52 protein-coding genes (2 of these 52 cut by a window edge) are annotated in these 57,671 nt (G+C 64.5%); 19 read left to right on the plus strand and 33 right to left on the minus strand.

The genetic code is table 11. The features are described 5' to 3' along the window. Positions 1-212 carry the 5' portion of a 30S ribosomal protein S6 gene (rpsF, locus tag NLM32_RS22000; protein WP_254130977.1) on the minus strand. The gene continues 292 nt to the left of window position 1, outside the view, so 212 of the gene's 504 nt are visible here — the first part of the coding sequence; its start codon is at positions 210-212; its stop codon lies off the left edge, out of view. Between the two features lie 342 nt (positions 213-554). Between rpsF and NLM32_RS22005 the strand changes: the two genes are divergently transcribed. From NLM32_RS22005 to gmk, 9 genes are all read left to right on the plus strand, one after another. After that, positions 555-1,271, plus strand: coding sequence for a TetR/AcrR family transcriptional regulator C-terminal domain-containing protein (locus NLM32_RS22005; protein ID WP_254130978.1), 717 nt, complete (start codon positions 555-557; stop codon positions 1,269-1,271). Between the two features lie 3 nt (positions 1,272-1,274). After that, positions 1,275-2,300: a fatty acid desaturase family protein gene (locus tag NLM32_RS22010; protein ID WP_254130979.1), complete on the plus strand. Its 1,026-nt coding sequence runs from the start codon at positions 1,275-1,277 to the stop codon at positions 2,298-2,300. Between the two features lie 173 nt (positions 2,301-2,473). Beyond that, the gene (gene fabD / locus NLM32_RS22015) at positions 2,474-3,433 is read left to right on the plus strand and encodes an ACP S-malonyltransferase (protein WP_254130980.1); all 960 of its coding nucleotides are present in this window, start codon (positions 2,474-2,476) and stop codon (positions 3,431-3,433) included. Between the two features lie 67 nt (positions 3,434-3,500). Next, on the plus strand, positions 3,501-4,238 hold the full coding sequence (gene fabG / locus NLM32_RS22020; RefSeq protein WP_254130981.1) for a 3-oxoacyl-[acyl-carrier-protein] reductase: 738 nt from the start codon (positions 3,501-3,503) through the stop codon (positions 4,236-4,238). Between the two features lie 310 nt (positions 4,239-4,548). Continuing rightward, the gene (locus NLM32_RS22025) at positions 4,549-4,788 is read left to right on the plus strand and encodes an acyl carrier protein (protein WP_008130699.1); all 240 of its coding nucleotides are present in this window, start codon (positions 4,549-4,551) and stop codon (positions 4,786-4,788) included. A 107-nt stretch (positions 4,789-4,895) separates the two neighbouring features. Continuing rightward, positions 4,896-6,161, plus strand: a complete 1,266-nt coding sequence (fabF, locus tag NLM32_RS22030; protein WP_254130982.1) for a beta-ketoacyl-ACP synthase II — start codon at positions 4,896-4,898, stop codon at positions 6,159-6,161. 125 nt (positions 6,162-6,286) lie between these two features. Further along, a complete protein-coding gene (mltG, locus tag NLM32_RS22035; RefSeq protein ID WP_254130983.1) occupies positions 6,287-7,561 on the plus strand; it encodes an endolytic transglycosylase MltG in 1,275 nt (424 codons plus the stop codon). 134 nt (positions 7,562-7,695) lie between these two features. Then, on the plus strand, positions 7,696-8,583 hold the full coding sequence (locus NLM32_RS22040) for a YicC/YloC family endoribonuclease (RefSeq protein ID WP_254135389.1): 888 nt from the start codon (positions 7,696-7,698) through the stop codon (positions 8,581-8,583). A gap of 3 nt (positions 8,584-8,586) precedes the next feature. After that, positions 8,587-9,246, plus strand: coding sequence for a guanylate kinase (gene gmk / locus NLM32_RS22045; protein ID WP_254130984.1), 660 nt, complete (start codon positions 8,587-8,589; stop codon positions 9,244-9,246). Here the strand turns inward: gmk and NLM32_RS22050 are convergent. The 18 genes from NLM32_RS22050 to lptF form a co-directional block, all read right to left on the minus strand. Continuing rightward, complete coding sequence (locus NLM32_RS22050; RefSeq protein WP_254130985.1) at positions 9,179-10,471, minus strand: hypothetical protein; 1,293 nt, start codon at positions 10,469-10,471, stop codon at positions 9,179-9,181. The two genes, gmk and NLM32_RS22050, sit on opposite strands and share 68 nt — an antisense overlap. A 152-nt stretch (positions 10,472-10,623) precedes the next feature. Further along, positions 10,624-11,133, minus strand: coding sequence for a hypothetical protein (locus tag NLM32_RS22055; RefSeq protein ID WP_254130986.1), 510 nt, complete (start codon positions 11,131-11,133; stop codon positions 10,624-10,626). Positions 11,134-11,172: 39 nt separating this feature from the next. Next, positions 11,173-12,519, minus strand: coding sequence for a caspase family protein (locus tag NLM32_RS22060; RefSeq protein WP_254130987.1), 1,347 nt, complete (start codon positions 12,517-12,519; stop codon positions 11,173-11,175). A 283-nt stretch (positions 12,520-12,802) separates the two neighbouring features. Beyond that, positions 12,803-15,331, minus strand: coding sequence for an arylsulfatase (locus NLM32_RS22065; RefSeq protein WP_254130988.1), 2,529 nt, complete (start codon positions 15,329-15,331; stop codon positions 12,803-12,805). Between the two features lie 296 nt (positions 15,332-15,627). Beyond that, positions 15,628-15,861 (minus strand): hypothetical protein, encoded by a 234-nt coding sequence (locus tag NLM32_RS22070; RefSeq protein ID WP_254130989.1) that lies wholly within the window; start codon positions 15,859-15,861, stop codon positions 15,628-15,630. A 34-nt stretch (positions 15,862-15,895) separates the two neighbouring features. Beyond that, positions 15,896-16,072, minus strand: a complete 177-nt coding sequence (locus tag NLM32_RS22075) for a hypothetical protein (protein WP_254130990.1) — start codon at positions 16,070-16,072, stop codon at positions 15,896-15,898. Positions 16,073-16,190: 118 nt separating this feature from the next. After that, positions 16,191-16,607, minus strand: a complete 417-nt coding sequence (locus NLM32_RS22080; RefSeq protein ID WP_254130991.1) for a phosphonate metabolism protein PhnM — start codon at positions 16,605-16,607, stop codon at positions 16,191-16,193. 195 nt (positions 16,608-16,802) lie between these two features. Then, the gene (locus NLM32_RS22085; RefSeq protein WP_254130992.1) at positions 16,803-17,018 is read right to left on the minus strand and encodes a DUF6894 family protein; all 216 of its coding nucleotides are present in this window, start codon (positions 17,016-17,018) and stop codon (positions 16,803-16,805) included. A gap of 57 nt (positions 17,019-17,075) precedes the next feature. Beyond that, positions 17,076-17,780 carry a Crp/Fnr family transcriptional regulator gene (locus tag NLM32_RS22090; RefSeq protein WP_254130993.1) on the minus strand — a complete coding sequence of 235 codons (705 nt, stop codon included), beginning with the start codon at positions 17,778-17,780 and terminating at the stop codon, positions 17,076-17,078. Positions 17,781-18,058: 278 nt separating this feature from the next. Next, positions 18,059-18,286: a hypothetical protein gene (locus tag NLM32_RS22095; RefSeq protein WP_254135390.1), complete on the minus strand. Its 228-nt coding sequence runs from the start codon at positions 18,284-18,286 to the stop codon at positions 18,059-18,061. Positions 18,287-18,361: 75 nt separating this feature from the next. Further along, positions 18,362-18,523 (minus strand): Flp family type IVb pilin, encoded by a 162-nt coding sequence (locus tag NLM32_RS22100; protein ID WP_045000328.1) that lies wholly within the window; start codon positions 18,521-18,523, stop codon positions 18,362-18,364. Positions 18,524-18,672: 149 nt separating this feature from the next. Beyond that, the gene (locus tag NLM32_RS22105; RefSeq protein WP_254130994.1) at positions 18,673-19,731 is read right to left on the minus strand and encodes an alcohol dehydrogenase; all 1,059 of its coding nucleotides are present in this window, start codon (positions 19,729-19,731) and stop codon (positions 18,673-18,675) included. Positions 19,732-19,756: 25 nt separating this feature from the next. Continuing rightward, entirely contained in the window at positions 19,757-20,611 is an 855-nt protein-coding gene (gene rsmA, locus NLM32_RS22110; protein WP_254130995.1) for a 16S rRNA (adenine(1518)-N(6)/adenine(1519)-N(6))-dimethyltransferase RsmA, read from the minus strand. Continuing rightward, positions 20,611-21,621, minus strand: coding sequence for a 4-hydroxythreonine-4-phosphate dehydrogenase PdxA (pdxA, locus tag NLM32_RS22115; protein WP_254130996.1), 1,011 nt, complete (start codon positions 21,619-21,621; stop codon positions 20,611-20,613). The genes rsmA and pdxA overlap by 1 nt, the downstream gene beginning before the upstream one ends. Then, positions 21,621-22,565, minus strand: a complete 945-nt coding sequence (locus NLM32_RS22120; protein WP_254130997.1) for a SurA N-terminal domain-containing protein — start codon at positions 22,563-22,565, stop codon at positions 21,621-21,623. Before NLM32_RS22120 ends, pdxA begins: the two co-directional genes overlap by 1 nt. Before the next feature lie 69 nt (positions 22,566-22,634). Further along, complete coding sequence (locus NLM32_RS22125; RefSeq protein ID WP_254130998.1) at positions 22,635-25,121, minus strand: LPS-assembly protein LptD; 2,487 nt, start codon at positions 25,119-25,121, stop codon at positions 22,635-22,637. Then, a complete protein-coding gene (gene lptG / locus NLM32_RS22130; RefSeq protein ID WP_254130999.1) occupies positions 25,121-26,218 on the minus strand; it encodes an LPS export ABC transporter permease LptG in 1,098 nt (365 codons plus the stop codon). Before lptG ends, NLM32_RS22125 begins: the two co-directional genes overlap by 1 nt. Next, entirely contained in the window at positions 26,215-27,384 is a 1,170-nt protein-coding gene (gene lptF / locus NLM32_RS22135; protein ID WP_254131000.1) for an LPS export ABC transporter permease LptF, read from the minus strand. Before lptF ends, lptG begins: the two co-directional genes overlap by 4 nt. Before the next feature lie 339 nt (positions 27,385-27,723). Here lptF and NLM32_RS22140 point away from each other — a divergent pair, with 339 nt between their 5' ends. From NLM32_RS22140 to NLM32_RS22150, 3 genes are all read left to right on the plus strand, one after another. Next, entirely contained in the window at positions 27,724-29,223 is a 1,500-nt protein-coding gene (locus NLM32_RS22140) for a leucyl aminopeptidase (protein WP_254131001.1), read from the plus strand. A gap of 6 nt (positions 29,224-29,229) precedes the next feature. Further along, entirely contained in the window at positions 29,230-29,682 is a 453-nt protein-coding gene (locus NLM32_RS22145; protein WP_254131002.1) for a DNA polymerase III subunit chi, read from the plus strand. A gap of 166 nt (positions 29,683-29,848) precedes the next feature. Further along, a complete protein-coding gene (locus NLM32_RS22150) occupies positions 29,849-30,349 on the plus strand; it encodes a hypothetical protein (RefSeq protein ID WP_254131003.1) in 501 nt (166 codons plus the stop codon). 74 nt (positions 30,350-30,423) lie between these two features. Here NLM32_RS22150 and NLM32_RS22155 read toward each other — a convergent pair whose 3' ends face one another. After that, positions 30,424-31,317: a class I SAM-dependent methyltransferase gene (locus tag NLM32_RS22155; RefSeq protein ID WP_254131004.1), complete on the minus strand. Its 894-nt coding sequence runs from the start codon at positions 31,315-31,317 to the stop codon at positions 30,424-30,426. A gap of 455 nt (positions 31,318-31,772) precedes the next feature. Here NLM32_RS22155 and NLM32_RS22160 point away from each other — a divergent pair, with 455 nt between their 5' ends. The 5 genes from NLM32_RS22160 (at position 31,773) to NLM32_RS22180 (ending at position 39,861) form a co-directional block, all read left to right on the plus strand. Further along, the gene (locus NLM32_RS22160; protein WP_254131005.1) at positions 31,773-32,855 is read left to right on the plus strand and encodes a YncE family protein; all 1,083 of its coding nucleotides are present in this window, start codon (positions 31,773-31,775) and stop codon (positions 32,853-32,855) included. A 77-nt stretch (positions 32,856-32,932) separates the two neighbouring features. Further along, on the plus strand, positions 32,933-33,178 hold the full coding sequence (locus NLM32_RS22165; RefSeq protein ID WP_254131006.1) for a hypothetical protein: 246 nt from the start codon (positions 32,933-32,935) through the stop codon (positions 33,176-33,178). 240 nt (positions 33,179-33,418) lie between these two features. After that, positions 33,419-36,268, plus strand: coding sequence for a calcium-binding protein (locus NLM32_RS22170; RefSeq protein ID WP_254131007.1), 2,850 nt, complete (start codon positions 33,419-33,421; stop codon positions 36,266-36,268). A gap of 22 nt (positions 36,269-36,290) precedes the next feature. Continuing rightward, positions 36,291-38,423, plus strand: a complete 2,133-nt coding sequence (locus NLM32_RS22175; RefSeq protein ID WP_254131008.1) for a type I secretion system permease/ATPase — start codon at positions 36,291-36,293, stop codon at positions 38,421-38,423. Continuing rightward, positions 38,410-39,861: an HlyD family type I secretion periplasmic adaptor subunit gene (locus NLM32_RS22180; protein ID WP_254131009.1), complete on the plus strand. Its 1,452-nt coding sequence runs from the start codon at positions 38,410-38,412 to the stop codon at positions 39,859-39,861. Before NLM32_RS22175 ends, NLM32_RS22180 begins: the two co-directional genes overlap by 14 nt. Positions 39,862-39,871: 10 nt before the next feature. Here NLM32_RS22180 and NLM32_RS22185 read toward each other — a convergent pair whose 3' ends face one another. The 9 genes from NLM32_RS22185 to NLM32_RS22225 all read right to left on the minus strand — a co-directional run bounded on the left by NLM32_RS22185 (position 39,872) and on the right by NLM32_RS22225 (position 51,147). Continuing rightward, positions 39,872-42,016, minus strand: coding sequence for an adenylate/guanylate cyclase domain-containing protein (locus NLM32_RS22185; RefSeq protein WP_254131010.1), 2,145 nt, complete (start codon positions 42,014-42,016; stop codon positions 39,872-39,874). A gap of 24 nt (positions 42,017-42,040) precedes the next feature. Beyond that, positions 42,041-42,430, minus strand: coding sequence for a cyclic nucleotide-binding domain-containing protein (locus NLM32_RS22190; protein WP_254131011.1), 390 nt, complete (start codon positions 42,428-42,430; stop codon positions 42,041-42,043). After that, the gene (locus NLM32_RS22195) at positions 42,427-43,389 is read right to left on the minus strand and encodes a formylglycine-generating enzyme family protein (RefSeq protein WP_254131012.1); all 963 of its coding nucleotides are present in this window, start codon (positions 43,387-43,389) and stop codon (positions 42,427-42,429) included. The genes NLM32_RS22190 and NLM32_RS22195 overlap by 4 nt, the downstream gene beginning before the upstream one ends. 86 nt (positions 43,390-43,475) lie before the next feature. Beyond that, complete coding sequence (locus NLM32_RS22200; protein ID WP_375143648.1) at positions 43,476-45,131, minus strand: arylsulfatase; 1,656 nt, start codon at positions 45,129-45,131, stop codon at positions 43,476-43,478. 125 nt (positions 45,132-45,256) lie between these two features. After that, positions 45,257-45,676: a response regulator transcription factor gene (locus tag NLM32_RS22205; RefSeq protein ID WP_254131014.1), complete on the minus strand. Its 420-nt coding sequence runs from the start codon at positions 45,674-45,676 to the stop codon at positions 45,257-45,259. Between the two features lie 134 nt (positions 45,677-45,810). Beyond that, positions 45,811-46,428 (minus strand): response regulator transcription factor, encoded by a 618-nt coding sequence (locus tag NLM32_RS46135; protein ID WP_254131015.1) that lies wholly within the window; start codon positions 46,426-46,428, stop codon positions 45,811-45,813. An 8-nt stretch (positions 46,429-46,436) separates the two neighbouring features. Then, positions 46,437-48,122 (minus strand): ABC transporter substrate binding protein, encoded by a 1,686-nt coding sequence (locus NLM32_RS22215; RefSeq protein ID WP_254131016.1) that lies wholly within the window; start codon positions 48,120-48,122, stop codon positions 46,437-46,439. Between the two features lie 463 nt (positions 48,123-48,585). Further along, positions 48,586-50,451 carry an ABC-F family ATP-binding cassette domain-containing protein gene (locus NLM32_RS22220; RefSeq protein ID WP_254131017.1) on the minus strand — a complete coding sequence of 622 codons (1,866 nt, stop codon included), beginning with the start codon at positions 50,449-50,451 and terminating at the stop codon, positions 48,586-48,588. A 435-nt stretch (positions 50,452-50,886) separates the two neighbouring features. After that, positions 50,887-51,147, minus strand: a complete 261-nt coding sequence (locus NLM32_RS22225; RefSeq protein WP_254131018.1) for a sulfur globule protein precursor — start codon at positions 51,145-51,147, stop codon at positions 50,887-50,889. 322 nt (positions 51,148-51,469) lie between these two features. Here NLM32_RS22225 and ndk point away from each other — a divergent pair, with 322 nt between their 5' ends. Next, a complete protein-coding gene (gene ndk / locus NLM32_RS22230) occupies positions 51,470-51,892 on the plus strand; it encodes a nucleoside-diphosphate kinase (protein ID WP_027535388.1) in 423 nt (140 codons plus the stop codon). 44 nt (positions 51,893-51,936) lie between these two features. Further along, entirely contained in the window at positions 51,937-52,797 is an 861-nt protein-coding gene (locus NLM32_RS22235; protein WP_254131019.1) for a TerC family protein, read from the plus strand. A 3-nt stretch (positions 52,798-52,800) separates the two neighbouring features. Here NLM32_RS22235 and ppx read toward each other — a convergent pair whose 3' ends face one another. From ppx to NLM32_RS22255, 4 genes are all read right to left on the minus strand, one after another. After that, complete coding sequence (ppx, locus tag NLM32_RS22240; protein ID WP_254131020.1) at positions 52,801-54,303, minus strand: exopolyphosphatase; 1,503 nt, start codon at positions 54,301-54,303, stop codon at positions 52,801-52,803. 15 nt (positions 54,304-54,318) lie between these two features. Continuing rightward, positions 54,319-56,520, minus strand: coding sequence for an RNA degradosome polyphosphate kinase (locus NLM32_RS22245; protein ID WP_254135391.1), 2,202 nt, complete (start codon positions 56,518-56,520; stop codon positions 54,319-54,321). Positions 56,521-56,664: 144 nt separating this feature from the next. Beyond that, on the minus strand, positions 56,665-57,342 hold the full coding sequence (locus NLM32_RS22250) for a DnaA ATPase domain-containing protein (RefSeq protein ID WP_254131021.1): 678 nt from the start codon (positions 57,340-57,342) through the stop codon (positions 56,665-56,667). 96 nt (positions 57,343-57,438) lie between these two features. Next, a protein-coding gene (locus NLM32_RS22255; RefSeq protein ID WP_254131022.1) for a CDP-alcohol phosphatidyltransferase family protein crosses the window boundary here: on the minus strand, positions 57,439-57,671 show its end. 310 nt of this gene lie beyond the right edge of the window; 233 of the gene's 543 nt are visible here — the last part of the coding sequence; the start codon falls outside the window, past its right edge; the stop codon is at positions 57,439-57,441.

Genomic DNA, 57,671 nt, shown 5'->3' on the forward strand with positions numbered 1-57,671 from the left:
GCCGCGGAGGGCGCGTCGATGTTGAGCAGCACGAAGTGCGCCTTGCGGTTCTTGTTCATGCGGTAGGTGAGGGAGCGAACGCCCCAATTCTCGGTCTTGGTGACCTTGCCGCCGAGACCCTCGACGATTCCGGTCATCTGCGCAGTCAGCTCTTCGACCTGCTGCGTGCTCGCGTCTTGGCGCGCGAGAAAAACATGCTCATAGAGAGCCATAGTCGTCCTTTCCTCGTGTTAGCGCATTGCCCGGCGTCAAGCCCTTAAGAGACCTTCGGAAAGGACTCTGGGATTAAGCTCAGAAGGCGGAAACACGGGACGACGGGCCGACTGGCCCTGCCACACCAAAATCACGAATGATTTGCTGAGACCGTCCGTTCAGCTCCCGGCCGGGGTCTGCGGATGCGCGCGTTATACGGATTTTGGCCGGCTTGGCAAGGTTGGAGGCCGCATTTTCGGCCCGGATCGCCCGGTGCGGGTGGTGGGGCCGGTCCTCCTATACCACATCCGTCTTGATTTATTTGTTTGTATGTCATACAAATAAATCAGGGAGAGGATCCGATGGTGGAAAAATCGGCCCAGGAGCCGTTCGGAGAGCCGTTTGAGGCGGCTGGCGACCCCAAGCATGCGGCGCGGGCGACGCGCTCGGCCGGGCGCAAGATGCGGTCGCTGCTGCTGGACGCGGCAAGCCCGCTATTCCGGGAGCGGGGGCTGTCGGGCACCGCGATCACCGATATCGCAGCAGCGGCCAACGCGTTCCCGAGCCAGATCACCTATTACTTCCGCACCAAGGAAGCGCTGTTCGTCGAATGCGCCTGCCGCGAACTTTTGTATCTGGCGCGCGCGACCGAGCAGGCGGCGCTGCAGGCGCGTACGCCGCGGGACTACACCCACGCGCTGGCCGAGACCGTGACGGCGAGCGATTCGATCGCCTTCTTCGCGGAAGCGTTGACCCTGACGCGGCGGCGCCAGGATCTGGCGCCTTTGGTCGAGCGCACCATCGAGCGCCTGCACAGTGAGGGCGCACGCGCTTATGCAGGCCAGGTGGCGCGTCATGGCTGGCGCTCGCTGCGCGCGCCCGACGAAAGCTCGCGGCGGTTCTGGGCGGTTGCGATCGGCGTCATTCTCGAAGGCTACGCCATGGGCCGCTCGCCCGAGGCACTCTGCGAAGAGATGCTGCGCGTGCTCGGCGAGCAGGCCAAATCCAGCGCTGACACTGCGCGCCTGCGTCTCGTCGACGAGCGCGGCGCATCAAGCAATTCGAACGAGGAGGGGTAGGTCATGACGGCGCTTCGCATGCGTGCCCGCGATTTCCTGACCGACGATCAACTGGCCGACGTGCGCCAGCGCGTGACCTGGAAGGGCGTCGCGATGATCGCGCACGCCTGGGCGCTGATCATTGGCGCAATCGCCCTGGTCGCCTGGTGGCCCAATCCGATCACCTACGTTCTCGCCGTCGCCATCATCGGTTCGCGTCAGCTCGGGCTCGCAATCCTGATGCATGACGGCGCGCATGGCTGCCTGTCCGCGGACGAGAAGACCAATCTCGCGCTGAGCCAGTGGTTTTGCGCCTATCCGCTCTTTGCCGAGACACGCAGTTATCGGCGCTATCACTTGCAGCATCATGCACGCACCCAGCAGGAGGATGATCCCGATCTGGTGCTGTCGGCGCCGTTTCCGATCACCAGGCTGAGCTATCGCCGCAAGTTCATTCGCGACATCACCGGGCAGACCGGGTACCAGCAGCGCAAGGCGCAATTGCTCAACGCGCTCGGTCCGAAGGACTGGCCGTGGCGGCAGCGCGCCGGGCATTTCTGGGAGAAGCTCGGCCCGCAATGCCTCGTCAACGCCGCGATGTTCGCAAGCCTCGCTGCGGCCGGTGTGTGGTGGGCCTATCCGCTGCTCTGGCTGGTGCCGCTACTGACCTGGATGATGGTCATCACGCGCATCCGCAACATCGCCGAGCACGCCGTCGTGCCCGACAGCAGCGATCCCTTGCGCAACACCCGCACCACGCATGCCAATGTCCTCGAGCGCCTGTTCATCGCGCCGTATTACGTGAACTACCACCTCGAGCATCATCTGCTGTTCTACGTGCCCTGCTACAATCTGCCGAAGGTGCATCGCCTGCTCAGCGAGAGCCGGCATGCCGAGCGGATGGAGGTTCAGCCGGGCTACGCAGCCGTGCTGCGGCTCGCCACGGCGAAGCCGAACCGGGATGACCGGCCGGGCCAACTGGTCAGCAATGCGCGCCGTGCGCAAGCCGGCGCCGAGGTCGGTGCGGACCAGAAGGCCGGCGGGTTTTGACAGGCCGAATCCCCAGTTCAATGCAGGCCGAAGCTCCTATCTTGGCTTGACATTCCGGCCCCGGACAGTGTCTACGGCCCCTTTCGGAGCATGGTCGGGAACCAAGGCTCGGGCCGGACGTCATCGGCTGCGGGTTCTCGAACCACACGGCTCGAGCGATCCAGGGAGCGCCGATGACGGCAGCATTCACATTTCCGGGGCAGGGTTCCCAGGCAGTCGGTATGGGCAAGGCTTTGGCCGACGCCTTTCCGGCGGCGCGTGCCGTGTTCGACGAAGTCGATGCCGCGCTTGGAGAGAAGCTGACAGCCACGATCTGGGATGGCCCGGCCGAAACCCTTCAGCTCACCGAGAACGCCCAGCCGGCCCTGATGGCCGTGTCTGTGGCCACTCTGCGGGTGCTGGAGGCTGAAGCCGGGTTTTCCGTGGGGCGGGACGCGGCGTTCGTTGCCGGTCACTCGCTCGGCGAATATTCGGCGCTGGCGGCCGCCGGCAGCCTGACGATCTCGGACACCGCACGGCTGCTTCGCACCCGCGGTCTCGCAATGCAAAAAGCGGTGCCGGTCGGCGCCGGCGCGATGGCCGCGCTGCTCGGCCTCGATTACGACGCAGCCATGGAGGTCGCCAGGGAGGCGGCCCAAGGGCAGGTCTGTCAGGCGGCCAATGACAATGGTGGCGGCCAGGTGGTCGTCTCCGGCGACAAGGCCGCGGTCGACCGCGCCGTCGAGATCGCCAAGACCAAGGGCGCCAAGCGCGCCATGTTGCTGCCGGTGTCCGCACCGTTTCACTGCAAGCTGATGCAGCCCGCCGCCGACGCGATGGCCGAGGCGCTGTCCAAGGTCACGATCAAGGCGCCGGCTGCGCGGCTGGTGTCGAACGTGCTGGCGAGCGCCATCACCGATCCCGACGAGATCCGCCGCCGCCTGGTCGAGCAGGTCACCGGCACGGTGCGCTGGCGCGAGTCGGTTGCCTATATGGCAGGGCAGGGCGTCACCCGTTTCTTCGAGATCGGCGCGGGCAAGGTGCTGACGGGACTCGTCAAGCGCATCGCCGACGGCGCCGTCGGCGTTGCCGTGGGTGGTCCGAACGACATTGCCGCCGCCAAGGATGCATTGGCCGCTGCGAAGCAGGCTTGAGTTTACGCACGATCTTTCCGGAAAACCGCTGCACACTTTTCCGGATCGTGCTTTGGAGGAGTTTTCGATGTTCGATCTGACTGGCAAGAAGGCGCTCGTCACCGGCGCGACCGGCGGCATCGGCGGCGCGATCGCGCAGGCGCTGCATGCGCAGGGCGCGACCGTCGCGATCTCGGGAACGCGCAAGGACGTGCTGGATGAGCTGGCCGGCAAGCTCGGCGAGCGCACCCATGTGCTGCCCTGCAATCTCTCCAAGGCCGACGAGGTCGAGGCGCTGGTGCCGGCTGCGGAAGCTGCGATGGGCCAGGTCGACATTCTCGTCGCCAACGCCGGCATCACGCGTGACAATCTGTTCGTGCAGCTCCGCGACGAGGATTGGGAGGAGGTCATCAACATCAATTTGACTTCGACCTTCCGCCTGGCGCGTGCCGCCACCAAGTTGATGATGCGCAAGCGCTTCGGCCGCATCATCGCCATCACCTCGGTGGTCGGCGTCACCGGCAATCCAGGGCAGGGCAACTACACCGCGTCGAAGGCCGGCCTGATCGGCATGATCAAGACGCTGGGCGCCGAATACGCCAAGCGCGGCGTGACCGCGAATTGCATCGCACCCGGCTTCATCAAGACGCCGATGACGGATGCGCTCAACGACAAGCAGCGCGAGACGATTCTGACCAAGGTTCCGGCCAACCGCCTGGGGACGCCCGAGGACATTGCGGCGGCCGCGGTCTACCTGAGTTCGAACGAAGCGGCCTACGTCACCGGCCAGACCATCCACGTCAACGGCGGCATGGCCATGATCTGAGACGTCGTTCCGCACTGCCCACATGGGTGGGGCAGGATGCGGCAAACGGCCGTTTTCGGAGCGAATTGAGGCGTGTAGTCAAGGCAGTTGAAGTATGATAACCGGACCTTCAACGGATGGGCAAAGAACGCCATTGCAGGTTTTTGAAACCCTGTATATTGGCGATGCGGAGCCTTGGCCGTCATTCGCCGGGCCTCTACCGGTTAAGGTGGGGCCAAATCAAAGTTCGTAAGCGAAGGCAGTCAACGACCACGACGGCTCGTATCGTCCCGGGGGGTCGGGTCTACAGGGAACAACACGAGGTTATGCAATGAGTGACATTGGCGAGCGGGTTAAGAAGATCGTGGTCGAACACCTTGGTGTTGAACCCGAGAAGGTTGTCGACGCAGCGAGCTTCATCGATGACCTCGGCGCCGACAGTCTGGACACCGTCGAACTGGTGATGGCGTTCGAAGAAGAATTCGGGTGCGAGATTCCGGACGACGCCGCGGAGACGATTCTCACCGTCGGCGACGCCACGAAGTTTCTCGAGAAGAACGCGAAGAGCTAAGGCTCTTCATTTCGCGGGGACAACATTGAAACCGGACGGGCCGCTTTGCAGCGGTCAGCCGGTTTCTTGTTATTGGCCGTGAATCTTTCGATGCGGAGTTTTCGGATATGAGGCGGGTTGTCGTCACTGGTCTCGGCATGGTGTCGCCACTCGGTTGCGGCGTCGAGCCGACCTGGAAACGCATCCTCAACGGCGAAAGCGGTGCGCGCAGGATCGAGAGCTTCGATGTCTCCGATCTGCAGACCAAATACGCCTGCACGGTCGTGCGCGGCGACGGCAGCAACGACACCTTCAATCCCGACAAGTGGATGGAGCCGAAGGACCAGCGCAAGGTCGACGACTTCATCATCTTCGGCATGGCCGCGGCCGGTCAGGCGCTCGACGATGCGAACTGGCATCCCGAGACCGAAGAGGACAAGTGCGCGACCGGCACCATGATCGGCTCGGGCATCGGCGGCCTCAACGGCATCGCCGACACCGCGATTCTCCTGAAGGAGCGCGGGCCGCGCCGGGTGTCGCCGTTCTTCATTCCGGGCCGCCTGATCAATCTCGCATCCGGCTACGTCTCGATCGCGCACGGCCTGAAGGGACCGAACCATTCGGTGGTCACGGCCTGCTCGACCGGTGCCCATGCCGTTGGCGACGCCGCCCGCCTGATCGCGCTCGGCGATGCCGACGTGATGGTCGCCGGTGGCGCGGAGTCGCCGATCAGCCGCATCGGTATTGCCGGCTTCAACGCCGCACGCGCGCTGTCGACCGGCTTCAACGACACGCCCGAGAAGGCCTCGCGCCCCTACGACAAGGATCGCGACGGTTTCGTCATGGGCGAGGGCGCCGGCGTCCTCGTCCTGGAGGAGCTCGAGCACGCCCAGCGCCGCGGCGCCAGGATCTACGCCGAGGTGATCGGCTACGGTCTGTCGGGCGATGCCTATCACATTACGTCGCCGTCGCCCGATGGCGATGGCGGCTTCCGCAGCATGTCGGCCGCGCTCAAGCGCGCCGGCCTTACCGCATCCGACCTCGACTACATCAACGCCCACGGCACCTCGACGCCGCTCGGCGACGAGATCGAGCTCGGCGCGGTGGAGCGCCTGCTCGGCAATGCCGCCTCCAAGGTTGCGATGTCCTCGACCAAATCGTCGACCGGCCATCTGCTCGGCGCGGCCGGCGCGATCGAGGCGATCTTCGCGATCCTCGCGATTCGCGATAACATCGTCCCGCCGACCATCAACCTGGACCATCCGTCGGTGGAGACCGCAATCGATCTCGTGCCGCACAAGGCGAAGCAGCGCGAGGTGAATGTCGCGTTGTCGAATTCTTTTGGTTTCGGCGGTACCAATGCCTCGGTCATCGTCCGGCGCCTGACCCATTAGTTTGTGTTTGCGACGAATCCACCGTTTTGCCGTATTCGGCGATAGTCATGTCTGTGGGCGTGTGCATTTGGCTCGGCAAGCGATTGTCAGGCTGCGATTGAACCGGCAGGATTCAGGTTGCTTCGATGAGTGAAAGGCCGCCCATTTCGCCCCGGAGTCCGCGGGCAGCGCTCGAGCCCGAGCAGGTCCCGCCGCCGCCGAGGCGTTCGGAGCGGGCCCGCAATCCCTTTGTCGTGGTCGGCAACGCCATCATCACCCTGCTGCTGATCGCCATGCTCGGCGCCGGCGGCGCCTATTATTACGGCCGGCAGGTGCTCGAGGCGCCGGGGCCGCTGAAGGAAGACAAGATCGTCAACATCCCGCAGCGTGCGGGCAAGCGCGACATCGCCGAGACCCTGAACAAGGAAAGCGTCACCGACGTCAATCCCTGGGTGTTCATTGCCGCGGTGGCTGCGCTGAAGGCGAGCTCGGACCTGAAGCCGGGTGAATATTCGTTCCAGAAGAACGCATCCCTGCGCGACGTCATCGCCACCATCGTCGAGGGCAAGGTGGTGCAGCATTCCGTCACGATTCCGGAAGGCCTGACCTCCGAGCAGATCGTGGCACGGCTGTCCGATAACGACATCTTCACCGGCAGCGTGCGCGAATTGCCGCGTGAAGGCACGCTGCTGCCCGAGACCTACAAGTTCCCGCGCGGGACCCCGCGCGACCAGGTGATCCAGCGCATGCAGCAGGCGCACAAGCGCGTGCTCGCGGAGATCTGGGAGCGCCGCAGCCAGGACCTTCCGGTCAAGACGCCGGAGCAGCTCGAGACACTCGCCTCGATCGTCGAGAAGGAGACCGGCAAGCCGGACGAGCGTAGCCGGGTCGCGGCCGTGTTCGTCAATCGGCTGAAGCAGAAGATCAAGCTGCAGTCCGATCCGACCATCATCTACGGCCTCGTCGGCGGCAAGGGCACGCTGGGGCGCCCGATCAAGCGCAGCGAGATCACGCAGCCTTCGCCCTACAACACCTATGTGATTGAGGGACTGCCGCCGGGCCCGATCGCCAACCCCGGCCGCGCCTCGCTGGAGGCGGCCGCCAACCCGGCCCGCACCCGCGATCTCTTCTTCGTCGCGGACGGAAGCGGCGGGCACGCCTTTACCGAGACCTACGACGCGCACCAGAAGAACGTCGCCAAGCTGCGCGCGATGGAGAAGCAGATCCAGAACGACACGGTCGAGCCTGCCGAGGACGCACCTGCGCCGGCCGCCGCGGCGCCTGCGGCTGCCGATACGGCGCCGACCGCGACCACGCCCAAGCCGACCCAGCAGAAGAAGCCGCCGGCGCGGCCCGCCACCACTCCCGCGCCCGCGCGGCAGGGCGCCGTGCAGCCGTCGCCGCCGGTCATCCAGCGCTAGGGCTGGTCCAGCCTCAGTCGTTGCGCAGACCTGCCTACGGGACTTTGCGGATTCCACTTTCCCGCAAAATAGTCTTAAGATTCGCGTGGCCTGATGGCCTCGCGAATCCCATGTTTGTCGGAGAATTTGACCTGATGGCGCTGTCGTCCATGACCGGCTTTGCCCGAAGCCACGGCGCAAGCGGGCCGTATACGTTCGAATGGGAATTGAAGTCGGTCAACGCCAAGGGCTTTGACTTGCGGGTGCGGCTGCCGCAGGGGTTCGACGAGCTCGAGGCCTACGCCAAGAAGCGCGCCGGCGAGCTGCTCTCGCGCGGCACCGTCTACGCCAACCTCAACGTCAAGCGCGCCAATGCCGCCGCCACCGTCCGCGTCAATGAGGACGTGCTCAACGCCGTGCTGAAGGCGGCCTCCGTCATCGCCGGCAAGGTCGACGCGGTCGCGCCTAGCGTCGACGGCCTGCTCGCCATCAAGGGCGTCGTCGAGGTCGCCGAGCCCGAGGGCGACGAGGAGGAGGACAAGGCCGCACGCGCTGCCGCGGCCGACGCCTTCGACAAGGCGCTCGACGAACTCGTCGCGATGCGCAAGCGCGAGGGCACCTCGCTCGGCCAGATCCTGACCCAGCGGGTCGACGAGGTCGAGCAGCTGGCGAAGAGGGCGGAAGCCGCACCGGGGCGCAAGCCCGAGGCGATCAAGGCGAAGCTCGCCGAGCAGATCGCCGCGCTGCTGGACACGTCCGACCGTTTCGATTCCGACCGCCTGATGCAGGAGGCGATCCTGATCGCGACCAAGGCCGACATCCGCGAGGAGCTCGACCGCATCGCCTCCCACATCGCACAGGCGCGCGAGCTGATCGGCAAGGGTGGTCCGATCGGGCGCAAGCTCGATTTCCTGGCGCAGGAGTTTCACCGCGAGGTCAACACCTGCTGCTCGAAGTCGAACGACATCGAGCTGACCAATACCGGGCTCGCCATGAAGAACGTGGTCGAGCAATTTCGCGAGCAGGTCCAGAATCTGGAGTGATCGATGACGACGGGCGGTCACGGAACTGACGGTGTCGAGCGGCGTGGGCTGATGTTTGTGCTGTCCTCGCCATCGGGCGCGGGCAAGACGACGCTGTCGCGTCTGCTGATCGACCGCATGCCCGGTCTGCGCATGTCGGTGTCGGCGACGACGCGGTCGATGCGGCCCGGCGAGGTCGACGGCCGCGACTATCTGTTCGTCGACAAGCCCAGGTTCGACGCCATGGTGAAGGGCGATGAGCTGCTGGAATGGGCCACCGTGTTCGACAACAGCTACGGCACGCCGCGCGCGCCCGTCGAGGCCGCGCTGTCGGCGGGGCAGGACGTGCTGTTCGACATCGACTGGCAGGGCACGCAGCAGTTGCGCGAAAAGGCGCGCGCGGACGTCGTCAGCGTCTTCATCCTGCCGCCGTCAGCCGGCGATCTCGAGAAGCGATTGCATTCGCGCGCGCAGGATTCGGACGAGGTGATCCGCAAGCGGATGAGCCGCGCCAGCCACGAGATGAGCCACTGGGCCGAGTATGATTACATCGTCATCAACCACAATGTTGATGACGCCTTCGCCGAGGTACAGTCGATCCTGAAGGCCGAGCGCCTCAAGCGCGAGCGGCGGACTGGCCTCGTGAGCTTCGTGCGAGGGCTGCAAGGTCAGCTTCAAGGCTAGCAGGGAAGGCTTCAGGGCGAGGCTGCGTCAGCCGCGGCCCTTCCGTCGCCAGCCGCTCCAGCATCGCCGTGATGATATCGATGTCGGCGGCGCTGGCCGCTTCACGCGCATGTTCGTCATGCGCGTCCGCGTTGTGCTCTGCCGGCTCTTCGCGGTGGGCGGCGTCGGCGGCGAGCTGCGGCGCCGCGGGCTCGATCTCGAACTCGCCGTCGAAATAGTCGATCCCGGTCTCGTCAGGCTTTGTCTCGTCAGGCTCTGCTGTCGCAACCTCAACGGAACGGCCCTGCGCAGCGATCCGGCCGATGGCGCTTGAGAATGCGGCGATCTGCGGGGCTTCCGCACGCATGGCGTCGAAGTCCACCGGGAGCGGCCGTACGACGCGCGGCGCCGGCTCGGTATGCCAGGGCGCACGGCTGTCGGCGTCATCCTGCCGATGGTCCCAGTTCACGCGGCGATCGGCCGCCCGGGCGCGCGCGCGTCGACCGGCGAAGCGATAAATCACGCTGGCGAGGAGGCCGGCGAGCGTCAGCGCGCCGCCGATGACGAGCAGCAGCATCTGCACCGATCCGGTCGGCTTGTCGGCGGGGGCCTCTGCCGCGGCGAGCGTTACCGGGGAGGCGGCTGGCTTCGCACTCGGCTGTACCGACGCTGCTGCAGGTGCGGCAGCGGTTGCAACTGATGGCTGCGGTGCGGGCGAAGCGAGGGCGGCGTCGGGCCAACGCGTGGCGACGGAGGGCTGCGCCGCATTGGCATCACTGGCGCCGGGAGCCTGCGGCGTGGCGGCTGCGGCTGACGCCGGCGCGTTCGCGGCGGGGTTGGTTTGCTGTGCAATGTATTCGGCATGCGCATTTTGCACCGATGACGGCGCGGCTGGAGCTGCACTCGGCGTGTCGGTCGTCGCCTGCGCGCTCTGTATGGGCTTGGCACCTTCCTTGGCACCGTCCTTGGTACCTTCGGCACGCAGATACCAGCATTGCCGCTTGGTCCCGCGCTCGACGCGATAGAACCAGTGCTGCCCCTGCGGCGCGACACCCTTTGGTGAGGCGACGCAATCGCTCGCGGCATTCGCCGTGCTTGCGCTCGCGGCATTCGCCGGGCTTGCGGCGCTGGGTGTGCTTGCGGCGCTGGATGTGCTTGGCGCGTTCTGTGAAACGGCAGCCAGCGGCGCGCCGGCAATGATGCTGCCGACTAGCGCGGACATGAACTTTGCGGTGCGGTTGCCCATCCTGGTCTCCCGTTTACGCATGACGCAACTCGTTACCTTCCCTTTCTCAACAAAGAGTTAGGTGGCAATGAGCCGCAAATCCGGAGAGGATGTGGCTTGAATCGGGCCTGCGCGGCGTTCGTTCCGCCGCGAATTCAGGCTTTTTGCCGGCGCTATTGCTTGCTCGCGGTCCAGGTTCCCGAGCAGCCGTCGGAGCGGCGGAACGTGCCGGAACCGCTGCGTCCCGAAAGGTGGCCAGCGCCGGTATAGGTGATGCCGCCTTCACCCTGTCCGAACGTGTGCACCGATCCATTCGCGCTGACGGTCCCGCTGACGCCTTGGCCGATCACGCGGCCCGAGGTCACGACGGTCGCGCCGCTGGACGTGCCGCCACAGCCGACACTGGTGACAGCCCAGGCACCGTCGAAGCTACCACCGCCACCGCCACCACCGCTGCGCCGAGACGACGAGCGTTGTTCGTCAGCGGCCGGCTTGCTTCGGCGTTCCGAGGGCGCGGGTTCGGCGGAACGGCCTGAAGGGCTATCCTGGCGCGAGCCGGACAGCGATTTTTCGTCGTTGCCGATCGAGCCGCCGGCGCTGCCGGATTGCGCAAATGCTGACGGAGCGGCGAGGGCGAGGAGAAGTGTGGCGAGGGCAAAATGGCGGCGTGCGGTGTTCGACATGAGCCAGAAATCCATCATCACGAAAAATCGGCGATAAAATCAACGACCGGAGCCGTCGGCACAAACGCTTCCAATAATGCGGCAAGCTTTGCCAGCCTTGCCGCATTCGTCAAGCGCGGCGTCCTTCGCGCGCTGCACGCTGTCGCGCTGGACCAGCGACCACGACTTGTCCGAGATCGCGAAAGCGCCGCAGCTTTTGCCGTAGAAGGAAAGCTCGATCGGGCACTTCGCGCCGGCGCAATTGCCGCGCGCATCCGCCACCGCCGCGCGCCGTGAGGCATGGTTCCACGAGATGCCCCATTTGTTGCCGTCAGGGCCGTAGACGATCGAACCCCATGGCTTGAGATCCTCCATCTTGCGCATCCGCAGCAGCAGGCCTTCGGTCGGCTCGCCCGTCGGCGGCATCGAAATCCGCTGCTGCAGCTTTGTGATGGCGCGCGTGAGCCCGTCGGGCGTGTCGGGATCGAAATTGAGCTCGTAGAGCCGCTCGTTCAATTCGCTGAGCAGCGCGGCGTCGCGCAACGGCACACGGTCGGGATCGGCGCGCAGCCGATCCGCCGGCAGCGGATCGGGCTGCATCGCCGCGACCTGCGGCGGCGCTGTTTGCGTCGGGGGGACGAAGTAGAAGGTGCCGTCGATCGGCGAGGACGACACCCAGGGCTGCTGCGCGCCCGAGGTGGCGCGCTTCACGGCCAGCCCCACCTGGTTGAAGGTCTGGAACACGTCGAGGCCGGCGGTGCGGACCGTCGCGGCCAGCGCCTTGGTGTAGGGACTGTGGCCGTCGCTACCATCCTGCGCGACATTGCCGGGCTGTGTCGCGTAGGAGATCAACGTGCCTTCAGGCGCGCGCATTTGCGCAAGACCGCCGTCCGAGGATCGAAGGCCGCGCGAGCCAAAGGGGTTGTTGCGGCAGGCATCGAGGATGACGAGGTTGAGCCGCGTGCCCGAGCCCTGCATCTGCCGCAGCACCAGATTGACGTCGGTCATCTGGAAATCGACGTCGGCCTCGCGCGTCGGATTGGCGCCGACCGGCACGAGATAATTCGAGCCCGCGACCTGCACGCCGTGGCCGGCATAATAGAACAGCGCGACATCGGCGCCCTGGACCTGCCGGCCAAAGCTTTGCACGGCGATGTCCATCGCGGCCTTGTCGAGATCGAGCTGGGCGCGGCCGCCGACGAGGGTAAAGCCGAGCGTGCCGAGCGTCTCCGCCATCAGGCTCGCGTCCTTGGACGGATTGTCGAGCGGCGTGATGTTCTTGTAGGCGGAGTTGCCGACCACCAGCGCGATGCGCTTCTCGGCCGATGCCGGTCGGAGCGCGACGGCGAGCGTCACCGCGACGAGTGCTGCCAGCACCAAGACGCGATTGAAAATCCTCGCGTGCATCAAAAAACCCCCAAAGCAATGGCGTCAATCTACCAGCCGGACGCGCCAGCGAAAAGCGGTGCGACGTTCTGTGCAGGGACATGTGGCGGGCAGCAGGGAAGGCCGGGCGCCGGCGGCACCCGGAATCCACGCGCAAAATTCGGTAAAGTGGAATATTTGCGAGCGGTGGTTGGCGGCGAACCTTTGCCCGGACTTGCGCTGATGCGACGAAGCAATCCAGACCGCCGCGGCGGAGAGATTCTGGATTGCTTCGCAACATTCGCAATGACGGAAAGAGCCGCTCCTAATCCCGCGACATCGCCCGAGAGGCTTCCTTCTCCAAGTCATGATAGACTTCGGGACTGACGTCGACGCCCACGCCGAGGATAGAGCCGCCCTTGAACGTGCCTGGCGATTTGTACTCCTGGCTGACGGCATCGCCGCTGTCATAGCCGACGCAAAGGCCGTCGCCGGCAAGGGTGAATTTCCCCGATTGTGTGCGCATGTCGCCTTGGGCGACGGACTGCCCGTTGACATAGAGCGTCGTCTTGCCGACGGATTCACCCTTCGGGCCCGCCTTGTCGCGGACGAACTCCATGCCAAGCGTGTACTTGCCCGGCTTGAGCTCGCCGGAGACGAAGCGTTGCTCCGGCTTGATGCCCAGGAAATTGTACACGTAGTTCAGCTTGCGATCCTTGATGAACAGGCTGTGCCCGCCGAAGCGGGAGCCGTGCGCAAAGATCACCCCTGTTGCATCGAGATCGCTGATCTCGACATCGGCGACGATCTTGTAGGAGCGGCCGCGCACATTGACGGCAACGCCTTCCGGGACCGGCGAGGTGCCGGGATAATAGACGTAACGCGTGCGGGGCTTTTCCTCGCTTGGCCGTTCGATGCCGAGCAACTCGGCCGGAGTCCGGTCGTCGAGTGGCAGCACGAAATTCTTGTCCGCCTCTTCGAACCAGGCCTTGATGAGACTTTTCAGTTTGTCAGGATACTGCTTGGCGACGTTGACCGATTCCGATCGATCGACGTCGACATGATAGAGCTCCCAATCGTCCTGGTCGAAATGCCCCTTGCCGGTGAGGGGCGCGTGCAGGGCCGCGGCCTTCCAGCCGTCCTCCCAGATGCCGCGGGTGCCGAGCATGGCGTAATATTGCCGCTTCTTCTGCGTGGGCGCGTCCTTGGCGTCGAAGCTGTAGCGCATCGATACCCCCGACATCGGATATTGCTCGACGCCGCGGAACACCTTCGGCATGTCGAGCCCGCAGACATCGAGGATGGTCGGAACGATATCGGTCGAGTGGTGATATTGGTCGCGGATCTCGCCCTTGGCCTTGATCCCCTTCGGCCAGGAGATCACGAGGGGGCAGCAGGTGCCGCCGGCATATTCGGAATAGCGCTTGAACATCTGGAACGGGGTCGAGAACGCCGTCGCCCATCCGGTCGGGTAGTGGTTGTAGGTCTCGACGCTGCCGAGCACATCGAGATATCTCATATTCTCGGCCATCTCGTCCGGATAGTTGTTGAAGAACTTGTTCTCGTTGACCGAGCCGTTCGGGCTGCCTTCGCCGGATGCGCCATTGTCGGCGCAGTAAAACACCAGCGTATTGTCGAGCTGACCGCTCTTCTGGAGATAGTCGATCAGCCGCCCGATCTGCACGTCGGTGTATTCCGAGAAACCGGCATAGACCTCGGCCATGCGCGCGAACAGTTTCTTCTCGTCGGCGCTGAGCGAACTCCACGGGCGCACCGCGTCGAGCTGGTTCGCGACGTTCTGCGGCAGCGGATTGATCTGCGTGAGCTTGGTATCCTTCGGCAGCAATCCTTTCGCGATCATGCGCGGCAACACCCAGTCGCGATAGGCTTCATAGCCATCGTCGAACTTGCCCTTGTACTTGTCGACATACTCCTTGGGGGCATGATGCGGGGCGTGGTTGGCGCCAGGACAAAGCCACATGAACCACGGCTTCGACGGATTGCTGGCCTTCTGGTCGCGGATCATCTGGAGCGCGTTCTCGACCAGATCGCGGGAGAGGTGATAGCCCTCCTCGGGTGAATAAGGTGCGTCGACGAACTTGTTGTCCTCGGTCAGATCGGGAAACCACTGGTTGGTCTCACCACCGAGAAAGCCATAGTAGCGATCGAACCCTTTCTGCAGCGGCCATTGCGAACGGGTCGCGCCGGCGGCGATGTCCTGCTCCGGCACGTTGTGATTCTTGCCGAGCCAGAACGTGCTCCAGCCGGCGCCCTGGAGCACCTGGCCGATGGTGGCGCATTCGTCCGGGATCCGTCCGCTCCAGCCCGGGAAACCCTGGGCGGCTTCCGTGATGCACGAATTGCCGTTGAGATGGTGGTTGCGGCCGGTCAGGAATGTCGAGCGGGTCGGCGAGCACAGCGCGGTGGTGTGCCATTGCGAATACATCAGGCCATTGTCGGCAAGCTTCTGCAGCGTCGGCATGTTGATGCCGCCGCCGAACGGAGACCAGGCCGCCAGGCCGGTGTCGTCGTAGAGGATCACCAGAATGTTCGGCGAACCCTCGGGCGCGCGTGCCGGCGTGAAGGGACCCCAGTCCGGTGTCGAATCGCGCGAGTCCAGCTTGATGACGCCATTGAAGCCCTTCTTCGTCAGCGCGCCGGGCGTTGTGGATGGCGTGGCCGTCGCTCCCTGCGCCGAGGCCGGAGCGGTTGTCCCGGGCGCTGCGGACAATGCAGCGACGGCTCCGATCGCCGTCGATCCGAGCAGGACATTCCGCCGGTTGATGGCGGACGCTTCGTTCGTGGTCTTCTGATCGGGGGAGGAATTGATGTTTTTGGGAGCGCCGTTACTCATGGTGGTCTCCGTGTTGCTAAACGACCCCGGATGCGCTCGCTTGCACGCAAGCTGATCGCGAAGGTCAAGCCATGCAGGCGCGTGTTTGCGTCAACGCGATTGGTTGCGATGACGTCAAACTGACGAAGAGCAGCACCTTGCGAAAACTCGTGACCCGCAATCTGTCGCGAGAGGCTAGTCGCTGGAGCGAGGGGAGATTAGCTCAAGGCTGCGGGGATAACATGTGCACTTTGTGCCAATGGCTGCAGCCGTGAAAGCAAGTACCTCTTGCCTTGAGATGATCTCGAGGCGGGAGCCTATTTCCACACCCGCGCCAACATCAGCGCGAGACATCCCAACGCTGCGCTGATGAGACACACCATCGCGTAGGATTGCGCGAACAGACCGGACTCGATGAAGACGCGGCACGCCAAGGCGAGGCAAATGGCTGCGAGCAGCAGGCAGGCGGAGCCCGCCGCGATCGACAGATATCGTATCGCGGTCGCGACTGGCCTTGCGGATGATCTTGCGGGTGATGCGGGATCGTTCATGGGGAATAACAGCAACGCCTCCGGCGCGGCAGCATCAGTTGCGTGCGCAGCAATCGACCACCGTGCGCCAGATGCGCTGGATCTCGACTGACCTCTGGAGTTCGATCACGTGGTTCTCGCTCGCGTGGCGGGATGTCGGGACGGGGTGAAGTTCGCGCGGTGCGATCCAACGCTCCGAGATCGGATCGTACCATTTGCCGAGATTGACCAAGCTCGTGTCTCCTGTCGTCGCTTCTCCCCCTGTGGTTTCCTGTTCGCCAACGCGCTGGACGCGCCGCGTGTTCCAAAATCCAGGTCTGAAGTGATAGGGAACGATGCCGCGAGGAGCGTCAGTGCTTCGAACTGTCTTGCTCGGGAGAAGACGATCCGCCGGTCGAACTCTGGCCTTCTCGCGCCCGGAGCTCTTTCGGGGTCGTCTCGAGGGATCGCTCGTCGCTCGCCGGTTCGGCGTACTGCCGCTGCTTGCGGTATTTGCCGATCATCCGCTTGATGTCGTCGACGGCCTCCAGCAGAGGCGGCGTCAGCGAGAACAGCGCACCCATCGCAACGGCGATGATGGTGTGCCGCAGCGAGACCTTTTCGTCCTCATCGTAAACGTAGGCATTTTGGCCGATCGGGACGGGCGCGAGCCCGCTCGACGCGCGAGGCTCACTCGATTTCCGTGGCTTGCGCGGCGGGACCATGATCACGACGAACAGGACGTTGATCAGGATCCAGATGCCCAGAATGATAAGAAAGGTCCGCATTCCACTCAAAACCAAAGGTGATGCAATGTGCTGCCGGCTTATGCGGGTATTGAACGGCTGTTCGCATCCTAATGCAAGTTGTGCTTTGGTGTGACGCAAGTTTCGGGGTGTAGCCGGCTATCGAAATTCGGCAAGTCGGGCCGGGTCCACCCCCGGAACCGGGGCGGCGGCGGACGTTAACGTTCTGCCGACGCGTTAACGAAACCGCCGGGTCACCATCGCCAGCACGAACACCGGCTCGGTGCCGTCGAACACGCTGAGCGTCCAGCTGTCGCCGGGACGCAGCGCATGCTCGACGTCGCGGGAGAGGCGGACGGCTTCGCGCCAGGCGGCCTCGTCGTCGGTGAGCGCCTCGCCTGTGGTGTCGATGTGAGGTTGCTGGCCTTCGAAATGGAAAAAGTACCGCGGCATGTCCCGGCAATGCGGGCCAGTCGAATATGTTCCGACGCGCGCGGATCGGCCGCTCCGTCAGGAGTGACCCAGCACTTCGCGGAAATGCTTCTTCACCGTGACGTTGCAGGCGCAGGCGCTCGCCTGCAGCGCCGGTCCGTCGAGGATCAGGATGGCGCCGCGGCGCGTTGCGAGGATGCGCCTTGCCTTCAGCATCTGGATGACGCGGCTGGCATAGCTGCGGGAGACCCCGAGCATGCCGGCGAGCTGCTCGTGGGTGAGGGGAATCTCGTCGCCGCCGAGGTGCTCCTGCGCCGCGAGGATCCATTTCGCGGCGCGCTGCTCGATCGAATGCGCGGCGTTGCAGGCCGCGGTCTGCAGCAGCTGCGCAAGCTGGCAGGCGGCGTAGCGCGCGAACAGATCGTGCAGGCTCGCCGATCTCTGCTGCGCCTGTTCGAACGCGCGCAGCGGCAGGCGGAGCACCGAGCCGCCCACCTTCACGACGATGCGGGCATAGGCCAGCGACGGGCCGCGTCCGGCGGGGAGACCGACCGCACCCTCGCGTCCGACCAGCAGGCTTTCGACCTCGCGATCGTCCTCGACCGGTACCGCGAACGACACGAACGTGGGGCCGCACGGGAAGTGGACGGCGCCGATGCTGTCGCCGGCATGATGCAGGATGTGGTTCGAAGCCAGCTCGACCGATTGCAAATGAGGAGCAAGCAGCTCGAAATCGTGGGCATTGAGCTTCTGGAGGAGCTCGTTCTTGGGCCGGCCGGTCACACTGATTCTCTTGCCTGCCGGGAATCGGCACCGGGGAGAACCCTACGTTTCCCGGCAGAAACCGACGGTTCCAAAGTGCACACAAGGGGTTACGGGAAATCGAAAAAATGGCGCCGAACGCGGAAGAGCCTCCTGCGTTGCACGGGCGCCACGCCTCGAACTTTGTTCTTGGCCGGAGAACTACGGAATTTCGAAATGGAGCGGACGCTCTGTTCAGGAGTGAACACAAGGTACCGCCGCCGGGCCGGCGGGGCCAAGGGCATCACGTGCCGTTGCCGTCAGCCCAAGCGGGCCGCGCGCGCAGCCGACAGGCGGTTCTGATGCCTGTAGGTGTCGATCGCCCTGTTGGCGAGCATCAGCGGCCGGCGCTCGCCGGTTTTCAGCTGTGCTTCAATCGCATCGAGAATGATGTTGGCGGAATTGTCGGGCGGGCCGAGCTCGCCGCTCTTCTCGAGGAAGCTCCAGGCGATGAAGAATGCGCTCTCGACGGTGCAGCGGATGGTCATGCGCTGCCAACGCGGTGCGGCCGCAGCCGTTCCGAGCGTCGGGCTTCGTACCAAGGCCTATTCTAAAGGTGCGCGCTACTTCAGCGACGAGCTGATCGAACCGAACTTCAGCTTCAGCGTCGAGCCGAGATTGTTGACCACCGCGATGATGGCCAGCGCGATGCCGGCGGCAATCAGACCGTACTCGATCGCAGTCGCGCCGGATTCGTCGGCCAGGAAACGGCGAATGGTCTGCATGCTCACACCAGAATTCCGAAATGGAATGGTGAGGATTATAGTCGTCAGCGTGCAGGTTCCCCTATTTGGAACCGGGCCTTTCGTGAATTCCGGGTTAATCGCGCAAACGAAAGCGGCGGCGAGACGCTTGTCCCGCCGCCGATCGAAACTCAGTTCTTCAGCACGATGCGGCCGACCACGTGGCCTGCGCGCAGCTCGTCGATCCATTTCTGGACATCGCCCATCGGCTCTTCGCGCATCGGCGTCTGCTTGATCTTGCCGGCGCGGGCGAGCGCCATCAGCTCATGCGCCTCCGCGAGCGTGCCGACCATGAAACCTTCGACGGTGAGGCGTTTGTAGACCCATTGCACCATCGGCAGCGTGAACTGGCCGCCCATCAGGCCGGACACCACGACCTTGCCGCCGCGCGCCGCAACCGCGACCGCGAACGCCATCGACTTCTCGTTGCCGGCGAAATCGACGACCTCGTCGAAACCGCCGTCGGTCTCCTTCAGGATGCGCTTGATCACGTCGGGCTCGGACGGATCGTGGGCATTGGCTGCGCCGTTCTTCAGCGCGGTCTCGCGCGCGGCCGGCGAGAGATCGGCGACCGTGATCGGCTGCTTGAACATCGCTTGCGCGAACGACAGGCCCATCATGCCGACGCCGCCGAGACCGATCAGCAGCAGATTGCGTTGACGCGGACGGTCGACCAGGCGTTTGAGCGCGCCGTATGCGGTGACGCCGGAGCACATCAGGGTGGCGGCCTGGTTGACGGGCAGGGGATCGTAGTCGAGCAGATATTTTGCGTCGGGCACCAGCACGTGGGTGGCGAAGCCGCCGTCGATGGAGACGCCGAGGAAGCGCTGCTTGGCGCAGAGGTTCTCGTCGCCGTTCTTGCAGTCGCGGCACTGGCCGCAGCCGATCCAGGGAAACACCGCCTTTTTGCTGCCGACGAGACCTGCCGGCACGTCGGGGCCGACTTCGTCGACGACGCCGGCGATCTCGTGGCCGAGCGTGAAGGGCAGCGTCATGCCGCGCGTGGTGTCGAGCTTCTTGCCGCCGCCGAGATCGGCATAGCCGTCCTGGATGTGCAGATCGGAATGGCAGAGGCCGCAGCGTTCGATGCGCACCAGCACTTCGGCGCCTTGCGGCTTGGGCGTATCGACGATGGTCTCGCACAGGGGCGCATCGAACTTGACCAGCGACTGCCGACGCATCAACGCCATTTTCTTTCCTCCGGAATTTCCATTCTCACGTTTCGGCTCGTATATCGGCCAATTCACGCGCCATGGCAACAAAGCCGGAGATGGGAATGGTCTCGGCACGCCGCGTCGCATCGACGCCGGCGGCTGCCGCAAGTCGCGCGGGATCGACACCGAGCGATTTCAGGCTTTGGCGCAGCATTTTCCGGCGCTGGCCGAACGCCGCGGCCGCGACCTGTTCGAGCATCTTGCGATCGCAGGGCAGAGGCTTCGCGCGCGGCACCAGACGCACGACGGAGGACGTGACTTTCGGCGGCGGCACGAAGGCGGACGGCGAAATGTCGAACAGGATTTTGGTCTCGCAGCGCCAGTTGGCGAGCACGCCGAGGCGGCCATACGCCTCCTCGTCCTCGCGCGCGACGATGCGCTCGCCGACCTCGCGCTGAAACATCAGCACCATCATGTCGAACCAGGGCGGCCAGGGCTCGGTGGTGAGCCAGTTGATCAGGAGCTGGGTCGCGATGTTGTAGGGCAGATTGGCGACGATCTTCGCGCGCTCGCCTGCCAGCAGCGGGCGCGGATCGAACGTCATGGCATCGCCATGCACGATCTCGAGCCGGCCGGGATAGCGCGCGGAAATATCGTTCAGCGCCGGGATCGCGCGCTCGTCGTGCTCGATCGCGATGACGCGTCTGGCGCCGAGCGCGAGCAACGCACGTGTCAGTCCGCCCGGGCCCGGGCCGATCTCGACGATGGTGCTGTCGTCCAGCGGCGCTGCTGCGCGCGCGATGCGCGCGGTGAGATTGAGGTCGAGCAGAAAGTTCTGGCCCAGCGACTTGCGGGCGGACAGCGCGTGCTGGCGAATGACCTCGCGAAGCGGCGGGAGGTCGTCGATCGCGCTCATCAGCTGTTTGCAGCCGCCATGCGGCTGGCAAGCTTGAGCGCGGCGATCAGGCTGGCCGGATTGGCCTTGCCGGTGCCGGCGATGTCGAAGGCGGTGCCGTGATCGGGCGAGGTGCGGATGAAGGGCAGGCCGAGCGTGACATTGACGGCGTCGTCGAACGCCACCGTCTTGATCGGGATCAGCGCCTGGTCGTGATACATGCAGACCGCGCAGTCATAGGTGTTGCGCGCGGCCTCGTGGAACATGGTGTCGGCGGGGAGCGGTCCCCTGGCGTCGACGCCGTCATTGCGCAGGAGCTTGAGCGCCGGCGCAATCACGGTCTGCTCCTCATGGCCGAGCGAGCCGTCCTCGCCGGCATGCGGGTTGAGGCCGGAGACCGCGATGCGGGGACGGGCGATGCCGAAGCGGGATTTCAGCTCGGTCGCAACGATGCGCACGGTCGAGACGATGAGCTCGCTGGTAAGCTGGGCGAGCGCGTCCCGCACGGACACGTGGATCGTCACCGGCACCACGGCGAGCCGCGGCGACCACAGCATCATCACCGGCTGCGGCACGCGGCCATCGAGGCTCGCAAGCTCGGCAAGGAATTCGGTGTGGCCGGGATGACGGAAGCCCGCGCGGTAAAGCACGCTCTTGGCGATCGGGTTGGTGACGACGGCGCTGGCGTGGCCGGCGCGGACGTCGTCGACCGCCTGGCGGATCGAGGCAAGCGCTGCCGGTGCGCTCGATGCGTCGGGCTTGCCGGGCGCAGCGGTCGCTCGCTCGCCGGTCGCGACCACGGGCAGGGCGTCCGCAAAGGCAGTCTCGGCGTCGCCCGGCTTCACCGCGGCGATCCTGATATCGGCGCCGAGCGCCTTGGCGCGCTGCGCGATCAGCGCCTCATCGCCGAGCAAATAGAAGGCGGGAAGGTCGAGCTCGCGGCGCCTGAGCCAGGCCGCGATGGTGATGTCGGGGCCGATGCCGGCGGGCTCTCCGAGCGTCAGTGCAAGGGGCTTTGCGGGAGCGGCCATCAGCGGTTGCGATATTCGATCATCGCCGCCTTGCGGAGCTCGTCGAGATAGGCCCGCTGGGTCTTCTCGTACTTTTCAATATACATCTTCTCGCGGATCTCGCGCTTCTTCGGCGTATCGATCGTGGTCGGCTTGCGCGCGCAAAGCACGACCATCTCGATGCCGGCCTTGGTCACTTCAGGGGCCGTGAGGTGACCGATCGCGGTGTCGTCGAGAACCTTGCGGAGTGCCTCCGGCAAGTCGGCCGTGGTCTTGGTGACGGTGTCGCGGATGGTAGCGTTCGGCGTCGAACGGAACAGCGAATTGGCTTCCTCGCAGCTTCCGACACGCGAGCGATACTGCTCGGCTTCCTTCATCCGCGTCTCCTGGAAAGCGGCGGACGAGCCGCGCGGCACGATCAGCACGATCGGCTGCATCTTGTATTCGGTGCCCTCGATCTGCAGCTTCTCGTCGCCGCCTTCGCGCACCTTGTCGGCGACGTCCTTCTCGCCGACGATCAGCTTCTCCTTGAAGCGGCCGCGCACGAGGCTGGTCCAGACCATCTCGGCCTTCATGCGGTTCTTGAGCGCTTCGGGGCGCACGCCCTTGGTCTCGAGCGATTTGCTGAGCTGATCGATCGAGATGCGCATGCGCTGCGCCATGCCCTCGTAGGATCCGTTGACGTCGGATGCGGTGGGGTCGACGCCGTATTTCTTGCCTTCCTTCAGCTTGATCTTGTCGTCGATCAACGTGTTGATGATGTCCTGCCGGTTCTGCGGCTTCTGCGTCGTCAGCGTCTCGAGCTTGGTGCGCTGCTCGATGTCGAAATCGGTGATGGGGTCGCCGTTGACCATGACGACGATGTTCTGCGCATGCGCAGGGGCGCCGGCGAGAATCAGTGCGGAGGCCAGCACAGCGCCCAGCACGAAGAGGGGGAGACGGAAGACAGGCAATCGGGTGGTCATATTTGTCGCTCGCATGTCAGCCGCAATGATCCCGCGAGAGGGAACAAGCGGCCGGCAATTCAAACGGGTTCACTGGTAGCCGGCGGATGAGCTGGACCCGGTCGAGGTCGCCAGCGTGCGCAGGCCGATCTGGAACATGAACGCGTGGCTCAGCACGGGCGGCGTGGTGCCCGCGGAATAGCTATACGAAGTTACATAGTTCGCCGCCAGCACGAAGCAATCGTCGACATAGCCGGCGCCGAGCACATATTGGTTGATCTTGTTGGCCTCGAGGTCCCAGCGCGCCGAGCCCGTCACCACCCAATTGGTCGCGACCTTGATCGAGCCGGTCGTCAGGATGCCCTCGCGGCGGGTCAGGTAGCCGAGTTCCGGCTGCGGCGCGTAATTGCCGTACATCACGCTGACCGACCAGCGATTGAAGTTGGCGCGGCCTTCCGCCTCGAAGCGCTGGATGTTCCAGGTCTGCTCGTCCATGCGGGAGCGGACGCTGAACGTATAGGTGCTGTTCGGCGAGTAGGCGGCGCTCGCCACGTAATCCGAACGCGGCTTGTCGAGGCCGGAATTGATGCCGGTGTTGATGGAGTCCTGCACCGCGAAGGAGTTCATGCCGAACAGCTGGTAGGACTGGCCGAACAGCACCTTGACGGCGCCGCCCTTGTCGAACTGCGTGGTCGCCTGCACGCCGACATTGGCGCGGCCGCCGCCTTCGACGCGGTCGTAGCCGGAGAACTTGTCGACGCTGAACAGGTTCGAGGCGTCGAACACCATGCTCTGCGCATCCTCGTTCGGGAGCTTGCCGGCGTAGGTCTCGTTCGGGCGGATGATGATCTGCGCGATCGGCTCGATGGTGGTCGAGCCCCAGGGCTGAACGTTGATGAAGGGATAGCGATATTCGAGGCCGACGGTCGGCATCAGGCGGAACGCCTGGGTGTTGCCGACGGGCAGGTAGTTCGACACGCCCGGCTGGTTGGAGACGTCGGAATTGATCGCGTCGGCGCGCAGGATCGCGAACGGCGTCCAGATCTCGCCGAACGGATCGGTGAAGGACTTGCGCCACTGCGCCTCCGCCGTCAGGCGGGTGTAGGTGCCGGGGAAGCCGCGCAGCAGGCACTGCGACGGTGTGCGCGCGAGCGGATCGGCCGAGGTCGTCGTGCACAGGCCGTTGGTGTTGGCCGTCGTCGTGATCGGATCGAACGCCGCGTCGTTACGCGTCAGATTGACGAAGTTGGTCTTGTAGGAGACCTCGCCGCCGAAGATCGGATAGTTGAGCACGTTCGAGTAGTCGATCACGGGATAGACGACCGGGACCTGCTGCTGGTTACCCGAGAAGCTCGTCCAGTACATCGTGCGCGCGTCGAAGAAGCTGCGGTTGCCGACGCCGGTCAGATAGAGCTGCGACAGCGCATCCGTCGGCAGGTTCAGGAACGAACCGAGCGGATCGCGATAGGCCGACAGGCGGTAGTCCGACATGAAATAGTAGTCGGAGAGCAGGACGCCGTCCCAGCCCCAGACCCATTTGTCGTTCAGCGCGAACTGGCCCTTGGTCTCGATGCCGCCGCGGAACTGACGATCGCCCGGCTGGCCGGCGAAATTGCCGGGGTTGAGCTGGTCGATGCCGTAGACGCGAACCTGGTAGGCACCGTCCAGCAGGCGCTGGCGGAACTCGGCCTGGAACAGCACGCCCTGCTTGGAGGTGATGCGCGGGCTGAAGGTCGCGTCCATGTCGGGCGCGATCGCCCAGTAGAACGGGACTTCGACGCCGTAGCCGAACGCCGTGTAGGAGGTGAAGCCCGGCATCAGGAAGCCGGTCTTGCGCTTCACGGTCGGATCGGGCGTCGAGAAATAGGGCATGTAGGCGAGCGGCACGCCGAAGAACTCGAGCTGCGCCGTCTCGAAATACAGCATCTTCTCCTGCTGGTCGTGGATGATGCGGGCACCCTTGACCTGCCAGAGCGGGGGCTTCTTCGGATCGTCCTTACACGGCGCGCAGGCCGTGTAGACGCCGTTCTCGAACACCGTGTAGTTGCCGCTCGAGCGGTCGGCGCGGGTCGCGGCCATGCGGGTCTGGTCGGCGGTGTCCACGCGCAGCGAATCGACGAAACCGTCGCGGTAGTCGTCGGAGAGATCCAGGATCTCGGCATAGGTGATCTTGCCGTCGGCATCCGTCATGCGGATGTTGCCTTCGGCATGGAGCCGCTTGGTCTTCTGGTCGTAGATGACCCGGTCGGCCTCGACGCTGGTGCCGTTGTAGAACAGCTGGACGTTGCCGACCGCCGAGACGCGCGAATTGTTGTAGTCGTAATCGACCTCGGTGGCCTGCACGAGCATCTGCCCGTCATTGGCGGCCTTCGGCGGCTTCGGACGCGGCGGCAGCGGATTGTAGGTGTAGCTCTGGGCGGCAGCCGGCGTCACCGCGGCAAGATCGATCATGCCGGCGAACGATGCGGTCGCGATCAGGGCGAGGACGAGCCTGCGGACAGCCAAGCCGTATCCGTTCGCGCGCACGGGGGTGCGCAACGTCGAATCAGACACAAGTCCTCTGCGGACGGCAGTCACTAACCGTCCTCCTGGTACAACAAGGCCAAAAAGCCGGTGAGGCCGCCCACCACTACGGGCAACCACGCCGCAGCGATCGGATGCATCAACTCAGCCTTGCTCAAGTCTTCAGTCACTTTCGACAAAACGTAGAGCAGAAAGCCTGCGCCCACGCCACTCAAAACCATCTTCTGTACGCCGCCCATCCGGAAGAAGCGCAGCGACACTGAAGCCGCGAGCATCACCATGGCGGCGAGCAAAAACGGCTGTGCCAGCAGCTTGTGATACTGGAGTCGATATCCGGCTGTCGCGAACCCCGAGCTCTCCGATGAGCGGATGTAGCTCGGTAGTTGCCAAAAGGACACAGTCTCGGGTGTGGAAAAGCTGTTGCGGACCTGCGCTTCGGTCAACGTCGTCGGAATCTCGAGGCTGGCTTGGTCGACCGGCGGGGCGTCGAGCGAGAAGCGGCGCACGCCCTTGAACAGCCAGTGGCCGGCCTCGAGCGTCGCCTCGCGCGCCTCGACCCGCTCCTTGAAGTGCTGCTCTGTATCAAACCGGAACAGGGTCAACCCGGTCAGCCGGACGCCCTGCTGTTCGCTGCGCGCGGCGTTGATGATGGTCTGACCGTCGCTGGTCACCTGGTTGAGCCAGAAGCCCGAGGCGTCCTGAATGCCGCCGCCGGGCGCCGAGCCGAACAGCTCTGCTTCCATGCGCTTGGACAGCTCGCGCAGGTTCGCCGACATCGGATTGTAGGCGACAGTGGCGATCACGCCGATCAGAAGCGCGCTGCCGAGCGCGGGCGAGATGAACTGCCAGGCCGAGATGCCGGCGGCGCGCGCCACCACGAGCTCGAGCCGGCGGGAGAGGGCGAGATAGCAGGTCATGGCGCCGATCAGCATGCAGAACGGTGTCAGCTTCTCCAGCAATTGCGGCACCCGGAACAGCGAGGTCTCGGCCACCATGATCGCCGACGCCGACGCAAGCCCTGAGGTCTTGCGCACCATCTCGATGTAGTCGACCAGCACCAGCAGCAGGAAGATGCTCGCGAACACGCCGAGTGCGGCGACCACGAAGCGGCCGGCGAAATAGCGCCCGAGCGTGTTGGTGAGCATGCTCATGCGGCGGCCGGCCGTCCGAACAGCCGCGCGATCCGCGCGTTCGATTTGTTGATGGCTTCCATCAGGCCCGGCGGCGGCTCGACCACGATGCCGCCGATGACCATCCACAGCCCGACGGCGATCGCCCCGAGCACCATCACGTACTGGGCCAGCACCGGGCCGGACGATTTCACGGCCATGACCGAGCAGGCGAAGCCGGCCATGCGCAGGCCGAACACGGCGAGGATCGAGGAGCCGATCGAGAAGTTGCGGCTCTGGCGGGTGGTGCGCGGCGCCCCCAGGAAGGCGAAGGTCAAGACGGCAAAGGCGAACGGATAGATCGGCGCCAGCAGGCTGTCATGCAGCGCCGAGCGGAACTGTCCGGGGATTTGCTTGTAGACCGGGTCGTCCTCGGACGGCGAGAACAGCTCCCACAGATAGCGCTCGCGGATGCCGAGGGTGACGTCGTGGCCCTGGTTGCCGAACTTCGACATGTCGAAGCCGTAGCGGCCGAAGGCCACCAGCGCAGGATCGCGCTTGCCCGCTTCGAAACGCTGCAGATTGCCGTCCTTGAGCACCAGGAACGATCCGTTCTCGTTCTTCACGACCTCGCCGTGTTCGGCCACGATCGAGACGCGCTCATTGGGATCGCGGCGGTCGTCGATGAAGATGCCGGCGAGGATGCCGCCGGGCAGCCGCTCGCGAATCCGGATCGTGAGGTTCTTGTCGAGCTGGGCGAAGCGACCGGGCTGCAGGATGTTGGTGAGCACGTCGGCGGTGATCTCGGCATCCCACTGCTTGATCCGCCGCATGCCGTCGGGCGCGAGATAGGCGGCGATGAAGGCGACCAGCAGCGCCACCACGCAGGTGGCGTAGAAGAACGGATAGAACAGCCGGAACGGCGAGAAGCCGGCGGCATTCATCACGATGATCTCGGAATCGGTGGCGAGCTTGTTCAACGTGTGCGAGATCGCGATCATCAGCGCGATCGGCGAGATGATCAGCACCAGCGCCGGGATCACGAGGCTGGTGATGCCGAGGAAGGTCATGATGGTCTGACCCTGGCTCGTCATCAGGTCGATGCCGCGCAACGCCTGCGTAATCCAGATCACGCCGGTGAGGCTGACCAGGACGAGCGCAAACGACGCCAGCGTCGTGCGGAAAATATACCTGTCGATTGACCCCATGCGCTACCGCACGAATCCCACCAAAGCCCCAACGCGCACCGGACTTCCTTCTGTCCAACCAATCCCCGCGATGGGATCCCCAAGGTCGGACAGCCAGCTCTTCCGGAGCCTCACTTTCTCACTACCATCCCTTTGATCCGTCAACAAAATGGCTGACCCATGGCGCCCTCAATATATGGTTAATATTTCCCTCGTTGTGGCGTCCCGGCCACGGGCGGTGCTTGGCAGCGACCGCGCTTCTCGCCCATAGTGGGGCGAGACGAGTGAATCGCCGTTCAGGTCTGGCCTTCCGTTGGACCCGCTGATCGGTAAAAGCCCCATGCTTTCGAGGAGTTACCCATGTCCGATGCCATCAAGGTCGGCTTCGTCCCGTTGACCAGTGCCGCCCGTGGCATCCTGATCGTGTTCTGTGACGATGACCTAAAGGTCGGCCCGGCGACGGCCAAGGCGCTCGGCGGGGCTGCCGAGATCGTGAAGCGGGCGGCGGCTGCCGCCTCATTCAAGGGCAAAACCGGCGCCGCCCTGGACATCCTGGCGCCCGAGGGTCTGAAGGTCGAGCGCCTGATCGTGATCGGGACCGGCAAGACATCGAGCCTCAAGGGCAACGACTTCCTCAAATTCGGCGGCATCGCCGCCGGCAAGCTCAAGGCGGGAACGACCGCCATGACCATCATGGCGGAACTGGCGACCGGCGCCATGACCGGCGAGCAGGCGGTCGCGATCGCGTCCGGCCTGCGGCTGCGCGCCTACAAGTTCGACCGCTACAAGACCAAAAAGAAGGACGGCGAGGAGGGCGCGCTCCGCGCTGACGTCTCGCTGGCGGTCGGCGATGCCGCCGCGGCGAAGAAGACCTTTGCCTCGGCCGGTGCGGTCGTCGACGGCGTCATCATCGCGCGCGATCTCGTCAACGAGCCGCCGAACGTGCTCTTCCCCGAGGAGTTCGCGCGCCGTGCCGGTCAGCTGCGCAAGCTCGGAGTCAAGATCGAGGTGCTCGACGTCAAGGCGATGCAGAAGCTCGGCATGGGCGCGCTGCTCGGCGTCGGCCAGGGCTCGGCGCGTCCGAGCCGCACCGTGATCATGCGCTGGGACGGCGGCAAGAAGGGCGAGGCGCCGGTCGCCTTCGTCGGCAAGGGCGTCTGCTTCGACACCGGCGGCATCTCGATCAAGCCGGCCGGCAGCATGGAGGACATGAAGGGCGATATGGGTGGAGCGGCCTGCGTCGTCGGCCTGATGCATGCGCTCGCGGCGCGCAAAGCCAAGGTCAACGTGGTCGGCGCCATCGGCCTCGTCGAGAACATGCCCGACGGCAACGCGCAGCGGCCGGGCGACATCGTGACCTCGATGTCGGGCCAGACCATCGAGATCATCAACACCGACGCGGAGGGCCGTCTCGTGCTGGCCGACGTGCTCTGGTACGTGGCCAAGAAGGCCAAGCCAAAATTCATGGTCGACCTTGCGACCCTGACCGGCGCGATCGTGGTCGCGCTCGGCACCGATCATGCCGGCATGTTCTCCAACAATGACGAGCTCGCCGAGCGCCTGCTCGCCGCAGGCATCGAGAGCGGCGAGAAGGTCTGGCGCCTGCCGCTCGGCCCCGAATACGACAAGCTGATCGATTCCCAGTTCGCCGACATGAAGAACACCGGCGGCCGTCACGGCGGCTCGATCACCGCGGCGCAGTTCCTGCAGCGCTTCGTCGACGGCACGCCCTGGGCGCATCTCGACATCGCCGGCACCGCAATGGGCGCGCCCAAGACCGACATCAACCAGAGCTGGGGGTCGGGCTACGGCGTCCGGTTGCTCGATCGCCTGGTGGCGGATCATTACGAGCGCAAATAACGCGAGATGACTGAAGTCCTGTTCTACCATCTGCAAAACATGACGGTTGAGAACGTGTTGCCGCCGCTTCTCGAGAAATCGCTCGAGCGCGGCTGGCGCGTCGTGGTGCAGTCGACCTCGCCGGAGCGCGCCGATGCGCTCGACGCGCATCTGTGGACCTATCGCGACGATTCCTTCCTGCCGCACGCGACATGGCGGGTGAACGATGTGGCCGAGCAGCCGATCGTGCTGGCGATCGAGGCGGATAACCCGAACGGCGCCAATGTCCGGTTCCTCGTGGATAATGCCGCGCTGCCCCAGGATGCGGACGCCTATGAACGCATGGTGTTGCTGTTCAACGGCGACGATCCGGATGCGCTCGCGGCGGCCCGCAGCACCTGGACCGATTGCAAGACGCGCGGATTTGAGGTCACCTATTGGCAGGCGGACGAACGGGGCCGGTGGCAGCGTCGGAATTAGCGACCCCGCGCAATTAATGATAATTTGGACTTTCTCGGGCAGACTGGTTTCGGCCACCTTCGTGCCGCAAAGTGATGTTGGTACAATCGCTTAGGGCCGCTCCTTGACGTGGGGAATTTAGTTTATCGTGCGACATCAAAAGCTTCCAAAGTCGCTCATAGTTGTGTTGGCCGCTGTCGCGCCGCTGATGGCGGGCTGCTCGGGCGCAACCGACATGCTGGCGTCCGCCAAGGACGCCGAGTGGTTCAACAAGCCGAGCCGCCTGTTCATCAAGAACATCTCGATCGAATCGCCGCCCCTGACCCCCGACAAGCCGGTTGGCGCTGAAGATCTCGTCAGCGCCGATGGCGGATGCCCCGGCATGACACCGCCGCCCGGACCTGCCGATGCCAATGCGTCGACGACGGCGCCTGCGCCGATGGGCGGCACGGTCGCGCTCGGCCACACCGAATGCGACGTGGTGCGCGGTATCGGCGCGCCCTCGACCGTCAATCTCTCCAGCGATGCGGCTGGTCGTCGCGTCGCGACGGTGACCTGGACCACGGGTCCGCGCGCCGGCATCTACACGTTCACGTCCGGACGCCTCTCCGCGATCGAGGGCTCGCCCGAACCGCAGGTCGTCCCGAAGGCGACCAAGCCGAAGGCGAAGAAGAAAGCGGCGACGTAACACGTCGTCGGTCTTTCGCACTGAAGTCGGCTGCGGCTGGCAACGCGATCAGCCGCGCATGGTCGTCCAGAGGATCAAGCTGCCTTGCGTCCCTTGATCGCGGTGACGAAGGCATGAACGGTGATCTCACCGGTCGCGCTCGCCGGCAGTCGCGCCTGCAATCGGCGCTGCAGTTCCGCGCTCTCTGTCTCCGACAGCCTTCCCAATACGCCGGCCGGGCTGCTGACGACCATCGATAGCCAGTAGTCATCGAAATTCGCAAACGTTCGTTCGACGACCAATTCGCGGGTTTCGACATCGCGCAGACCGAGCTCTGCCCAAAGCGCCTTCAGCGCTTCGAAACGTGATATGTCTGCACTCGGCGGGCGCATCGCCGGCTTGCCAAGTCCGTCCATTTCTTCCCACAGGGGCTGAGTGGGTGAGCCGCCGCGCACGATGTCCCAGGTATAGGACGCAACCATCCCGCCCGGCTTGGTGACGCGGACCATTTCCGAGGCGCCCTTGCGGGCGTCGGGCACGAAGAACAGCGCCAGCGCCATCACCGCGACGTCGAAACGGTCGCGGACGTAGGGAAGCGCCATCGCATCGCCAATCGAAAACTCGACCAGCTTTGCCGATATTTTTTGGCGCGCAGTCGTGATTTGTCCGTCGGAGGGATCGATCGCGCAAACGGATGAGGGAGCAGACTTCGCAAGAAGGAGCTCAGTGAACGCGCCGTTGCCCGCACCGACATCCACCCAGGCCAGCCCGGAGCGTGGCGCCAGCCAGTCGAGGAACAGAGTCCCGGCCGATCGGCTCCACGGCGCCATGAAGCGCTCGTAAGCTGCGCCGTCGGTGAATTTGATCGGTTCGGGTGACGACATCTCGGCCTCCCCAAAAAAATAACTTGTTTGAAATTGCATTCGGCCGAAGAGGCCGCTCCATGCACCGTAGCATGGAGCCGAACCACGCGCGATGCGCCGCCGCAAACTCTGCTAGCCCGGATATGTCCGATGGAAATGCATCCGGCATCTATCAAACGTTACGCTTGAACAGTTACACTCCCTGCATTCAAGGGGCGAGGTTGGGGCATGCGGCGGCGCGAATTCATTGCAGCATTGCGCTACGAGCTCGTCGTCAATTTGAAGACGGCCAAGGCGCCTGGCGTTGAGATGCGCCGGTGCTGCTCGCGCGCGCCGATCGCGTGATCGAATAGTCGGCTGCCTGATCGCACGGCCCACGCGGCTCGATGGATCGTCCCATTCGCGCGCGACGGCGCGGTTCTGGTTGCACGCCATGGAGGCAGCGAGGTAGGGTAGAAGAGGAGCTCGATCAAAACGAGCCGATGGGGAGAAAATGCATCATGGACTTACGCAATGTAATTTGCGCGACGTGCGTGGTTTGCTTTGCCGCAACTGGCTCGGCGATCGCCGGAACCAATGACATGCTGATCGGCCTTGACAGCAAGGTCACCTTTGGTGCCGACGGCCAAGTGAACGTCGCGCCGGCAACCGACGCTGTGCTGGTTGTCGACATTTCTGAGCCGGCCAAGCCCAGGATTCGCGCCAACCTGCCACTGACCAATTCGCTTTTGGGGCCACCGACCAATCTGCAGATCACGCCGGACGGCAAGCTCGGCCTTGTCGCGAATTCCGTGACTAACGTTCAGGACGGCAACGCCTGGAAAGCAGTCCCGGATAACAAATTGTACGTGATCGACCTCACCGCGGAGCCGCCGAAGTTGATCGATACGGTCACCGTCGGGCGACAGCCGTCCGGCCTGTCGATCTCGAAGAAGGGCGACCTCGCACTGATTGCCAATCGTGATGGCAAGAGTGTTTCTGTTGTCTCTATCCAGGGTTCGACGGTCAAGGCGATTGCCGAAGTGCCTGTAGAGCAGCAGGCCGCGGCGGTTGCTATCACACCGGACGGCAAGCGCGCCTTCGTTTGCCTGAATCTTGTGAACAAGATCGGTGTGCTGTCCATCGATGGCGACAAGGTCACCTACGACAAGTCGCTGGACATTCCGTCGGCAATCAACCCCTACAACATCGACATCACGCCGGATGGCAAATACGCCATCGCCTCAAATACCGGTGCAGGGAAGAACAACGTCGACGCAGAGGTGATCATCGAAGCGACAGGTCCGCATCCTCACGTGGTCGACGTCATGAGCCCCGGCATTGGACCAGAAGGCTTTGCCATCGCGCCAGATGGAAAGACAGCGGCGGCGCCGCTGCTGCTCGGCACCTCCGCCAAGGATAGCGACTGGTTCAAGACCAAGACCGGCGAGTTGGCTCTGATGTCGATCGGGGAGGGAGGCAAGCTGACGGTCATCTCTCGCGCGCCGCTTGGTGGCCTGCCGGAGGGCGTCGTCTATAGTCCGAGCAGCGATTATCTCTATGTGGGCAATTACATTGACCAGGATTTGCAGGTGTTCGCGCTCGCCGGAGGCAAGCTGACCGAAGTTGCGCCAAAGCTGAAATTGCCGGGGCAACCGGCCTCGATGCGCGGGCCTGTGCGGTAGTAGGGCGTTCTCCGGAATCGTCGGCGGACGCTAGCTCTTCTTGTCGAACTGTGCGGTCGCAGAACAGCGGTCCGCTCGTGATTCCCGAACCCTTCACCAACGGGCATCGCGATCACATCGTCGCCCAGTGCGCCCGCTTTCACGTGCCCGCCTTGAATTCGGTGCTGGGCGCCGTCGATGGCGGGGCGCTGATATCCTACACATTCGTCTGGGATGAATTGGTCAGCGCATCCGTCGACTATATTGATCGCATTCTGAAAGGCGCTTCGCCGCACGATCTGCCGATCCAGGCACCGCGCCGCTACGAACTGGTCATTATTTGAAGACGGCCAAGGCGCTTGGTTTCGATGTGCCGCCCGTGCTGCTCGCGCGCGCCGATGGAAAATCGCGCGGTTGTGAAACGTGATCGAGCGCCTCGCAATGTGCCAGCCGTCACATCCGCCGCAAATCTGGAGGAAATCTCCAGAATAATCACGCGCGTCTCAAGCAACGCTCCAAGATTGTCTTGATGGCGGCTGCTACGGATCGAGAGGAGGGGCTAGATCGATCGAAGGAATATTTGGATGTCTATTACCTCGGTTTTTTCCCCGGTTACGGGGCAGCTCACGATTTTCGGCGACAGCGCCAATAACGGCCTCGTGATAGGCCGCGACAAGTCCGGACGCATCCTGATCAATAACGGGCACGTGAAGACGGTCGGTGGCGATCCCACCGTGGCCAACACGAACGCGATTGATGTCTTCGGTCAAGGCGGTGACGACACGATCACCGTCGACGAAAGCCACGGTGCGATGCCGGCGGTGAACATTTTCGGCGGCGACGGCAATGACAGGATCACCGGCGGCTCGGGAAACGATCTGCTGTTCGGGCAGGCCGGCAACGACGTGATCAAAGGCGGCGGCGGCAACGATCTCTTGTTCGGTGGCGCGGGCAGCGACACGCTCGACGGTGGCAGCGGCAACAACCAGCTGTTCGGCGAGGCCGGCGACGACCTCATGATCTGGAATCCCGGCGGCGGCAGCAACGTCTTCGAGGGCGGCGACGGCAACGACACGGCGCAGATCAACGGAAGCAATGCGTCCGAGACATTTACGATCACCGCGAACGGCACCCGCGTGCGGTTCGACGGGACGGGCACCGCGCCATTTTCGCTCGACATCGGCACGACCGAGAATCTCGTGCTGCACGCCGGCGGTGGCGACGACGTCATCACGGCCGGAAACGGGCTCGCCAGCCTGATCTCGCTGACACTCGATGGCGGCGCCGGCAACGACACGATCACCGGCGGCGACGGCAACGATCTCCTGATCGGCGGTTCCGGCAATGACATCGTCAACGGCGGCCGCGGCAACGACGTCGCCCAACTCGGGAGCGGTGACGACACCTTCATCTGGAATCCCGGCGACGGCAGCGACACCGTGGAAGGCGGATCGGGCAACGACAAGCTCGTGTTCAACGGCGCCAACATCAACGAGAACATCAACATCACGGCCAATGGCGGCAGGGTGCGCTTCACCCGCGATGTCGCCAACATCACGATGGACCTCAACAGCATCGAGGAGATCGAGTTCGATGCGCGCGGCGGCGCCGACAACGTCACCGTCGGCGATCTCACCGGAACCGGCGTGAAGCAGGTGCTGGTCGATCTCGGAGCCGTTCCCGGCGGCACGCAAGGCGACGGCGCGGCTGACACCGTGACCGTCAACGGCACCAACGGCAATCAGCACATCCAGGTCACGGCCGTCGGCACCACGGTCACGGTGACGGGCCTGCCGGAGATCGTGACCATCGCCAATGCGGAGGCTGCCAACGACCGGCTGGTGATCCAGGCGCTCGGCGGCAACGACGTCATCGATGCGTCGATGCTCGCTGCGGTGATCGGGCTGGCCATTGACGGCGGCGCAGGGAATGACACCATCACCGGCAGCCAGGGCAACGACACCCTGATCGGCGGCGACGGCAACGACAAGGTCACCGGCGGCCGCGGCAACGATTTGGCTCTGCTCGGTGCGGGCGACGACATCTTCACGTGGAATCCCGGTGACGGCAGCGACGTCGTCGAAGGCGGCACGGGAACGGATACGCTGGTGTTCAACGGCTCCAACGTGGCCGAGAACATGTCGATCTCGGCGAATGGAAGCCGCGCGCTGCTCACCCGCGATGTCGGCAATGTCGTCATGGATATCAACGGCGTCGAGCACGTGCAGATCGCTGCTGCCGGCGGTGCCGACAACATCACGGTCAACGATCTCACCGGCACCGACGTCACCCAGGTCGCGATCGACCTCGGCGCCAGCCCCGGCAGTCAGAGCGGCGACGGCGCGGCGGACCGCGTGACGGTGAACGGCAGCGCCGGCGACGACACCATCAAGGTCGTCGCCTCGGGCGGCTCGATCGACGTCAACGGCCTGGCCGCGCAGGTCACGATCGCGCATGCCGACGCCGGCGACGTGCTCGCCGTTAACGGCGGAGGTGGCAACGATGTCATCGACGCCTCCACGATCAAGGCCGGACAGCTCCTCAGCCTCAACATCAACGGCGGCGACGGCAACGACACCATCACCGGCAGCGCCGGCAATGACGTCGTGAACGGCGGCCGCGGCAACGACGTCGCCAATCTCGGCGCCGGTGACGACACCTTCGTCTGGAATCCCGGCGACGGCAGCGACACCGTCGAAGGCGGCAAGGGCACCGATACGCTGTTGTTCAACGGCGCCAATGTCAGCGAGAACATCAACATCTCGGCCAATGGCGGCAGGGTGCTGTTCACCCGCGATGTCGCCAACATCGCGATGGACGTGAACAACATCGAGCATATCGACTTCAATGCGCTGGGCGGCGCCGACAACATCACGGTCAATGATCTCTCCGGCACCGGCGTGAACCAGGTCAATCTCGACCTCGGCGCCAATGACGGCGCCGCCGATACCGTGACCATCAACGGAACCAGTGGCGCCGACGTCATCACGGTGACCGAGCACGACGGCATCATCACGGTGTCCGGGCTTGGCCAGGACATCAACATCACCGATGCCGGTGCGGGCGACAGGCTCGTCATCAACGGCCTCGACGGCGACGATGTCATCACCGCCACCGGCCTGCACGGCGGCATCCAGCTCGTCGCCAATGGCGGCAACGGCGATGACGTCCTGATCGGCGGCTCCGGAAACGATACGCTGACCGGTGGCGCGGGTGACGATGTGCTGATCGGCGGCCCCGGCCAGGACGTCCTCGATGGCGGCACCGGCAACAACGTCCTGATCCAGGACGGTGGGGCGATGGCGGCCGCGATGCTGCTCAACCAGGCCATGGCGGCGAGCTTCGTTCCCGCAGGCGACGGCCATGGCGTGATGCCGCTGGCCGATCCGCACATGGCGCAGACCCAGACGCTCGCTCCGCCGCAGCACGCCTGACGCTCCGGCCTGGAGAACGCCCATGACGACGCACGTGGTCTCGACCGATACGGGGCTCGACGCGCTCCTGACCTTGCTTCACCTGCAAGGCGTGGCGGCCGACCGCGATCAGCTCAGGCACCGGCAAGGTGCGGTCCATTTTGGCGCAGCGGACATCATCCGCTGCGCCAAATCCCTCGGCTTGAAAGCGCGAACCCATCGAACGCAGTGGAGCCGCCTGTCGGACACTCCGCTCCCGGCGATCGCGATGCTGCGTGACGGCAGCTTCATGGTCATCGCAAAAGCCTCCGCCGACAAGGTGCTGGTGCAGTCGCCGACGACGCAGCGGCCCGTGTTCATGGAGCGCGACGAGTTTGCTGTGATCTGGGGCGGCGGATTGATCCTGATGACCCGGCGTGCAGGGTTATCCGACCTCGGACGCCGTTTCGACATCACCTGGTTCATCGGCGCCATCGGCAAGTACCGGCGGCTGCTGGGGGAGGTGGTGGCGGCCTCGTTCTTCCTCCAGCTGTTTGCGCTGGTGTCGCCGCTGTTCTTCCAGGTCGTGATCGACAAGGTGCTGGTGCACCGCTCGCTGTCGACGCTCGACGTGCTCGTCGTCGGCCTCGTGGTCGTCTCGCTGTTCGACACCATGCTCGGAATCCTGCGCAACTATCTGTTCTCGCACACGACCAACCGCATCGACGTCGAGCTGGGCGCGCGCCTGTTCAATCATCTGCTGGCGTTGCCGATGGCCTGGTTTCAGGCGAGGCGCGTCGGCGATTCCGTGGCGCGGGTCCGCGAGCTCGAGAACATCCGGAATTTCATCACCTCATCGTCGCTGACGCTGCTCATCGACCTGGTCTTCACCTCGGTGTTCCTGGCGGTGATGTTCGCCTATTCGCCGCTGATGACCTGCATCGTGCTCGGATCGTTCCCGTTCTACATCGCGATCTCAGCGGTCGCGACGCCGCTGTTCCGCCGCCGGCTGGAGGAGAAATTCCGCCGCGGCGCCGAGAACCAGGCGTTTCTGGTCGAGAGCGTCTCTGGCATCGAGACGCTGAAGGCGATGGCGGTCGAGCCGCAGATGCAGCGCCGCTGGGAAGAGCAACTCGCAGGCTACGTCTCGGCGAGCTTTGGTGTCACCAGCCTCGGCAACACCGCAAGCCAGCTCGTGCAGTTCGTCAGCAAGGTCGTCACCGCTGGCATCCTCTATGTCGGCGCGCGGCTGGTGATCGGCGATGCGCTGACCGTCGGCGAGCTCGTGGCCTTCAACATCTTCGCGGGCCGCGTCTCGGCGCCGGTGCTGCGGCTGGCGCAGGTCTGGCAGGATTTCCATCAGGCGCGGCTCTCGATCGCGCGGCTCGGCGACATCCTCAACAGTGCCGCGGAGCCGGCTTACTCCGCGGGCCGCGCCGGGCTGCCGGCGCTCCAGGGCAACATTCGCTTCGAGCACGTCGCGTTTCGCTACCGGCTCGATGGGCCGGAAATCCTGCATGATGTCTCCTTCGATATTCCGGCCGGCCAGACCGTCGGCATCGTCGGCTCGTCGGGGTCCGGCAAGAGCACCTTCGCAAAGCTGGTGCAGCGGCTCTATTTGCCGCAGGGCGGCCGCGTGCTGATCGACGGCATGGACCTGGTGATGACCGACCCGGCCTGGCTGCGGCGACAGATCGGCGTGGTGCTGCAGGAGAACATGCTGTTCAACCGCTCGGTGCGGGACAACATCGCGCTCGCCGATCCGACTTTGCCGATGGACCGGATCATCGAGGCGGCAAGGCTTGCCGGCGCGCATGATTTCATTCTTGAGCTTCCCGAAGGCTACGACACGGTGGTCGGCGAGCGCGGCTCGACACTCTCGGGCGGCCAGCGTCAGCGCATCGCGATCGCCCGCGCGCTGGTGACCAATCCGCGCATCCTGATCTTCGACGAAGCCACCAGCGCGCTGGACTACGAAAGCGAGCGGATCGTCCACGACAACATGAAAGACATCGCGAAGGGCCGCACCGTCCTGATCATCGCGCATCGTCTCTCCACCGTCCGCGGCGCCGATCGCATCTTCACGCTGGAGCGCGGCCGTCTGGTCGAGGACGGCACGCATGATGCCTTGATCAGGAGCGGCGGCCGCTATGCCAACCTGCACCGGCTTCAGGGAGGACTCTATGAGGTCGGCTAGCACCGCACCGGCCCGAAAGCCGGAGCAGACTGTCGTTCCGTTCCGGACTACGAAGAACCGGAGCGCCGCGGAAACCGCGTTCCTGCCCGCGGCGCTGGAGATCACGGAAACCCCGCCGTCGCCGATCGGCCGCGCCATCGCGTTCGCGCTGATGGCCCTGGTTTGCGTGGCGCTGGCTTGGTCGGCCTGGGGCACGATCGACATCGTGGCGTCCGCGACCGGCAAGGTGGTGTCGAGCGGCCGCAGCAAGGTGGTGCAGCCCTTCGAGACCGGCGTGGTACGCGCCATCCATGTGCAGGACGGGCAGGCGGTCAAGTCCGGCGACGTGTTGATCGAGCTCGATCCGACCGTCAATGCCGCGGAGCGCGACCATCTGCATGACGATCTCATGGCCGAACGGCTCAACAGCGCGCGCCTGCGCGCGGCGCTTGCCGCCGGCGAAGATGGTCCCGCCAATCTGGTCCCGCCCGCCGATACCGATCCCTTGCTTGTCGCGACGCAGCAGCAACTTCTCGCCAGCCAGGTTGGCGAGCACCGCGCCAAGCTCGCGGCGCTTGCCGGCCAGGAGGCGCAGAAGAACGCCGAGCAGCAGACGATCGCGGCGACGATCCACAAGCTCGGTGCCTTGCTCCCGGTGACCGAGCAGCGCGTCGATATCCGCAGGACGCTGATGGAGAAGGAGATCGGCTCGAAGCTGACCTATTACGAGACGCTCCAGCTCCAGATCGAGCAGCAGGAGGAGCTCGGGGTCCAGCGCAGCCATCTGAAGGAAGCCGAGTCCGCCGTCGCCGCGATCAGGGAGACCCGCATCCAGGCGGTGGCCGAGTATCGCAAGAGCCTGTCCGACGAGCTCGCTAAGAGCGAGCAGAAAGCCAACGGCCTCGCGCGCGATCTGATCAAGGCGCAGCAGCGGACGCAGCTTCAGCGACTGACGTCACCGGTGGACGGCGTCGTGCAGCAGCTGGCGGTCCACACCGTCGGCGGCGTGGTCACGCCGGCGCAGTCGCTGCTCGTGATCGTGCCGTCGGATACCCGGCTCGAGATCGAGGCGATGATCTCCAACCGCGACATCGGCTTCGTCGAGCCCGGGCAGGGCGCCGCAATCAAGATCGACACGTTCAATTTCACCCGCTACGGCCTGCTGCAAGGCCGCGTCGAGAGCGTCTCGCAGGACGCCATCATTCGCGACCGTCCGCCGGAGCGTGGCGACCGCGCGCCCGGCGCGCAGCACGATAGCAGCGAGCCCACCGGGCAGGAGCTGAGCTACAGCGCACGTATTTCGCTCGACCGCACGCAAATGCAGGTGGACGACCGCCTCGTCAGCCTCACGCCGGGCATGGCGGTCACGGTGGAGATCAGGACCGGCTCGCGCACCATTCTGAGCTATCTGCTGTCGCCGCTGCAGCGCTACCGGCACGACATCATGCGGGAGCGCTAGGGTGCGCGCCTCACTTCCTGGTAAACCGGATCGTTCCATCCCAATCGTCCGGAGGTGGTTCGAGCAGGAAGCCGACCACGCGGTCGAGGTAGATTCCGGCCAGCACATCGTCCGGACGGGCGCGGGCAAACGCCTCCAGCGCCTCGAACGCACGCATCCAATCCCGGCTGGCGTAAGCCTCGTAAACGCGGTGCCAATCGCGAACGATGTCGGTCATATCAGCCGTTGCAAGGCAATCCTCCGGACCCTCGAGGGCGCCAAGAAGCTCGAAGAGGTCGAGTGACCTCTTCGCGCCCTTCGGCTGGATCCTGTCGACGCGACGAAACAGAAACGCGTCCGAGCAGAGGTCCGCGATCTCTGCGCTCGCCAGGATTTCGGTGCCGTAATATTTGTTGAGGCCTTCGATCCGGGAGGCGACATTCACGGTATCGCCGATGGCGGTGTAGTCGATCCGGTCGGTCGAGCCGACATTGCCCAAGATCGCTTCGCCGCCGTGGAGCCCGAAACGGGTGTGCCACGGCGTAAGGCCGTCTGCCTTCCAGCGTTCTCCAAGGCGGTGGGCCGCCGCCCGGCACTTGAGCGCCGTACGACAGGCCACGTGTTCGTGCCGCGCAACCGGCAGCGGCGCATTCCAGAAGGAGAAGATGGCGTCGCCAATGAACTTGTCGACGGTCCCTTGCTCGCTGATGACCACGGAGGCGAGTTCCTCGAAATATGTCGACAGATTCACCATCAGATCCTTGGCGGGCGTGACACCGGCCATCGACGTGAAATCCTGGACATCCGTGAACATGATGCTGACGTTGCGGGTCTCGCCGCCGACCGCGACAACCGTCTCGCTTTGCAGGATGTCCCTCACGAGCGCCTTCGGGACGAACTTCGTCACTTCGCGGAGCGTGCTCTTCATCCCGGACATCGACCTGATCAGCACATCGAGTTCCCGGACACGCGAGCCGAAGCCGATCGGATCGTCCAGCTTGAATGCCCGGATCAGATCCGCCTCGCCGGCGAGCTTCATGACGGGCCGCGAGATCGAATGCGCGAGGTAGGCGATCGCCGGCAGCGACAACACGAAGATGAGCAGGGCAGGCGGGATGCTCCGCGCTGCGGCATCGGCCAACGTGCCCATGAAATCCGAAAGTGGCGCCGCATAGAGCACGAAGAACGCGCCGCCGTCCCTTGCGACCTGGCGAACGACCGTTGCGAGAAAGTCCGCGCCTGCGGCATGGAAGCGGACCAGGGAAAACGGACCGTTCTGCTCGAATAGTCGTACGGCTTCCTGAATCACGGGATCGGAAAGTTCGCTGACGGTCGCGACCTGCATCGCGTCGCCTCCATTGATGCCGGATGGCTTGAACATCTGGCTGGGATCGGAGTGGGCCAGAAGCCGCTTCTGCTCGTCGAAGGCCACAAAGCGATGGCTGTCATTGAGGCGGACGGACCGCACATAGGCCATTAATCGGTCGATAGTGATGTCGACGCCGACGGCGCCGCCCTCGAAGGCCTTGGCGAGAGTCATTCCCGCCTGCGATGTGGTGGCGAAAATGTAGGGCACGTTCCGGACGATATTCTGCGGCTGCGCCCTCGCATCGCGATACCATGGGCGAAGGCGCGGATCATAATCGGCGGCAATGTTGCGCGTGCCGACCTGACGCCGGCCGGCATCGAGAAATCGCCAGGTCTCGGTGCGCACCCCGGCTTCATCGTGGTTGATCTCCTGTATCGCGAACCGGGTCGTCGGAGGCGCGCTCAAGGCCGAGACAAAGGAGCTTTCAGCCTCCGAGATGGACAGGATCTGAAAATAGTCCCCATTTTCGTAGCCGACGTAAGTTGAGGAAATCTGGGGACTGAGCGCCAGGCTCGTCAGGATCAGCGGCTCGATTGAAGCTTTCAGCCCCGCGATCTGCCGGACCGCGGGCGCGTCGCTGAGCTGGGCCGCGATCAGGAACGCGGGAGCAAAGAAGCCCAGCCGCCGTTCGTTGATCCGATCGATCGTCGTCTTGAAGCTGTCCGAGGCTGCCCTGATCGCTGCTCTGCGGGTCTCGAGGTAGTTAGTGACCGTCAGCGCGGTTCCGAGCAGGAACGCCGCGAGTACGAAAAGCGTGAGCACGGTCACGAATATCGGGATGCGTGGCGTACGATCTGCTGCATGCATGGCTGCGGACCCTCACGAGCCGCGTTACGTGGACAGGTCGATGATGCGCTTGGACAGATAGTCCACCCAGTATCGAAGGAAGGGGTCGGCCTCATCGAGCTTCTGCTTGAGCCTGCTCTCGCTGACTGCCAGCAGGTCGCATCCGTTTTTGGTATAAGCCGATGCGGCGCGTTGTGCGCCCGCCATCAAGGCGTGCACGCCAAACATCTGGCCCGGCTGGAGCTCGGTCACGAGGCGCTGCTGGTCGGTGCCGAACCGGAGATAGATCGTGACGTCGCCCCGAAGCAGGATGTAGGCGATCGTTCCGATTTCACCCTCGACGAAGATCGTCGCGCCCGCAGGACAGGTTCTTCGGCCGAGACCCTCCCGGATCGAAACAATCGGGGCATCCGTGCTTCCAGGTTCGATGATCATCGCGGACCAGGTGCTTCTGCCAGGCTTTGAGGCTCTCGAACGACGCAACGGAAGCCGACATGGCTCGTCGAGGTGTCGATCGGTTCGGCGTGACGCGCGGCCGGACGGTAGCGCCGGCAATAGTTCGGTGCGCACAGATGCGAGCCGCCCTTCAAGACCTTTCGTGGAATCCGGATCGATGGCTGGCAGGGATCGTAGCTCTCTTCCTCACGGGGCCCGCGCGGGTTCTTTGGAATGCAACACGCCTTGGCCGGATTGGCCGTATGGCACGCGATGTACCAATCGCTGGTCCACTCCCAGACGTTTCCGATCATGTCGTGAATGCCATACCCGTTCGGAGGGAAGGCGGTGACCGGCGAAGTCCGGGAAAAGCCGTCCTCGCAGAGATCTTGAACCGGGAATTTTCCTTGCCAGGTGTTGGCGCGGTGTTTGCCGCCTGGAGCGAAGTCGTCGCCCCACGCATATTCCGCGCTATCGAGCCCGCCGCGTGCGGCAAATTCCCACTCGGCTTCCGTAGGCAGGTCCTTCCCGGCCCATCGCGCGTAGGCGAGGGCATCGGCATAGGCGACATGCACCACCGGATGGTCATCGAGATCGTCGATATTGCTCTCTGGTCCGTAGGGATGACGCCAGTCGGCGCTCCTCATGAAGCTCCACCATTGGCTCCAGTGCTTTGGATCGACGGCGCGTCCGGGCGGTGTAAAGACCAGCGAACCGGCATAAAGCATCTGCGGTTGAGCGCCGGGATAGTCTTTCGGGTCCGGTGGGATTTGCGCGGTCGTGACATAACCGGTCGCCGTGACGAACGCCCTGAACTGCCGGTTCGTCACCGGCGTAACATCGATCCGAAACGGATCGACGGTGACGCGATGGGCTGGAGCCTCCTCGGTATAATGCCGGTCCGATCCCATGCTGAACGTACCGCCCGGGACGAGGATCATGTCCTTGAGGTCAGACATCAGCATGAGCTCGCCCTTCCATCTCGCATGTCGGGGAGGCATCCGGGCAGGGCGCGCGACCGCGACCGCTGCCCGGGCTCGATCGTCTATTCGCCGTGCTTGTCCAGCTTCTTCATGGCTTCATCGACGGCCTTCTTCATGCTGAAGGTGTCTGCTCCCTGGCTTGGCGGGAACGCAGCCATGCTCTCCAGATGAGCCTGAACGAAAGGCCCCGCCGCGGTCGGCGCCCAGAGTTTCTGGGCAAAGAATTTGCGGCCGGCATAGCCCCATTCGTGAGACTCGGGATCCATCTTTTCCATCGGATCCATTCGCAAATTGAACACGTAGGGAATGCTTGGATAAGACTTCTCGTTGAACCAGCTGCCGTCCTTCTTGACGCCAAAAGCGATCTTCCAGTCGTCGACGCGCAGCGCCATCAGATCGGTTTCGTCGTAATAGAAGAACTCGCGACGGGCCGACTTCCTGGATTTGCCGGTCCACAGCGCCGTATTGTCGTAGCCGTCGAGATGAACCTTGTACTGGGTTTGGCCGATTTGGGTGCCCGCGAGCAGCTTGTCCTTGAGCCCCGTCTGGCCGGCCGCTGTCGCAAGGGTGAGGAAGAGATCCTCATGCGCCTGCACTTCGTTTGAGACCTGGCCGGGCGGAATCTGTCCCGGCCAGCGCACCATGCAGGGAACGCGAACGCCACCTTCCCATGTGGTTCCTTTCTCGCCCCTGAACGGCGCGTAGCCGCCATCGGGCCAGTACAACAGCTCGTTGCCGTTGTCGGTGGTGTAGACAACGATGGTGTTGTTGGCGACGCCGAGATCGTCGAGCTTCTTCAACAGCACGCCGACATGCTCGTCATGCTCGATCATGCGCGCACGCACCACGTCTTCCTCGGCGCGCCCCTCGTCCACGGCCATCTGGATATATTTGGGATTCGGGTGCGACCAGACGTGAATGGCCGTCGAGTTGAACCAGGCGAAGAACGGCTTGTCGCCTTTGCCGTTCGTGTCCAGCCATTTCAGGGTCTCGTCGAGCACTTCCTTGTCGATCGTTTCCATCCGCTTCCGCGTCAGGGGGCCGGTGTCCTCGAACTTCTGTTTGCCGACGCGCCCGAATTTCGGGTCGGTGGTTGGATCGTCGACGTCGGTCGCCCAGGCGCGCAACACGCCACGCGGTCCGTATTTCTGCTTGTAGGCCGGATTTTTCTGGCCGGGATAGTCGAGCTCCTCCGGCTCTTCCTCGGCATTCAAATGATAGAGATTACCGAACCAGTAGTCGAAGCCGTGCATGGTCGGCAGGAACTCGTTGCGATCGCCGAGGTGGTTCTTGCCGAATTGCGCGGTCGCGTAGCCGAGCGGCTTCAGGACTTCCGCCAGGGTGGGGTCGGTCTTCTGGATGCCGCGGGTCGAGCCGGGAATGCCGACCGTCGTCATGCCGGTCCGGATCGGCATCTGCCCCATCAGGAATGCGGCGCGGCCGGCGGTGCAGCTGGGTTGTCCATAATGATCGGTGAAGATGATGCCTTCCTTGCCGACGCGGTCGATGTTCGGCGTCCAGCCCATGAGCCCGTTATTGTAGGTACTGAGGTTCCACATTCCGATGTCGTCGCCAAAAATGACGAGGATGTTCGGCCGCCGTCCGCTGGCTGCCGGTGGGCTCTGCTGCGCCTGAGCCGTCGGGATCGCAGCTCCCGAACCTGCTGCCGAAACGGCAGCGATGGCGGTCCCGGCGAGCAGGATCTTTCGCCGGCTCATGAAGGGCTGGTCCGGCTTGCCGTCCGCAGTCTGACCGCGCGTCTCGATGGGATCTTCCTTGATCTCGCTCATCACTGGCTCCTGGGTGGTTGGGGACGCCTTCTTGATTGACCTGAATGTCCTGTTCAGCCGCTCCCGGGGCTGTCGCCGAGCGCCGCACGCGCGGACGACGAAACGTAGCTGTCGCCGGCAAGAACGGCGTCGATCGCGTCGGCCAACTCGTCGCCGGCGTCCGACTTCACGACGTAGCCGCGAGCGCCATCGGCGAGCGATCGCCTGATGATCGCCGGCTCATCCAGAACGGTCACGAAGACGATCGGAAGCTTCGGATGTGTCGCCAGGACTCGCCGCGCCGCTATCAGTCCGTTGACGCCCGGCATCGCGATGTCGGTGATGATCAGATCTGGCCTCTGGAGGCTCGCGGCCTCGATCAGCGTCTGCCCGTCGGAAACGACGTCGACGTGGTAGCGAGAGTCGAGCAGCGCTTGCAGGTGCTGAGCCATCTCGGGGTGGTCCTCAGCCAAGATGACACGTATTTGACTCATGTCCGTCTCGGCGGCTTGTCATAGGCTACGATGCGCGCAAGACCTACGCGCTCGGCCGGGAGGACGCATCGGGGAAAGCTGAAGGATCGGGTGTGGAAATCACGGGGGCGGTCGGCCCGGAATTCCCGGTCGCGTCACTCGGGAATAAGCCCCTGCTTGACGGCAAATTTGACCAGATCGGCGGTGCTTTTCGCGCCGAGCGCCGCGAGCAACTGGCTCTTGTGATCTTCCACGGTTCTCACCGAAATGTTGAGCTGGGCAGCGATCTCCTTCATGCGCTTGCCCTGCGCGATCAATCGCAGCAATTCCAGCTGCCGTGGGGAGAGCGAGGGCCGGTCGTCCCCGCGCGTGCGTGACATCGTCTGCAGCACGTCCCGGGTGATGTGCGGCGTCAGATAGATGCGCTCCGCCATGACCGCGCGGATCGCGTCGATCAATTCTTCGCCCGCGGCGGCCTTGAGAAGATAGCCGCATGCGCCTTCGCGGATCGCCTGCGTTGCGAGTTGCGGGTCGGCGTGAACCGTCAGGAAAATGAAGCGCGCCTTCGATCCTCCGGTCTTGAGCTGACGCAGGGCGTCCAGCCCGCTCATGACGGGCATCGTGACGTCGGACACGACGATGTCGGGCTTCAACCGCTGGACGGCTTCCACGAGTTGCTTGCCGTCGGCAACCTGCGCAACGAGGTCGGCGACTTCGCCGACCAGTCGGCCCAGTCCTTCCGCGACCATCACATGGTCGTCTGCGAGTACCACGCGCGGTCTCACTGGGAGCCTCCGGCGGGAATAGAGGTGGTGGCGATGGTGCCTGCGTTCGGCGCCGAAATGATCTCGAACGTGCCGCCCAGCATCCTGACGCGCTCGCGCATGCTCAGAAGCCCGAGACCGCAATGGCCGCCGTCCGTACTCGCGTCGAAGCCATCGCCGTCGTCGACGATCTTCATCACGATCTGCCCTTGCTCGCGTGCCACCGAGATATTTGCGCGCCGGGCATGGGCATGCTTGGCAATGTTCCGCAGCGCTTCCTGCGCAACACGGTACAGGCACAGTTTGACGTCGTCCGCGACCTCGGCGACGCCGTCTGCGACGTCGAGGTCGATCGACGTGTTCGAGTTCCGGGCGATTTCCTCGCAGCGCTCGCGCAATGCTTCCGGCAATCCGGCATGTTCGAGCACGCCCTGGTGCAAGCCGTGTGAAAGCTCGCGCATGTCTTCCGCCAGATCGACGGTCAGCCGCTGAAGTCGGGACAGCTCGTTCTTGGTCAAATCCTGCGAGACCGGAAGGTGACGTCTCAGGCTGCTCAATCCGATCGACAGCGAAGCGATGCGCTGGCCGACGTCGTCATGCAGTTCGCGCGCGATCCGACGGCGCTCTTCGTCCTGCGCATTGATCAGTCGTCCGGCGAGGTACCGTAGCTGCTCATAGCTGGTTCGCAGCGCGCTCTCCTTGGCGCGGTTGTCCCGCTCCGCCGCCCAGCGGCGCGAGCGCTGTGCGATCAGTGCGGTTATCAGGATCGATTGGAGAACGACGAGGGATCCCGCACCGATGATGTAGCGACGGTAAAGTTCCCAGACGCCGGGCTGCTTGAAGAGAACCACGGAGTCAGGCGGAAGATTGCTTTCACTCAGTCCCCACCGCAGCATGGCCTGGTGGTCGACCCGGTAGGCCGCTTCAGAGCTGGTTCGTGGCGGAATCGAAGCCGGGTCCTTGCCCCCGAGAATTTCCAGCGCGATGTCGCCCGCAGTGCGTCCCATCGCGTCGTAGTTTTCGCTGAACCCGCCAACGAAGCCTCTTACCGGATAGGGATACGGCGCATAAACCGGTGCCGGCGAAGATTTGGCGACCTGGGCCGTGACCTCGGACGGCATGACGGCCGTTCCGCCGCCGTCGCGAAACATCGACAGCATAATGACGATCGCGTCGTTGGGGATCTCGGCGACCTTGGCGATGAGCTCATCATAGCGCAGGTCGAACAGATAGGTTGTTTCGAGCTTGCGGTCGCGCGCTTCGATGATCCTTCGGGCGATGACTTGCCATCGGCGATCGACAAGGCCGCTTCCCGCAATGATGAAGAGGCGCTGCGCCTCCGGTTGGAGGCGCTCGGCCAAATCGATGGTCCTGGTCAGATTTCCGTCGAGGTCGACCATGTGGCCGGTCACGTCGGGCGGTGGCTTTGCCGCTTCGTAGCCCTGCCTCGAGACACCGAGAAAGACAACGGGAACGTGGGGCGCGAAATCGTCCCGGTGCTGGATCACGAAGGGGAGGGCGTCGCCGCCGATGACGACCACGATGTCGGGTCGTCTCTGCGCATATCTGTCCCGGAGGAAGTGGGCCATGAGGGATTCGTGGCCCGGTTCGGAAAAGCGAGCGAGATCGAGATACTCGGCGTTGAGCTCGATCTTCTCGCGCGAACCTTCCAGCAGGCGACTGCGTGCTCCGTCCGACGCCATGGACGTCGCTGGAAACGTGTAATTGTACGAATGCAGGATCAGGATGCGCTTTGCCGTCTCGCTGGCGTAGCTGGGTGATCCGAAAAACAGCAGGCTGAAAAGGAGCAGCAAGCCGCACAGAAGGCTCGTCCCTCTGAGATGCCTTGTTGAGGTTCGCAGACGGGAAACGCCGAAGACTCTTGCGCGGTACATCGAGAAAACCTTGGCTTTCGTCGATGGGAACAAACTATCGTTTACCGGCCGCGCTGAGATGTGCAGTTTGTGCCACCGGCCCAATTATCGGCGGGGCTGGACAGGCTTTGTGGCCTTTGCCTGACCGCGGCTGCCGGCCAAGGGCGCGGGGTCGGGTGCGAATACCGATTATTGAAGTTTAATAAGTTATTTCAACGTCTTACGTTGTCCGAGTAGCGCATTTTCGGCCAGCGCCCCGCTACTGTGCATGGGGTTGTTTTCAGGTTTTCGCCTACCCGGCCGCCTCGTCGAACTGCGCGCTCGCCTCGAGCCACTGTTCCTCCGCGCGCGCCAGCGCATCGGCCGCATTGGCGCGGGCCTTCGAGAGCTGCGCGGCCTGCTTGGGATCGCGCGTGAAGATGTCTGGCAGCGCGAGCGCCGTATCGATCTTGGTGATGATCTCGGTGACCCGCGCAATCTCGCTCTCGGCCTCCGCGATGCGCTTCTTCAGCGAGCCGCGATTGTCCGATTTCGGGCGCTGCGGCTTCTCGCTGGGCGCGCTGCGCTCGCGCGGGGCAGGCTCGGCGTTGCGCGAGGACAGCACCAGGCGGCGATACTCGTCGAGGTCGCCGTCGTAATTGGTCACGGTGCGGTCGGCGACGATCCAGAGCTGGTCGGCGCAGGCCTCGATCAGATAGCGGTCGTGCGAGACCATGATGATCGCGCCGGGAAACTCGTTGATGGCTTCGGCGAGCGCTGCACGGCTGTCGATGTCGAGATGGTTGGTCGGCTCGTCCAGGATGATCATGTTGGGGCCGTAGAACGTCGCGAGCCCCAGCAGCAGCCGCGCCTTCTCGCCGCCCGACAGTTTGCCGGCCTTGGTGTCGGCCGCCTTGCCGGAGAAGCCGATCGCACCGGCGCGGGCGCGCACCTTCGCCTCGGGCGCCTCGCTACCCATCAGCTTGCGGACGTGGTCGTAGGTCGAGGCGTCCTCGTTCAGCTCGTCGAGCTGATGCTGCGCGAAATAGGCGATCGACAGCTTGTCGGCGTGCGTCACCTTGCCGGAGAAGGGGGCGAGACGTGCGGCGAGCAGCTTGACGAGCGTCGACTTGCCGTTGCCGTTGGCGCCCAGCAGCGCGATGCGGTCGTCGTTGTCGATGCGCAGCGTCACGCGGCTCAGCACCGGCGTGGCCGGATCGTAGCCGACCGAAACGTTGTCGACGGCGATGATCGGCGGCGACAGGATTTTCTCCGGTGCCGGGAAGGTGATCTCGCGCACGTCCTCCGTCACCAGGGCCGTGATCGGCTTCAGCCGCTCCAGCATTTTGACGCGGGATTGGGCCTGGCGCGCTTTCGAGGCCTTGGCCTTGAAGCGATCGACGAAGGCTTGCAGGCGGGCACGCTCGGCCTCCTGGCGCTTGACCGCCTTGGCATCGAGCAGCTCGCGCGCGGCGCGCTGCTCCTCGAAGGAGGAGTAGGTGCCCTTGTAGAGCGTGAGCTTGCCGCGCTCCAGATGCAGGATCTGGTCGACCGAGCTCTCCAGCAGGTCGCGGTCATGGCTGATGACGATCACGGTGCGCGGATAATGCGCGAGGTGATCCTCCAGCCACAGCGTGCCTTCGAGGTCGAGATAGTTGGTGGGCTCGTCGAGCAGCAGCAGGTCCGGGGCCGCGAACAGGGTCGCGGCCAGCGCCACGCGCATGCGCCAGCCGCCGGAGAATTCGGCGCAGGGACGCAGCTGGTCGGCGGCGGAAAAGCCGAGGCCGGACAGGATCGCAGCGGCGCGGCTCGGGGCGGAGTGCGCGTCGATGTCGACGAGCCGGGTCTGGATCTCGGCGATCCGGTGCGGATCGGTGGCGCTCTCGGCTTCGTGAAGCAGCGCGTCGCGCTCGAGGTCGGCCTTGAGCACGACCGAGATCAGGCTTTCGGGGCCGTTCGGCGCTTCCTGGGCCAGGCTGCCGACCCGCCACCGCGGCGGCAGGGTCACCGAGCCGTGCTCGGCGGCCAGCTCGCCGCGGATCACCTTGAAAAGCGTCGATTTGCCGGTGCCGTTGCGCCCGACCATGCCGACGCGCGAGCCGGGCGTGATCTGCACGGAGCTACTGTCGATCAGAAGGCGTCCGGCGAGGCGGATGGAGAGATCGGTGATGGAGAGCATGCGGCCTTGTCACCGCAGGCGGGATCAAACGCAACCCGATTTTTTCGTCAGTGCGACTCGCGTTCGCGCTTCCTCAACTCGTCCATCAGCTGCTCGAGATGTGTCGGGAGCCGGGGGTCGGGACGAAGGCTTTGCTGAAGCCGCTCGCCTACGGCATCGCAAATCGAGCGGCTGGTGCGCCGATCGATCTGTTCGCTCTCATTGGCAAAAAGGCCAGCCATCTCGGGGTTCCGTGTGTTCGAAGTAACGACACGGTACCAAGTCATTGGCCCCCAAAATGGTTTCGCCGGTTGTTGGGGACGTCAGCCATTCTAGTAAAAATTGTATGAATTCGCCGTATCTGCCCAAAGACAAGGCCCCGGCGGGGGGAACGCCGGGGCCTCTCTTGGAAGGTACCGCAGGGGGGAACGGCACCTCAGGAAGGTTCTGTCGGGCTCAGTAGCAGCGGTTGATCAGCCGCCAGCGGGGTCCCCAGGGGGTCGGGACCAGCCGGCGCACATAGCAGCCGCCATAACCGTAGGAGACGGGAGCGGCGTAGAAGCGCGGTCCGCCCCAGCCCCAGCCGCCGTGATGCCAGCCGCCACCGCCGTGCCAGCCCCAGCCGCCGCCATGCCAGTGAGCGGAGGCGGAGGTGGGAGCCAGCGCGGCACCCAGCACGACCGCGGCGACTGCAGCGAGCGAAAGTTTCCTCAACATGATGATCTCCTCAAAACTGCCGGCGCGGGGCTATCGCGTCGATGGAAAGGCCGCCGAAACGATCCGCCTCGGGAGGAGGCTTTGGTTTCGATGGACCTGACATTAGGCCAGCGAGGCTGAACCAAACCCTCATGGGGCCTTCAGATTGGGTTCATCTGCGTGAAATCGTTGTAATCCATGTTGGAATTCGGCTCAGCCTCTCGGCCTGGCCCTGCGGCGAAGCGCCCGTGGGCTGTTCCGGCGGTCGCTTGCCGGATCGCGAAGGCGCCGATATAAGCCCCCGCAACTCCAAACCACCCTTTTTCTCTTCAAGGACAAGATCATGGCCATCGAACGCACTTTCTCGATCATCAAGCCCGACGCGACCGCGCGTAACCTGACCGGCGCCGTGAACGCCGTGATCGAGAAGGCGGGCCTGCGGATCGTCGCGCAGAAGCGCATCCGCATGACCAAGGAACAGGCCGAGACGTTCTACGCCGTCCACAAGGCCCGTCCGTTCTTCGGCGAACTGGTCGAGTTCATGACCTCGGGCCCGGTCGTGGTCCAGGTGCTGGAAGCCGAGGGTGCGATCGCCAAGTACCGCGACGCCATGGGCGCGACCGACCCGTCCAAGGCGGCCGACGGCACCATCCGCAAGCTCTATGCAAAGTCGATCGGCGAGAACTCCGCCCACGGCTCGGACGCCCCGGAGACCGCCGCGATCGAGATCGCGCAGTTCTTCTCGGGCAACGAGATCGTCGGCTGAGCTTTCAGCCGATAAGTTAAGTCGACGGGGCGAAAGGACTTATTGTGAACTGGCTCTGGCAGATCTTCGATCCCGCCACGATCGGGGCATTCTTCACCCAGTTCCGCAATGAGATGGCCGAACCGACCTTTTGGATTGCGGTCGGCAAGATCATCTGGATCAACATCCTTTTGTCTGGCGACAATGCGCTGGTGATCGCGCTTGCCTGCCGCGGCCTGAAGCCGCGGCACCGGCTGTGGGGCATGGTGCTCGGTGCAGGCGCCGCGGTGCTGCTGCGGATCATCTTCACCGGCATCGTCGCCAGCCTGATGGAGCTGCCGTACCTCAAGCTGGTCGGCGGCCTCGCACTGATCGTGATCGCGGCAAAGCTGCTGGTGCCGGAAAACGAGGACGAGGACGGCGTCGAGTCGGCCTCGCATCTGTGGCAGGCGGTGCAGATCGTCGTCGTCGCCGACATCGTCATGAGCCTCGACAATGTCATCGCGGTCGCGGCCGCCGCCAATGGCAGCGTGCCGCTTTTGGTGCTCGGCCTTGCCATCAGCGTGCCCTTGATCGTCGCGGGCGCGGCGCTGATCATGGCATTGCTGTCGAAGCTGCCGATCCTGGTCTGGGCCGGTGCGGCGCTGCTCGGCTGGATCGCGGGCGAGGTGATCGCGACCGATCCGGGCATCGCGCCGAAGCTGCATTCGCTCTCCGAGGGTCCGTTCGGCACCGCGCTGGACCAGATGCTCGGCACTCTGCACATCCCGCCGCAATTCGCCCATGGCGGCGGTGGCGCCGAATATCTCTGCGCTTTGCTCGGCGTTGTCGTCGTGCTGCTGGTCGGCGCGATCTGGCGCCGGCGCCGACTGAGCCATGCTGCGCTCGAGGCCTCCGAGCACCACGCCAAGGCGTCGGCGGAGTAGTTTCTAACGCCGGACGATCGACCCCGAACGTCCGATCAGCCGGGCGAGCTGCTTGAAGCGGCTGCCGACGCGGTCGGCGACGAGGTCGCCGAGCCTGTGCTCGAACACCAGCATCAGATTGCGCGCTTGGCTGCGGAAATGCGTGGCGGGCAGGACGCCCGGGCGCGCTGCTGAGATCAGATGCGCGACACGGAACGCTGCCCCAAGGAGCCGGGCGCGTTCGAGCTGCGCCGGTGTCAGCAATTCCTGCATGGTCAGCGGCGGCTGGTTCTCTTCGCTGAGGCCCGCATAGCGATAGAACACCGACAGGCCGACAAAGGCGCGCTCGCGGTGATCAATCGCGCCGAAATTGGCGTTGACCACGAGGCTCAACGTCTGCTCGCCCCGATGGTCGGGATGGACGCGCCAGCCGATGTCGGACAGTAGACAAGCGGTGTGGCGGAGGCGGCGGTCTTCCTCGGTCTCGCGCAGCTTCACCACGCGTGCGAGGCGATCGGTCCAGGCAATCAACTCGCGGGCGTGCTTGGCCGAGCGTGACAAGAGCTGGTTCAGCTCTTCGGCGGCACAGATCAGGCCGTCCTTGTTGCGCTCGGAGTCCGGCAGCTTCTCGTGCAGCAGGCCCTCGCGCACGCCGAAGGTCGAGAACACGATGGTCTTCGGCTTCGCGACCCGGATGATGTGCTCGAGCACCAGTGCTGCGTAGGTGAGGAGAGGGCGCCGCGCATCCGCGACGACCTCGATGTCGGCAAGCATGTTGGTGGCAGCAAGCCGCCGGAGGCGACGTGAGAAATCGAGCGCCTCAGCGGCGGGAATCGAATAGCCGTGCATCACCTGGAGCGGATAGCCGCTCTGGATGATGTGGATGCGCGCGAGCGCACGCCAGGTGCCGCCGACGGCATAGAAGGTGCGGCCGCGACCCGCGGCGAGCTGCGGAACTTCGTCGATCGCCTCGCGCACGATGCGGTCGGCGCGCTTGAGCGATTTGTGGGCGAGGTCCTGCAGCGCGAGGCCGCCGAGCGGCAGTGTCACGCCGCTGCGTACGCTGTTCCCGCGTACGTCGATCAGTTCGAGCGAGCCGCCGCCGAGATCGCCGACGATGCCGTCGGGACGATGGATGCCCGAGATTACGCCGAGCGCCGACAGTTTTGCTTCGCGCGGTCCCGACAGGATCTCGATTTTAACGGCGCAGATGCGCTCGGCTTTCGCGATGAAGTCCGGGCCGTTGGAAGCGTCGCGGCAGGCCGCGGTCGCAATCGCGAACACGCGGCCGACCTGCATCACGCGGCACAACGCCCGAAAACGTTTCAGCGAGGTCAGCGCCTTGTCGACGGCATCCGGCGCGAGCAGACCCGTGCTCTGCACCTCACGCCCGAGGCCGCACAGCGTCTTCTCGTTGAAGATCGGAATCAGGCTGCGTGTCAGTCCCTCGTAGACGACGAGACGAACCGAGTTGGAGCCGATGTCGATGACCGCGACGCTAGCGCCACGCTTGCGCGGCCGTTTCACGGCAAAGATCTCCGGTCAGGACTGATGGCGTTCGTTTCGGCGCGTGAGACGGCGCGGCGAGGATTCCTTGAGCGACTTTCCACGGCCAGACAGACTCGGATTTGTCATGAAGTAGTTGTGCACGTTGAAGGGCTCCTCGCCCTTCGCGGCCTTCATACGCGTTGAGGACCCGTCCGGCAACAATTGCCAGCTCTGCTCATTGTCCTTCAGATTCGCGACCATGATCTGTTCGAGAACCTGCTGATGCACCGTGGGATTTTGCAGCGGACACAGCACCTCGACGCGGCGGTCGAGGTTGCGCGGCATCATATCGGCCGACGAGATATACACAGCCGCTTTCGCGCTCGGCAGGCCCTGGCCCATGCCGAAGCAGTAGATTCGACCATGTTCCAGGAACCGTCCGATGATCGACTTGACGCGGATGTTCTCCGAAAGGCCGGGAATGCCGGGCCGCAGGCAGCAGATCCCGCGCACCACGAGCTCGACCTGCACGCCGGCCTGTGAGGCCTCATAGAGCGCGTCGATGATATCGGGGTCGACCAGCGCATTCATCTTCATCCAGACCGCGCCGGGCTTGCCGTGACGTGCGTGCTCGGTCTCGCCCTGGATGTGCTCGATGATGCGCTTGCGCAGCGTCAGCGGCGACACCGCCATCTTCTCCAGATCGCTCGGCGCGGCGTAGCCCGTGATGAAGTTGAACACGCGCGCGGCGTCGCGGCCGATGGTCGGTTCCGACGTGAAGTAGGAGAGGTCCGTATAAATACGCGCGGTGACCGGGTGATAATTGCCGGTGCCGGTATGGACGTAAGTGGTGAGGCTGCCGCCCTCGCGGCGCACCACCATGGAAAGCTTTGCGTGCGTCTTCAATTCGAGGAAGCCGTAGACCACCTGCACGCCGGCGCGTTCCAGGTCGCGCGCCCAGCGGATGTTGGCCTCTTCGTCGAAGCGCGCCTTCAACTCGATCAGCGCGGTGACGGATTTGCCGGCCTCGGCCGCTTCGGCCAGCGCGCGCACGATCGGCGAGTTGTTGGAGGTGCGGTAGAGCGTCTGCTTGATCGCGACGACGTCGGGATCGCGCGCGGCCTGTTGCAGGAACTGCACCACCACGTCGAAGGATTCATAGGGGTGATGGACCACGAGGTCCTTCTGCCGGATCGCGGCAAAGATGTCGCCGCCATGCTCGCGGACGCGCTCGGGATGGCGCGGCACGTAAGGGGTGAATTCGAGGTCGGGCCGGTCGAGCCGCGTCAGTTGCGAAAGCTCGTTCATGGCAAGCACGCCGTCGACCAGGAACACCTCGTCGTCGGCCGCCGAGAGCGCGTGCTGCACGAAGCTGCGCAACTGCTCCGGCATCTTGGCGTCGATCTCGAGCCGGATCACCGATCCGCGGCGGCGGCGCTTCAGCGCGGTCTCGAACAGGCGGACGAGGTCTTCGGCCTCTTCCTCGATTTCGAGCTCGGAGTCGCGGATGATGCGGAAGGCGCCCTGGCCGTGGAGATTGTAGCCGGGGAACAGGCGATTGATGAAAAGGCCGGTCACCTGCTCCAGCGAGATCAGGCGTACGACCTTGTTCTCCTTGCCGTCGCCCGGAAGACGGATGAAGCGGTCGATCTTGCCGGGCATGCGGATCAGCGCGTTCATCTGCTTGCCGTCGATGGCGCGCGTGAGCTGCAGCGCGATGGTGAAGCCGAGGCTCGGTATGAACGGGAAGGGGTGGGCTGGATCGATCGCCAGCGGCGTCAGCAGCGGGAACACGTTGTTGAGGAAATAGTCCTCGAGCCAGGTCCGCTCCGCCTTGCTGACGTCCTTGCCATCGACCAGCACGATGCCGACGCCGGCGAGCGTGCCGCGCAAATCGGCCCAGATCGCCTGCTGGTCGGAGGCGAGCTGCGAGACGGTTCGGTTGATCAGCGCAAGCTGCTCGGACGGCGTCAGGCCGTCGGGGGCGCGCTCGGCGATGCCCTCGCGCACCTGCGCCTTGATGCCGGCGACGCGGACCATGAAGAACTCGTCGAGGTTATTTGCGGAAATCGACAGGAATCGTACCCGCTCCAGCACGGGATGGCTGGCGTTGACCGATTCCTCCAGGACGCGGCGGTTGAAATGCAGCCAGGAGAGTTCGCGGTTGATGAATCGCTCAGGGCTCGAGGCGATCGCCGGCAGGCCCTCGGCTTCCGTAGCTTTCTCTTTTATTTCAATAGTTTGCGCGGAATCCATGAGAAGTCGGTCCATCCAGTTCGCCCCAATTTGCGACTTATGCGCAAAACCGGCCGGAGCATGTGTTAGTGCGATGACGTTTCGATGACATTGATGTTCCGCGGCCGCGCCGCGTCAAGCGGGCCAAGGGGACAGGGCTGGCTGTCAGGCGTCCCGGAGCAGCTCGGCCGCGAGCGCCCGGGTGACGGGGCGGCCGAGCCGCAGCGCCTCGCCGTCCAGCAATTCCACGGCGCGCCGGGCGGCAGCCGACGACCGCTCCAGCCGGGTCGCGAGGTAGCTCACCACGCTTTCGTCGACGGAGAGCTGACGGTCGGCGCAAAACTTGACGATCAGGCCGCGGAACAGCTGGTCGTCCGGCGGCGCCAGCGAAATTACCGGAATCGTCCGCAGCCGGGAACGGAGGTCGCGGAGCTCGACCTCGATCGCCGCCGGCGCCTCACGGCCGGTGAAGAGTACATAGGCGCCGTCCTCGCGGGCGAGGTTCATCAGATGGAAGAGGGCGCGCTCGTCAAGATCGCCGGCCTTGAGATCCTCGACCACCAGCGCGCCGGTCGCGAGCGCGCCGGGGACGCTGGCCGCGGTCAGCGCATTGGCCGTGGTCGAGCGCGCGCCGGCCTCCTCGGCCCAGATCGCGGCGAGGTGGCTCTTGCCCGAGCCTTCGGGGCCGGCGAGCCACATGATCCGGTTCGGCCATTCCGGCCAGCCGTCGATCAGCGCGAGACCGGCGGCATTGGCAGGGCCCTCGAGAAAATTGTCCCGGCTGAGGCTCTCCGCATGCGGAAGCGAAAACGCCAATTGTCGGGGATGAACGCGGCCTGCCACGCTTGCTTTGCTCCGTGCCGGCGCGCCGGCTTTGTCTGAAGAGATTCGATCTATTCGATCGGGTTTTGGCCTTTTGCAGGGCGGCCGCGTCCCGGCTCATTTGGCCTCGATCGTGCTCATGTGCCGCAACCACTCGACGAGATAGAGCGATACGGAGGACAACGTGAACACCGTAACGAAGCCCATCAGGACTATATCATACGGTGCCGGCCTGAAGCCGAAGGCGAGCGAGGCCAGCACCAGCGCCGCATAGGCCACCTGGGCCGCGGTGTTGAGCTTGGAGACCATCGACGGCTTCATCTCGACCGGCTTGTCGAACAGCCAGGACA

The organism is Bradyrhizobium sp. CCGUVB14, from assembly GCF_024199935.1.
Classification (GTDB): Bacteria; Pseudomonadota; Alphaproteobacteria; order Rhizobiales; family Xanthobacteraceae; genus Bradyrhizobium.

What these genes read in the sequence shown, in the direction of transcription:
- NLM32_RS22005 (WP_254130978.1), top strand. Translation starts at nt 555, where the DNA reads ATGGTGGAAAAATCGGCCCAGGAGCCGTTCGGAGAGCCGTTTGAGGCG.
- NLM32_RS22010 (WP_254130979.1), top strand. Translation starts at nt 1,275, where the DNA reads ATGACGGCGCTTCGCATGCGTGCCCGCGATTTCCTGACCGACGATCAA.
- fabD (WP_254130980.1), top strand. Translation starts at nt 2,474, where the DNA reads ATGACGGCAGCATTCACATTTCCGGGGCAGGGTTCCCAGGCAGTCGGT.
- fabG (WP_254130981.1), top strand. Translation starts at nt 3,501, where the DNA reads ATGTTCGATCTGACTGGCAAGAAGGCGCTCGTCACCGGCGCGACCGGC.
- NLM32_RS22025 (WP_008130699.1), top strand. Translation starts at nt 4,549, where the DNA reads ATGAGTGACATTGGCGAGCGGGTTAAGAAGATCGTGGTCGAACACCTT.
- fabF (WP_254130982.1), top strand. Translation starts at nt 4,896, where the DNA reads ATGAGGCGGGTTGTCGTCACTGGTCTCGGCATGGTGTCGCCACTCGGT.
- mltG (WP_254130983.1), top strand. Translation starts at nt 6,287, where the DNA reads ATGAGTGAAAGGCCGCCCATTTCGCCCCGGAGTCCGCGGGCAGCGCTC.
- NLM32_RS22040 (WP_254135389.1), top strand. Translation starts at nt 7,696, where the DNA reads ATGGCGCTGTCGTCCATGACCGGCTTTGCCCGAAGCCACGGCGCAAGC.
- gmk (WP_254130984.1), top strand. Translation starts at nt 8,587, where the DNA reads ATGACGACGGGCGGTCACGGAACTGACGGTGTCGAGCGGCGTGGGCTG.
- NLM32_RS22050 (WP_254130985.1), bottom strand. Translation starts at nt 10,471, where the DNA reads ATGGGCAACCGCACCGCAAAGTTCATGTCCGCGCTAGTCGGCAGCATC.
- NLM32_RS22055 (WP_254130986.1), bottom strand. Translation starts at nt 11,133, where the DNA reads ATGTCGAACACCGCACGCCGCCATTTTGCCCTCGCCACACTTCTCCTC.
- NLM32_RS22060 (WP_254130987.1), bottom strand. Translation starts at nt 12,519, where the DNA reads ATGCACGCGAGGATTTTCAATCGCGTCTTGGTGCTGGCAGCACTCGTC.
- NLM32_RS22065 (WP_254130988.1), bottom strand. Translation starts at nt 15,331, where the DNA reads ATGAGTAACGGCGCTCCCAAAAACATCAATTCCTCCCCCGATCAGAAG.
- NLM32_RS22070 (WP_254130989.1), bottom strand. Translation starts at nt 15,861, where the DNA reads ATGAACGATCCCGCATCACCCGCAAGATCATCCGCAAGGCCAGTCGCG.
- NLM32_RS22080 (WP_254130991.1), bottom strand. Translation starts at nt 16,607, where the DNA reads ATGCGGACCTTTCTTATCATTCTGGGCATCTGGATCCTGATCAACGTC.
- NLM32_RS22085 (WP_254130992.1), bottom strand. Translation starts at nt 17,018, where the DNA reads ATGCCGCGGTACTTTTTCCATTTCGAAGGCCAGCAACCTCACATCGAC.
- NLM32_RS22095 (WP_254135390.1), bottom strand. Translation starts at nt 18,286, where the DNA reads ATGACCATCCGCTGCACCGTCGAGAGCGCATTCTTCATCGCCTGGAGC.
- NLM32_RS22100 (WP_045000328.1), bottom strand. Translation starts at nt 18,523, where the DNA reads ATGCAGACCATTCGCCGTTTCCTGGCCGACGAATCCGGCGCGACTGCG.
- NLM32_RS22105 (WP_254130994.1), bottom strand. Translation starts at nt 19,731, where the DNA reads ATGGCGTTGATGCGTCGGCAGTCGCTGGTCAAGTTCGATGCGCCCCTG.
- rsmA (WP_254130995.1), bottom strand. Translation starts at nt 20,611, where the DNA reads ATGAGCGCGATCGACGACCTCCCGCCGCTTCGCGAGGTCATTCGCCAG.
- pdxA (WP_254130996.1), bottom strand. Translation starts at nt 21,621, where the DNA reads ATGGCCGCTCCCGCAAAGCCCCTTGCACTGACGCTCGGAGAGCCCGCC.
- NLM32_RS22120 (WP_254130997.1), bottom strand. Translation starts at nt 22,565, where the DNA reads ATGACCACCCGATTGCCTGTCTTCCGTCTCCCCCTCTTCGTGCTGGGC.
- lptG (WP_254130999.1), bottom strand. Translation starts at nt 26,218, where the DNA reads ATGAGCATGCTCACCAACACGCTCGGGCGCTATTTCGCCGGCCGCTTC.
- lptF (WP_254131000.1), bottom strand. Translation starts at nt 27,384, where the DNA reads ATGGGGTCAATCGACAGGTATATTTTCCGCACGACGCTGGCGTCGTTT.
- NLM32_RS22140 (WP_254131001.1), top strand. Translation starts at nt 27,724, where the DNA reads ATGTCCGATGCCATCAAGGTCGGCTTCGTCCCGTTGACCAGTGCCGCC.
- NLM32_RS22145 (WP_254131002.1), top strand. Translation starts at nt 29,230, where the DNA reads ATGACTGAAGTCCTGTTCTACCATCTGCAAAACATGACGGTTGAGAAC.
- NLM32_RS22160 (WP_254131005.1), top strand. Translation starts at nt 31,773, where the DNA reads ATGCTGATCGGCCTTGACAGCAAGGTCACCTTTGGTGCCGACGGCCAA.
- NLM32_RS22170 (WP_254131007.1), top strand. Translation starts at nt 33,419, where the DNA reads ATGTCTATTACCTCGGTTTTTTCCCCGGTTACGGGGCAGCTCACGATT.
- NLM32_RS22175 (WP_254131008.1), top strand. Translation starts at nt 36,291, where the DNA reads ATGACGACGCACGTGGTCTCGACCGATACGGGGCTCGACGCGCTCCTG.
- NLM32_RS22180 (WP_254131009.1), top strand. Translation starts at nt 38,410, where the DNA reads ATGAGGTCGGCTAGCACCGCACCGGCCCGAAAGCCGGAGCAGACTGTC.
- NLM32_RS22185 (WP_254131010.1), bottom strand. Translation starts at nt 42,016, where the DNA reads ATGCATGCAGCAGATCGTACGCCACGCATCCCGATATTCGTGACCGTG.
- NLM32_RS22190 (WP_254131011.1), bottom strand. Translation starts at nt 42,430, where the DNA reads ATGATCATCGAACCTGGAAGCACGGATGCCCCGATTGTTTCGATCCGG.
- NLM32_RS22195 (WP_254131012.1), bottom strand. Translation starts at nt 43,389, where the DNA reads ATGTCTGACCTCAAGGACATGATCCTCGTCCCGGGCGGTACGTTCAGC.
- NLM32_RS22200 (WP_375143648.1), bottom strand. Translation starts at nt 45,131, where the DNA reads ATGAGCCGGCGAAAGATCCTGCTCGCCGGGACCGCCATCGCTGCCGTT.
- NLM32_RS22205 (WP_254131014.1), bottom strand. Translation starts at nt 45,676, where the DNA reads ATGAGTCAAATACGTGTCATCTTGGCTGAGGACCACCCCGAGATGGCT.
- NLM32_RS22215 (WP_254131016.1), bottom strand. Translation starts at nt 48,122, where the DNA reads ATGGCGTCGGACGGAGCACGCAGTCGCCTGCTGGAAGGTTCGCGCGAG.
- NLM32_RS22220 (WP_254131017.1), bottom strand. Translation starts at nt 50,451, where the DNA reads ATGCTCTCCATCACCGATCTCTCCATCCGCCTCGCCGGACGCCTTCTG.
- NLM32_RS22225 (WP_254131018.1), bottom strand. Translation starts at nt 51,147, where the DNA reads ATGTTGAGGAAACTTTCGCTCGCTGCAGTCGCCGCGGTCGTGCTGGGT.
- ndk (WP_027535388.1), top strand. Translation starts at nt 51,470, where the DNA reads ATGGCCATCGAACGCACTTTCTCGATCATCAAGCCCGACGCGACCGCG.
- NLM32_RS22245 (WP_254135391.1), bottom strand. Translation starts at nt 56,520, where the DNA reads ATGGATTCCGCGCAAACTATTGAAATAAAAGAGAAAGCTACGGAAGCC.